At 50.1% G+C, this 43534-nt stretch carries 34 protein-coding genes (1 of these 34 only partly in view); 12 read left to right on the forward strand and 22 right to left on the reverse strand.

Translation table 11 applies throughout. The annotated features are described in order from the left end of the window. The 4 genes in view from P2H89_RS24690 to P2H89_RS24705 are tightly spaced (at most 34 nt apart) and all read left to right on the forward strand, a layout consistent with a single transcriptional unit that may run on beyond the window. Nucleotides 1–420, forward strand: the 3' end of a protein-coding gene (locus P2H89_RS24690; protein ID WP_275832017.1) for a helix-turn-helix domain-containing protein. Its footprint begins 468 nt before the window's first position; the window shows 420 of its 888 coding nt (coding positions 469–888); its start codon lies off the left edge, out of view; it ends in the stop codon at nucleotides 418–420. A gap of 34 nt (nucleotides 421–454) precedes the next feature. Next, nucleotides 455–1504, forward strand: a complete 1050-nt coding sequence (locus P2H89_RS24695; RefSeq protein WP_275832019.1) for a sigma-54 dependent transcriptional regulator — start codon at nucleotides 455–457, stop codon at nucleotides 1502–1504. Next, nucleotides 1501–3915, forward strand: coding sequence for a histidine kinase dimerization/phosphoacceptor domain -containing protein (locus tag P2H89_RS24700; RefSeq protein WP_275832021.1), 2415 nt, complete (start codon nucleotides 1501–1503; stop codon nucleotides 3913–3915). Before P2H89_RS24695 ends, P2H89_RS24700 begins: the two co-directional genes overlap by 4 nt. Beyond that, the gene (locus tag P2H89_RS24705) at nucleotides 3896–5299 is read left to right on the forward strand and encodes a sigma-54 dependent transcriptional regulator (RefSeq protein WP_275832023.1); all 1404 of its coding nucleotides are present in this window, start codon (nucleotides 3896–3898) and stop codon (nucleotides 5297–5299) included. The genes P2H89_RS24700 and P2H89_RS24705 overlap by 20 nt, the downstream gene beginning before the upstream one ends. 67 nt (nucleotides 5300–5366) lie before the next feature. Here P2H89_RS24705 and P2H89_RS24710 read toward each other — a convergent pair whose 3' ends face one another. The 3 genes from P2H89_RS24710 to P2H89_RS24720 form a co-directional block, all read right to left on the reverse strand. Next, nucleotides 5367–6140 carry a hypothetical protein gene (locus tag P2H89_RS24710; protein WP_275832025.1) on the reverse strand — a complete coding sequence of 258 codons (774 nt, stop codon included), beginning with the start codon at nucleotides 6138–6140 and terminating at the stop codon, nucleotides 5367–5369. Between the two features lie 2 nt (nucleotides 6141–6142). Then, the gene (locus tag P2H89_RS24715; RefSeq protein WP_275832027.1) at nucleotides 6143–6985 is read right to left on the reverse strand and encodes an alpha/beta hydrolase; all 843 of its coding nucleotides are present in this window, start codon (nucleotides 6983–6985) and stop codon (nucleotides 6143–6145) included. Nucleotides 6986–7073: 88 nt separating this feature from the next. Continuing rightward, nucleotides 7074–9317 carry a TonB-dependent receptor gene (locus tag P2H89_RS24720; protein WP_275832029.1) on the reverse strand — a complete coding sequence of 748 codons (2244 nt, stop codon included), beginning with the start codon at nucleotides 9315–9317 and terminating at the stop codon, nucleotides 7074–7076. 194 nt (nucleotides 9318–9511) lie between these two features. Here P2H89_RS24720 and P2H89_RS24725 point away from each other — a divergent pair, with 194 nt between their 5' ends. Both P2H89_RS24725 and P2H89_RS24730 read left to right on the forward strand, forming a co-directional pair. Next, entirely contained in the window at nucleotides 9512–10297 is a 786-nt protein-coding gene (locus tag P2H89_RS24725) for an MbnP family protein (protein ID WP_275832031.1), read from the forward strand. A gap of 2 nt (nucleotides 10298–10299) precedes the next feature. Next, a complete protein-coding gene (locus P2H89_RS24730) occupies nucleotides 10300–11382 on the forward strand; it encodes a cytochrome c peroxidase (protein ID WP_275832033.1) in 1083 nt (360 codons plus the stop codon). Between the two features lie 9 nt (nucleotides 11383–11391). Here the strand turns inward: P2H89_RS24730 and P2H89_RS24735 are convergent, their stop codons facing one another. Further along, nucleotides 11392–13023: a hypothetical protein gene (locus P2H89_RS24735; RefSeq protein ID WP_275832035.1), complete on the reverse strand. Its 1632-nt coding sequence runs from the start codon at nucleotides 13021–13023 to the stop codon at nucleotides 11392–11394. A gap of 121 nt (nucleotides 13024–13144) precedes the next feature. Then, complete coding sequence (locus P2H89_RS24740) at nucleotides 13145–13567, reverse strand: hypothetical protein (RefSeq protein ID WP_275832037.1); 423 nt, start codon at nucleotides 13565–13567, stop codon at nucleotides 13145–13147. 215 nt (nucleotides 13568–13782) lie between these two features. On the opposite strand from P2H89_RS24740, the gene P2H89_RS24745 reads away from it, so the two are divergent. Further along, nucleotides 13783–14274 carry a low affinity iron permease family protein gene (locus P2H89_RS24745; RefSeq protein ID WP_275832040.1) on the forward strand — a complete coding sequence of 164 codons (492 nt, stop codon included), beginning with the start codon at nucleotides 13783–13785 and terminating at the stop codon, nucleotides 14272–14274. After that, nucleotides 14267–15361: a DNA topoisomerase IB gene (locus tag P2H89_RS24750; protein WP_275832042.1), complete on the forward strand. Its 1095-nt coding sequence runs from the start codon at nucleotides 14267–14269 to the stop codon at nucleotides 15359–15361. The genes P2H89_RS24745 and P2H89_RS24750 overlap by 8 nt, the downstream gene beginning before the upstream one ends. A 6-nt stretch (nucleotides 15362–15367) precedes the next feature. Here the strand turns inward: P2H89_RS24750 and P2H89_RS24755 are convergent, their stop codons facing one another. From P2H89_RS24755 to P2H89_RS24765, 3 genes are read right to left on the reverse strand one after another with little or no spacing between them, the layout of a single operon-like run. Continuing rightward, nucleotides 15368–19135, reverse strand: coding sequence for a HAMP domain-containing sensor histidine kinase (locus P2H89_RS24755; protein WP_275832044.1), 3768 nt, complete (start codon nucleotides 19133–19135; stop codon nucleotides 15368–15370). After that, on the reverse strand, nucleotides 19132–19914 hold the full coding sequence (gene mazG, locus P2H89_RS24760; RefSeq protein WP_275832046.1) for a nucleoside triphosphate pyrophosphohydrolase: 783 nt from the start codon (nucleotides 19912–19914) through the stop codon (nucleotides 19132–19134). The genes P2H89_RS24755 and mazG overlap by 4 nt, the downstream gene beginning before the upstream one ends. An 11-nt stretch (nucleotides 19915–19925) precedes the next feature. Next, nucleotides 19926–20999 (reverse strand): DUF3667 domain-containing protein, encoded by a 1074-nt coding sequence (locus tag P2H89_RS24765; protein ID WP_275832048.1) that lies wholly within the window; start codon nucleotides 20997–20999, stop codon nucleotides 19926–19928. A gap of 176 nt (nucleotides 21000–21175) precedes the next feature. On the opposite strand from P2H89_RS24765, the gene P2H89_RS24770 reads away from it, so the two are divergent. From P2H89_RS24770 to P2H89_RS24780, 3 genes are all read left to right on the forward strand, one after another. Next, nucleotides 21176–22042, forward strand: coding sequence for an RHS repeat domain-containing protein (locus tag P2H89_RS24770; RefSeq protein ID WP_275832050.1), 867 nt, complete (start codon nucleotides 21176–21178; stop codon nucleotides 22040–22042). A gap of 4 nt (nucleotides 22043–22046) precedes the next feature. Continuing rightward, nucleotides 22047–23522 (forward strand): S41 family peptidase, encoded by a 1476-nt coding sequence (locus P2H89_RS24775; RefSeq protein ID WP_275832052.1) that lies wholly within the window; start codon nucleotides 22047–22049, stop codon nucleotides 23520–23522. 99 nt (nucleotides 23523–23621) lie between these two features. After that, nucleotides 23622–24059 (forward strand): hypothetical protein, encoded by a 438-nt coding sequence (locus tag P2H89_RS24780; protein ID WP_275832054.1) that lies wholly within the window; start codon nucleotides 23622–23624, stop codon nucleotides 24057–24059. A gap of 110 nt (nucleotides 24060–24169) precedes the next feature. On the opposite strand, the gene P2H89_RS24785 is transcribed toward P2H89_RS24780, so the two are convergent. From P2H89_RS24785 to P2H89_RS24850, 14 genes are all read right to left on the reverse strand, one after another. Then, nucleotides 24170–24568: a hypothetical protein gene (locus P2H89_RS24785; RefSeq protein ID WP_275832056.1), complete on the reverse strand. Its 399-nt coding sequence runs from the start codon at nucleotides 24566–24568 to the stop codon at nucleotides 24170–24172. A gap of 560 nt (nucleotides 24569–25128) precedes the next feature. After that, a complete protein-coding gene (locus P2H89_RS24790; RefSeq protein WP_275832058.1) occupies nucleotides 25129–26226 on the reverse strand; it encodes a PQQ-binding-like beta-propeller repeat protein in 1098 nt (365 codons plus the stop codon). A 265-nt stretch (nucleotides 26227–26491) separates the two neighbouring features. Next, nucleotides 26492–27004, reverse strand: a complete 513-nt coding sequence (locus P2H89_RS24795) for a hypothetical protein (protein ID WP_275832061.1) — start codon at nucleotides 27002–27004, stop codon at nucleotides 26492–26494. Nucleotides 27005–27162: 158 nt separating this feature from the next. After that, nucleotides 27163–27777 carry a hypothetical protein gene (locus P2H89_RS24800; RefSeq protein WP_275832063.1) on the reverse strand — a complete coding sequence of 205 codons (615 nt, stop codon included), beginning with the start codon at nucleotides 27775–27777 and terminating at the stop codon, nucleotides 27163–27165. Between the two features lie 186 nt (nucleotides 27778–27963). Further along, complete coding sequence (locus P2H89_RS24805; RefSeq protein ID WP_275832065.1) at nucleotides 27964–28146, reverse strand: hypothetical protein; 183 nt, start codon at nucleotides 28144–28146, stop codon at nucleotides 27964–27966. Between the two features lie 503 nt (nucleotides 28147–28649). Continuing rightward, nucleotides 28650–30494 (reverse strand): hypothetical protein, encoded by a 1845-nt coding sequence (locus P2H89_RS24810; RefSeq protein WP_275832067.1) that lies wholly within the window; start codon nucleotides 30492–30494, stop codon nucleotides 28650–28652. 152 nt (nucleotides 30495–30646) lie between these two features. Continuing rightward, nucleotides 30647–31099, reverse strand: a complete 453-nt coding sequence (locus P2H89_RS24815) for a hypothetical protein (protein ID WP_275832069.1) — start codon at nucleotides 31097–31099, stop codon at nucleotides 30647–30649. Between the two features lie 140 nt (nucleotides 31100–31239). Continuing rightward, a complete protein-coding gene (locus tag P2H89_RS24820) occupies nucleotides 31240–33879 on the reverse strand; it encodes a sodium/solute symporter (protein WP_275832071.1) in 2640 nt (879 codons plus the stop codon). A gap of 80 nt (nucleotides 33880–33959) precedes the next feature. Further along, entirely contained in the window at nucleotides 33960–34901 is a 942-nt protein-coding gene (locus P2H89_RS24825; RefSeq protein WP_275832073.1) for a dihydrodipicolinate synthase family protein, read from the reverse strand. 106 nt (nucleotides 34902–35007) lie between these two features. Further along, complete coding sequence (locus tag P2H89_RS24830) at nucleotides 35008–36156, reverse strand: sialidase family protein (RefSeq protein WP_275832076.1); 1149 nt, start codon at nucleotides 36154–36156, stop codon at nucleotides 35008–35010. A gap of 82 nt (nucleotides 36157–36238) precedes the next feature. Further along, nucleotides 36239–37168: a dihydrodipicolinate synthase family protein gene (locus P2H89_RS24835; protein ID WP_275832078.1), complete on the reverse strand. Its 930-nt coding sequence runs from the start codon at nucleotides 37166–37168 to the stop codon at nucleotides 36239–36241. A 4-nt stretch (nucleotides 37169–37172) separates the two neighbouring features. Next, nucleotides 37173–37358, reverse strand: coding sequence for a sialidase family protein (locus P2H89_RS24840; RefSeq protein ID WP_275832080.1), 186 nt, complete (start codon nucleotides 37356–37358; stop codon nucleotides 37173–37175). A gap of 75 nt (nucleotides 37359–37433) precedes the next feature. Further along, entirely contained in the window at nucleotides 37434–38903 is a 1470-nt protein-coding gene (locus P2H89_RS24845) for a RagB/SusD family nutrient uptake outer membrane protein (protein WP_275832082.1), read from the reverse strand. A gap of 26 nt (nucleotides 38904–38929) precedes the next feature. Beyond that, nucleotides 38930–42304 (reverse strand): SusC/RagA family TonB-linked outer membrane protein, encoded by a 3375-nt coding sequence (locus tag P2H89_RS24850; RefSeq protein ID WP_275832084.1) that lies wholly within the window; start codon nucleotides 42302–42304, stop codon nucleotides 38930–38932. A 245-nt stretch (nucleotides 42305–42549) separates the two neighbouring features. Here P2H89_RS24850 and P2H89_RS24855 point away from each other — a divergent pair, with 245 nt between their 5' ends. After that, entirely contained in the window at nucleotides 42550–43245 is a 696-nt protein-coding gene (locus P2H89_RS24855) for a GntR family transcriptional regulator (protein ID WP_275832086.1), read from the forward strand. Nucleotides 43246–43534: the final 289 nt, after the last annotated feature.

Here is a 43534-nt window from a genome sequence, read left to right on the forward strand (position 1 = left end):
GCTATCTTTGAAGATATCATCAAGAGCTATTTCAGGATCTTTATGATCTACCTCAACAAGGGATGTATCGTTAAAGAAGGCAACAACGCATTTACACGCGAAGCAGGATTGATGAGGGAGTTCATGTCTTTGCTCAGGAAGAATTATACCGACAAAAAGAACGTATCCGATTACGCCGGAAAGCTCGGCGTTACACCTGGCTACCTCAGCAGGGTTGTCAAGAAGGTTTCCGGACTGCCAGCCAGCTACCACATCAGGAGTTGCATCATACTCGAAGCCAAACGCATGGCGCAGGAACCGCAGGCCAGCATGAAAGAAATTGCTTATGCATTGGGATTCGAAGACAACGCACATTTCAGTAAATTCTTCAAGAGTTATGCAGGCATGAACTTTACCAGTTACCGCAGGGTAACTTATTAGCGAAAGCAACCATACAACCTAACCAACCAACTATATGGCCAAACGACAACCAGTTAAGCCCGGCCATTCAGTGGATGATCTTCATCCGCCGGAAAAGGGCAGCACTGGAGCAATAACCTATCCCGGCATCATTGGCGCCAGCCCATCGATGCAGCAGGTGTATTCCCTGTTGTCGCAGGTGGCGGCCTCGCACAGCACCGTGCTGCTACTGGGAGAAACGGGTACCGGCAAAGAGCTCATCGCAAGAGCCATTCACCAGCATTCGCCCCGGCGGAACAAAATGCTGGTGAACATCAACTGTGCAGCCCTGCCCGCCAACCTCATCGAAAGTGAATTGTTTGGCCACGAAAAAGGAAGCTTTACCGGCGCCATCGACCGCAGGATCGGCAAGTTCGAACTCGCCAACCTCGGCACCATCTTTCTCGACGAGATCGGCGACATGCCCCCCGACCTGCAGGTAAAGCTGTTGCGTGCCCTGCAGGAAAAAGAGATCGAACGCATCGGCGGCAAAGCCCCCATCAGGACGGATGTACGGGTGATCGCCGCTACCAACCGCAACCTGCACCACGCCATTGAACAAGGCAGGTTCCGGAGCGACCTCTTCTATCGCCTCAACGTATTCCCCATCACGTTACCCCCCCTGCGCGAAAGAAAGGAAGACATTCCCCTGCTGGTGGAACACTTTCTCACCAGGTTTGCCCGTCAGGAAAACACCAGGCTCGCAGCCGGCGTATTGGACCAATTACAACAATGCCACTGGCCCGGCAATGTGCGCGAGCTGGAACACCTCATTGAAAGAAGCATTTTACTCAACGAAGGTTCCCTCATCAAGAAGGTGCCGCTGCCCGGCAGCAGGTCGCGTAACAGCAGCACAGCCACGGCAGAACCCGTGATAAAAACGCTCGAAGAGGTAGAACGCGACCATATCCTGTACGTACTGAGGCGTTGCGGCGGAAAGATATTTGGTGCAGGCGGCGCCGCCGAACTGCTGGGCCTTCATGTATCCACGCTCAATCACCGCATCCGGAAATTAGGTATACAGAAAGAACAGGTATTCACCGTCAAAAAAGAACAAACCAAATGAAGACATGGCTGATCATTTTGACGTTATTGCCCGCGCTGGCCGCCACCGCCCAGAAGGGCGCCGTGGGCACCCGGGAAAAAGAACCTGCGCTTACAACACTCCAGGAAAGAATAACGGCTATCAACATCTACATCAGCAGAAGGCATGTAAATCCCAAAGGGCTCGATACAGCCCTGCAGCTGGCCACAGAAGCGGTAGACATCAGCCAGCAAACCTACGATGCCCACCTGCGGGGACAAGTAAAATACTGGCTGGGGGCTGTATACATGAACCGGGGCGAAACCGGCAAGGCGAAGGAAGTGTTATTGCCGCTATCCAAAGAGTTTGGCAGGTATGGCGATACCTTCTGGCAAGCCTGGTCGCTCTTTTCCTATGTGGCCGGCCTCTCGCCCGATGAAAGTAATTACGAGGAGGTTTGTGCACTCTACACCGAAGCCAGCGACCTGTTCCGTAAACTGAACAACAAGGAAACGGAATACGAGATCCTGTACCGGCGCGCCAACGTACGCCGCTTACAGGGGCGCCAGGCTGAAGCGGAAAAACAACTGCTGGACCTGCTCGTTTCCGCAAAAAAGATCAACGCTCCCTGCCTGCGGAGCATCTATGGCTGCCTGCTCCAGATACACCAAAGCTGGGGCAACTACCATATAGCCCTTTCCTATGCATTTTCATCGATAGAAGAGTTGGGAAAGCTCAAAACACCTGCCCATGATCTCAACCTGTACAACCAGATCGCCTCGCTGTATGGGAGTTTAAAAGATCATGGCAATGAGATGACCTGGCACTGGAAACTGCATGAAGTAGCCAAAAAGGAATTTCACAAGTATGTGCTCATGAACTTCCCCTATTTTATCAGGGGCCTGATCAGGGAAGGGAAAACAAATGAAGCGCTTCAACTGATCAAACAAACAGAACAGCAATTTCCGCCTACAGAACCCTGGCAAAAACTGGCCGTTGCCTACTGTTATGGAGATTGCTACAATGCGCTGCACCAATACGAAACAGCAGAGATGTACTATAAGGCAATGATGGCTAAAGAATATGAGCCGTTCTTCAGACCCGAAAAGAATCAAACCATTGCGCAGTTCTATTTCAATCGCGGGGCATTCGACCAGGCAAGGCCCTATGCGCTATTCAATACCACACTATCTGCCCCTCATATCAACTCCGAAGACAAGATCGGGGCCAACAACCTGATGTACCGCATCGATTCGGCCATGGGCAATTATGCCTCTGCGCTGCAGCACCTCCGCCGCCAGCAGCAAATGAGCGATTCCATCTTTACGGTCGCCAAAGCCCGGGAACTCGCCGAGATCAACATCCGTTACGAAACGGAAAAAAAGGACGATGCCCTCAAATTGAAAGACCGTGATTTGCTATTGCGGGAAAAGGATATAGAAATATTGCGGCGCGATGCCTCCCTGCAGCTCTCGCTCTATGATCAGCGGCAAAAAGATATACAACTGAAACAGCAGAACATCAACATGCTTCAACAGCAGGCCACCATCCAGCAGCTCGCTGCCGAAAAGAAGGACCATGAGCTCACCGGGAAGGAACAACAATTGAATTACCTGAAGCAGCAATCAGCGCTGCAGGCAAGCGACCTGCGTGCGGAAAAACTCATCAAGAATATGACGATCGCGGGCATCATTGTCCTGTTCATCGTCGCCGGTCTCCTGTACCGCTCGTACCGGAGCAAGCAGGCAGCCAACAAACGCATCCAGGAGCAGAACAAAGAGCTTTCACAGTTGCTGGGCGAAAAGGAATGGCTGTTGAAGGAAGTGCACCATCGTGTCAAGAACAACCTGCACACCGTATTGAGCCTGCTCGAATCACAAAGCCGGCATTTGAAGAACGATGCGCTCGCCGCCATCGTGGAAAGCCGTAACCGGGTGTACACCATGTCGCTTATTCATAAGAAACTATACCAGGGTGAAGATGTAGCCTCCATTAACATGAAAGATTACCTCGAAGAACTGCATGTTTACCTCAGCGAATCACTCAACAAAGACCGGCCCATCCGTTTCACGTTGCAGGTGGCCCAGGTAGATCTCGATGTATCGCAGGCGGTGCCTGTGGGGCTCATCGTGAACGAAGCGATTACCAACGCCTTGAAATACGCCTTTCCGCCCGGTCACCCCGATCCGGCCATTCACCTGCAGCTCGATTTGGATGCCCGCAAGCAGGCCACCCTGGTGATCACCGACAACGGGATCGGCATACCGGCCGGCAAGCAGGCCGGCGTGAGCGATGGGCTTGGGCTAAAGCTTATGAAAGGCCTGGCAGGCGATCTCGATGGCTCGCTGCAGTTTGAATCGAAGAATGGTACGCAGGTAACGCTGGCGTTTATCGCCAATACGCCGCTATACAAATCACAGGAGATCGTATTCTATGCAACAACATCCAATTAACGGACAAAATAAGATACTGATCGTAGAAGACCAGTTCATCGAGGCCAACAACCTGCAGGAGATGCTGGAGCAGGCCGGCTATTCCATCAGTGGAATAGCCCGCAGCGTATCGGGCGCCCTCAATATGATCGATATGGACCGGCCCGATATGGTGCTCGTCGATATATTCCTTAAAGGTCCCCTCACAGGAATCGATCTTGCCAAAACACTGCGGCAACGGAACATACCTTTCATCTACCTCTCTGCCAACTCCAATAAACAAACGCTGGATGCCGCCAAAGCCACCCGGCCTTATGGCTTCCTGGTTAAACCTTTCCGGGAAAGCGATGTCATCACTATGATGGACATCGCCAGCTACCTCCATACCAACAGCCTTGAAACGCAGGCCTATGAGGACAAGCAAAAAAGTAGCTCCACCAGCCAGCCGCGCCTGGCAAACATCATCGGCAACAGCGAAAAATTGCGTACCGTACTGCACCAGGTACAACTGGTAGCCCCTACCGATACCTCTGTGCTGGTACTCGGGGAAAGCGGCACAGGCAAGGAAATGATCGCCGACAGCGTACACCAGTTCTCCCGGCGCAAAAGCCAGCCATTGGTAAAAGTCAATTGTGCAGCCCTGCCTTCCGAGTTGATAGACTCGATGCTCTTTGGTCACGAGAAAGGCGCCTTTACCGGCGCCCATGAAAAGAGGATCGGCAAGTTTGAACAGGCGCACGGCGGTACTATCTTCCTTGACGAGATCGGCGAGATATGTCCGCTGTCGCAGGCCAAACTACTACGTGTATTGCAGGAAAAACAGGTAGAGCGCATCGGTGGCAATGAAACCATTCGGGTCAATGTACGCATCATCGCCGCCACCAGCCGTAACCTTGAGCAGGAAGTGGCCAATGGCAAGTTCCGCCTCGATCTCTATTACCGGTTAAACGTGTTTCCGTTGACCGTGCCGTCATTGCGCGAGCGCATGGATGACATACCGCTGCTGGCTGAACATTTTGCACAGGTACATGCCAACAAAACCGGCAAACCTATTAAAGGCATCGAAGAAAAAGCACTGAAGCAATTGCAGCAATACCACTGGCCGGGTAATATCCGGGAATTGGAGCATTGTATAGAGCGGGCGGTACTGCAAAGCGATGGAACTATGATCCGCCAGTTCAAAACACCCGATTCGCCGGCAACAACCCAGCAGGGAACCACCCGGATAAAGACCATGGAAGAAAACGAACGCGAACACATCATCAATGTGCTCAGGGCCTGCGAAGGAAAGATATTTGGAAAAGGGGGCGCAGCAGAAATACTCGGCATGAATGTATCGACCCTCAACTTTCGCATCAAAAAGCTCGGCATCGACAAGGAGAAGATCCTTCGATCGCCTGGTTAAGCAGCGGGCCCGGACACCATCGTACACAATCATCATCCTGATAGCCCCGAACCCGCGCTGCCACCTGTTATTTTACCTGGTAAGGAAGTGCCAGTTTCTTCGACAATACGCTGTACACTTTATACACGCCCAGCATCGGCATTTTACCATCCGCCGAATGGCCTTCACCACCACCCGTGTACAATTGCATATAAACACCCACTGCATCATACTTGAAGTTGGTGTTGAACCGCACCCGGTAATCGGGCACCACTACACGGATCGCCTTGCCTTCAGTCACTATCTGAAAGCCGGGCGAATCCATATACATCGGCATGCCTGGGTTCGTTTTGGGCAACACCACCGATTTATCTTTCGGATCAAACTCTTTCACCGATAAGCCACCCGGTACTCTTTTGTCTTCGACCAGTACCACCCAATGCGGATGCCAGATCACTTTATCATTGCCGTAATTACCATCGCCATCCTCATCCCACAACGGGGTATCATCAAAATCCGCATGCGCCGTCAAGGCCAGTGCAACGATACCTTCAGTTTTGCTGAAGCCGATATCTTCCGAACTAAGCGTAGTTGGGAAAACATATCCATCTACCGGAGCGCCGTTCATTTGACCCGCCGGCTTCGAAACACTACGGCCCGCCTGCCCTTGTACAATGATCTCAAATTCCAGCTGTCCCCATTTCTTGTTGTGGGTTACGCTAGCCGCAGCTATCTTATAATCCACCTCATTGATCTCCGCTTTCGTGGCTTTCGCTTTCGAACAGGAATCACAGAAATTGCCTGCCATAGCGGCGACACCTGCCAGCATAGTAAGGCCCGTTAACATACTTACCTTCTTCATGGTTATTTGTTTTTATTGTTCTCTATGAAAGCATGGATGTAGGAAGCTGCCATAGCGGGATACTGGTGGTGAGGTCCATGACCGGCCCGCGGTATCACCACCACCTGGGTAGTTGGAAGGGCGCGGTTCAGGTCGAACCAGTTCTCCGGCGGAAAGCAAACCTCATGGTCGCCGGAAATAACAAGAATGGGAATAGTTGTTTCCTGCAGCTTTTGACGGCAGTTGTACGGATCCTTAACGAAGTCGGCGACGCCCTTACCATAATATTCCCACAAGGGAGGTTTTACTTTGGTATCACGATCAATGGTTCTGCTATTGATACGGTCATGGCTGGCTTTCGCCAATGTGCGGCTCCGTTCGGAGATCGGCTCGAAGAAAAGAATGACCTCGTGCTCAAAGGTATAATCTTCGATGTAGGCCGTTTGCAGGAAGATCTCTTCTATCGGGTGATTCACCTGACCGGGCGGCTTGGTGCCCATCAATATTGTTTGATGTACCCGTGAAGAAAACTCCGTAGTGACAATCTGTGCCACCATGCCACCAAACGACCAACCGCCCAGCAGAAACTGATCGATCTGCAAGGCATCGGCGAGGTCAATTACATCACGTGCAAAACCCATCATATCGGAATTAACGGTACCCTCGGAGGAGCCCATCCCGGTAGGGTCGAATATATAGACCTCGTAATGCCGGCCGAGTTCATCCAGGAACCCCGGATCCCAATCGTCGAGGTTGCCGCGAAAACGCTGGCACAAGATCATCGGATCGCCATTGCCGATCCTGCGGTAGGCGATCTTCTTATTGTTGATTGCTGCAAAATGTGTCCTTACGGTAGCTGCATTCATATCCATTGCTGTTTAGTACACAAATGTGATCCTAAACAGCGATGATGGCAATGGACGGACTTCGACAGTAATTGTATAATTCCGTTCCCTAAAACAAATACGTGAAACTCAGCTTGGCGAAAAAGGGCGTGCCGGGTGTAAAGTGTATTTCGGAGATGGGAGCAGCTTCATTGTACAACCGGCTTTCGGTATCGAACTGGGTCTCCTTCCATTTCACATCGAAGAGATTCTGAATGGCCAGCCCGATCTCATAACGCTCGCGGTTGTAACCAACAAAAGCATCGGTGATAAAATAGCCGTTCGCCACTACACTATTGTCTTCGTTGGCCGGGCGGTTGCCCATATAACGATAACGCAAAGAAGCGTTGATACCTGGTTTAGTTTTCACCGTAAGTCCCCCGATAGAAGTAAAGCGGGGCGCCAGTGGTAAATAATCTTCTCCCTTAGGCTCATCCACCGCACGACCGTGAGCGTAGTTAAAGTCCACATCTGCATACAACCAGCTCAGGGGTTGATAACGAACCGACAGGTCGGCCCCATATCGACGGCTCCTGCCGCTGGGTTCTACCACGCCTTCATCACCTACATACACAAACTCCTGATCGAGCCAGAGATACCAAACGGCTGCATTCACCAACAGGTTCTTCACAGGCTTTAATACCGTACCCAGGTCGCTGCCATAAGCGGATGGCAGTATGGTGAGGCCGTTTTGCGGCACCACTACCCGGGTATCATTTGAATGAAAGCCCTTGCCGCTGCTCAGGTAGAGCTGCACCGTTGAGCTGGGGTTATAATAAAAGCTCAGCTTCGGGCTTACAATATCCGCCGAGGCTTTTCCTTTTACCGATCCGTTCAATTGATCGGTATACTCATCCTGAAAATAGTCGTAGCGCAGACCCGCGTTGATGCTGAAGCGGGAATTGAATCGGAAGGTTTCACTGACATAGGCCGCCAGGTTGTTCTCGGAGATATCGCCCAGCATCAGGCCATTGGTGAGTATCGTACGATCTTTGGTGCGGGATAGTTCGCTGTTGTGCGTTCTATCCATCCGCACATGGGCGCCCAGTTCGGAAATGATCTGGGTATTGCCGGCAAAGAAGGTTGTATGGTAACTGCCATTATAACCAAACAGGTCGCGTTTTTCCTGTTGACGGATCTGATCGCCATTCACCGGGTCTTCTTTAAAGAAGGTGAAGTTCGAGAACAGCTCGAAGCCATACCTGGAATAATAAACCTGGTTCTTGAGGTAGGCATGGTTATCAAGTGTGGTAGTAAGCTGTGCATTGGCATTGATGCGCGAAGTGTTGCCCCCTTCATGGGGATCGATAGCGCCATACCAACCGATCAGCTTGCTATCTACTGCGCGGTCAGGTACCTGACCGGACGCATCCCATTTGCTTGAAAATACGGACGCCGATACACTGAGGTGGTTGCGCTTATTGAGTGCGCCAAAGTATTTACCAAATACATTGATGCGGTGAAAATCCTGCGGATTATCGAAGTACCCTTTGGTATGCATATACTCCGAAGCGATATAGGCCGATTGATCGTTGGCCCTGGCCTCTTTTCCTAACAGATTGAACATACCTACAGCCCGTGCCGTATTGAACATCCCCCCTTCTACTTTGACGGAGTTATTGGGCAACACGTTCATGGTCTTGAAGTCTACAAAACCCGTCGTCGTGAAATTACCTTTCTCGGCATAGTAGGTGCCTTTCTTGAAAGTCACATTATCGATGAGCTCGGGGATGAGGAAGTGCAGGTCGGCGTAACCCTGACCATGTGCATGGGATACCATGTTCACCGGCATACCATCTACACCGATATTGATATCTGTACCATGATCGATGTCGAAACCGCGCAGGAAGATCTGCTCGGCCTTGCCGCCTCCGGCATGCTGACCAATGAACAAACCGGGTACCATACGCAAAACCTCTTGCGAATTGTTGATACCCCGCAGCTTGATATCAAGTTTGCTGATGGGTTTGAACTGTTCGCCTGCTCCGCTGGAGACCGTTACCTGGCTCAACTCGACAGATGTGGGAGCAAGTGCAATCGAATATTGCAAGCTGGCCAGATCGCCCACCCGTACCCGAAAACGGGCATGTCCGATGGCGGTAACCACCAGCTCGCTGGTTGCCGGAACATTATTAAGGGAAAAACGGCCCCTTTCATCAGAAACAGTCTGCTGGCCGCCCGGCACCAGGGTGATCGTGGCGCCTTCCAATGGCAAGGATGTAGTTTTGTCCTTCACCAGGCCCTCCAGCCGGCCCGACTGGGCAAACAGGACAGCAGTACAACACAGCAGCAGGATCAGCAACAAGGAACGCATGTAGGGCGGTTTGGCGCGAAATAACGACAAAATAGCCAAACAAAGACCGCCTGCGCCGGCCGTTCGTCACCTCCCATAGCCTGTTATCCGGGAAATACACACCGCATTACCAACAGTTCGGGTAATAAAATGCGTTTACCCCTACCCTTTTAACCGGTTCTGATTATTTTTACCGCCATAACCTGGTTACCAACATGCGTTTTACCCGGCATATCCTGTATACCCTTAGCCTGTTCCTCTGTACCGCGTTCGGCGCGGCAGCACAGCTGACGCTGCGGTTCGATCACCGGGCTGCCGGTAAAAAGCTCCTGACCGATACAGTTAGCTACCAAACAGCTGCCGGCGATTCCATCACGATCTCATTATTGCAATACTATATCAGCAACATCGAGCTGCACAAAACCAATGGAGAGAAACTGGTAATCCCCCAGGGGCAAAGCGTTTTCCTCATCCGGCAGTCGGCCAATGATAGCCGGCTCCTGCCCCTCTATGTACCCGCCGGCTCTTACACGGCCATTTCCTTCCTGGTGGGGGTGGACAGCCTCACTTCTACCCTGCCCATCGAATCAAGAACCGGCGTCCTCGATCCCGGCAGCGGGATGGCCAATGGCGAAGGCATGTACTGGACCTGGAACAGCGGATATATCTTCTTTAAAATGGAAGGCACCTCGCCCTCCATTCCACCCGACAAGACCGGCTTTCGCGAATACCAGTACCATATCGGCGGTTATGGCGGCTACAATACCCCCACCATCAACAATATCCGCCGGGTAACCATCCCTTTACCATCCAACGCACCGCTACGGATACGCGACAATAAAAAGAGCATTGTACACATCCGCTTTGAAGCTACCGAGGTTGTAAAGCATATCGATCTTAAACAGCAGCACCATATCATGCTGGCGCCCGAAAGCAGCCATATCGCCGACAACTACGCTGCCGCCTTCAGCTATGGTGGTACGGAATATCCCAACAAATAACCATGAAGAAATTCACCATCCTATATATTATCCTGGGGATACTGCTCACCGCTACCCTTTCCGGTTTTCTGGATTATGATCCCGCGCAACAATGGCACGCCACAGCCGACAGTACCTTTCCGCAACCGGCCAATTTTCCCGCACCGGTATACAAGTTTGCCAACAATAAATATTCGACGATCAAGGTTGAACTGGGCCGTCGCCTCTTCTACGACGGGCAGCTGTCGAAGAATGGCACCATCAGTTGCGGCACCTGTCATATTCAATCTACCGCCTTTTCGCACCATGGGCACCGCCTTAGTCATGGTATTAATGATTCGGTAGGTTCGCGTAACGCGCCGCCTTTACAAAACCTCGCCTGGGCCACCAGCTTTATGTGGGACGGCGGCGTATCCGATCTCGACCTGCAACCCCTGGTGCCCATTAGCAGCCATGTGGAAATGGGCGAATCGATCGACAGTGTTTTATACAAGCTCCGGCGTGATCCCTATTACCCCGCCTACTTCGGCGCAGCTTTCGGCAGCCGCGACATCACCACCGCCCGCCTGATGCAGGCGCTCAGTCAGTTCATGACGGCCATGATCAGTGCCAACAGCAAATACGACCGGGTGATGCGTGGGGAAGGCCCTACCTTTACGCCCGAAGAAGCGCAGGGTTATACCGTCTTTAAGGCGCAATGCGCCAGCTGTCACAAAGAACCTTTCTTTACCGATCACAGCTTCCGCAACAATGGCCTTTATCCTTACAGCGACGACGTGGGCCGTATGACCATCACCACCTTGCCGGCCGACAAATACCGCTTCAAAGTACCCTCCCTGCGCAACATAGCGCTCACAGCACCTTATATGCACGATGGCCGCTTCAAGAACCTCGACTTCGTATTACAGCATTATACCAGCGATGTGCAGTCGACCGATAACCTCGATCCGCTACTCACACAGGCATCGGGCCGCACCGGGCTGACGCTCACCGGCAACGACAAACTGGCATTAAAAGCTTTTCTACACACACTCACCGACTCTTCCTTTATGCGCAACAAAAGCCTGGGGGAAGTGAATATCTGCCCACAGTGTATCCGTTATTGATTACTTAGGCTACTGCTCGATCCCCACAGAGGACTTCACCCCGTTGAAGATCGACTTCCAAACGAGGTTGAACCACGACTTATCCTTATTGCGATCGAAGTGAATGGCTACCCGACGCACCTCGCCGTTTTTGCCGGGGTTCGCATTCTTTACCTGTATATTGGCCAGGGCGCTGGCCAGTTTCTTTTTGGTGAGTGTATTATCGGCAGTATCTTTTTTCAGCAGGGATATCTTGAGATCATCATACAGCAATGTCATTTGTCCGTCGGCCGCATGGTCGTTGCCTGTAATGTTGAAATGGAGGCTACTAATGGTACCATGTTCTACTTTGGCGAGGCCCATTGGCTCCGTCAACTGGTTCACCGTTTCGGCCGGCATACTACCCAAATCCGCTTCCATCGTAAACTTTCCATTGCCCGGATAGAAATTGATCACCGATTTCATGGCTGCCCGGTTCAGGAAACGTGCATTGAACTGCACCCGCATAGGATCTTTGTCCAACAGGCTGGCCTTGCTGGTCAGGTTACTTACCCATATGCTGGCGTCGTGGAACTGTACTTTGCCACTTTTACCACTCTTCGCATTCCGCTCCTTATATTCGATAAAAGCATGTACAAACCTGGCATGGCGGATATTGACCTCATATGGTAATTTCATCAACATCTGCTGCGGGTAGGTCCCTACCCTGTTCTTTCCATCATGCGGGTAAGAAAGGTCGCGGTAAATACGAAGGTTGCTGTTTTTAAGAATCAACGAATCAGCCTCTATTTCTTCACGCAACAGCATAGGGACATTGAGATTGGCCATGGAGATACCCTCAAAATCAATATCGAACCTGTCGTGTGCATACTTGAACTGTTGCAGAAATTTCGCTTCCGGCAAGGTGGGGTCGATCTTAAAACGACTGATGCCCAGGCTGCGGGTACCACTGTTCACTTCAATATTGCGCACTTCGTAATTGTACAGTTTGTTCTTACTGGTCCAACGTGCCTTTTTGCAAAGCACATTTGCCTGCTCGGCAAACAGGATGCGGGTAGTATCCTTGTCGTGCGCACTGTCAACAGCGATGCGGAACAGATCGATCGACACACTGTCGAACATCATCCGGATATCACCCGTCTTCCAATCTTTTGTTACCAACGTCGCATTCACGATGGACAGGGTATCGATCTTGATCATGGTGAGGTTGCCCAATACCTGCCTGTATACTTCTTTATCTGGCACCGTCTTCAAAGAATCTTTTCCTTTGCCGGTGAAATACAGCTCGATGCGGGGTGATTGGATCAATACCTTTCGCCCATCGATCGCACTGTTCAACAAAGCCTTAGGCGTTTTTACGCCAGCCACCACGAGCTCAGGAATATCGAGCTTGACCAATACCGAAGGCTCGTCCTCGGTGCCTTTCAAGGCGTTGTAGACATTCGAATCGGGCTGCAGGTAAATATTCTTTGCCGTCAGGTTACCGGCTACTTCATCGACCTCAAAGCTGCCGGTAGACATGCTGTACAGGTTATTGGTTTTATCGGCTACCGTTTCCTTCACCGTCGATCGTACAATTCCACGCTTATGGATATTCCAGTAAACGATCCCTCCCGCCAGCAACAGCAACACGATAGATATAATGACCGTCTTTTTCGACATAACTTTTTCTTTAGTGGTTTGATGGGCGCAATAAAAAAAGCGGTCCAACCAGTAAGTATAGACCGCATCACTTTCTTAGGGTAGCAATAAGTTGTTTTCGCAGGGTGCCCTATTTGTCTATTTAGCAGGCCAGCGCATAGAAATTGATCTGGCCATCTTCACGTTTCTTATAGTATACAGTTTCTGTCATTTTCACTCTCAACAAGGTTAAATTGTTGTTGCCGGTCAGCTCCTCGATGTCATGATCGAGGGCAGCGGCCGATCCGGGTTGAGGCTGCGGCATGATGCGACTGGCAATGCCCGTCACTTTCATATAAATACCTTTCACTTTATCGATGTATTTCACGGATACGGGGAATTTATCCGCGTCTACCGGCAGTTCGTCGGCACAGCAGCACCAGAGGTATTGGTTGGCGTCTACGAAGACGGTCTCTACCAGGAAACGTTCCTGTGTGTCCGAATCATTCAATTTGAGGGCGCCGAAAAAGGTTCTTTCGATGAATCGCTTTACGAACTTCAGGTTGTCTGGCAGGATAAAGTGCATATAGGTTGTTTTTAGTAGTAATGATTATGCATGGATATTTTCAAACGGTATGCCCGATGCCAAGGCGGCATTTTCCTGTAGAATTAGTTACCCATGTACAGCCTAACATTAAAGCGGGGTTAATAACGCACCTAAACTGTGGAATTTAAAGGCGGATAGTGGAGGCTGCTGGCCTGCTTTTTAATAGACTATTCCCGAACTCAACTATACCCACTATGGCAACGAAACGCTCCCGGGCAAATAAGGACCTTAAAACTGCCCGCCTTTTTAATAAGATCAGCGCCAAACTCACCCATGCGTCCGGCAGTCCCCTGGCCTCCATCCTGGCCCTGGCACTCATCGTCGGGTGGGCGATCAGTGGCCCGCTCTTTGGATTCTCCGATACCTGGCAACTGGTCATCAACACGACCACCACGATCATCACCTTTTTGATGGTGTTTATCATACAACAAACGCAGAACAAAGACACCATCGCTATTCACATGAAGCTGAATGAATTGATCGCCTGTCACGAGAAAGCCAGCAACCGGCTGGTAGACATCGAAGACCTTACTGAAGAAGAATTGAACGTGATCAAAAAGTATTACACGAAACTATCCAGGCTCGCAGAAAAGGAAAAAGACCTGCATAGTTCACATTCATTAGACGAAGCCGATGAAAACCACGAGCAAAAATCGAAAAGCACCAAAAAAGGATTACATGCGTAATAGCATGCAAAACTTTGCCCGGATGAACCACCGGGAGATGCTGGCCATTGACCAGGATTATCAGCAGGCTGCCAAAGTAGCTTCGCTCATCTATGTATCGGATGAAATGCCTGGTATCCTACGCATGAAGAAAGGAAAAGGATTCTCCTTTTCTTTCCGCAATAAAAGGTTGGACGACAAGGAACAACTGAAGCGTATCCGTAAACTGGCAATCCCGCCGGCCTGGAAAGCCGTATGGATCTGCCCGCTGGAGAACGGTCACCTGCAGGCCACGGGTAAAGATGTGCGCAACCGTAAACAATACCGCTATCACGCCGACTGGGAGGTGGTACGCAATGAAACCAAGTTCCATCGCCTGTATGAATTTGGCAAGGCCTTGCCGGCGCTGCGCGGGCAGATCGAAAAAGACATCAGCCACAAAGAGCTGTGTGAGGAAAAGGTGCTGGCAACGGTCGTAAGCCTGATGGAGCGCACTTATATTCGTCCCGGCAGTTCCAGCTACGAAAAACTCTACGGCTCCTATGGGCTCACCACGCTGAAAGACAAACATGTAGCCATCAATGGTCACTCGATCCAGTTCAGTTTCCGGGGTAAAAAAGGGGTCAACCACACTATTTCGGTACGCAATAAGCGACTGGCCCGCATTGTACAGGCCTGCCGTGATATACCCGGCAAGGAGTTGTTCCAGTATTATGATGAAGGGGGACAGCGTAAGAGTATCGACTCGGGCATGGTCAACAACTATATCAAGCAGGCTACCGGCTTCGGGTTCAGCGCTAAGGACTTCCGCACCTGGGCCGGCACACTCAACATATTGCGCAGCTTTCACCACATTGGAGAAGCCCTGTCGGACGCAGAAAAGAAAAAGAAAGTGGTGGAGGCGCTCGACGAAGTGAGTATACAATTGGGCAATACGCGCACCGTATGCAGAAAATACTATGTGCATCCCGGCATCATCCGCCTGTATGAAGAAGATAAGTTGCAACAATACCTGAAGGAGCTGGACGCCCTGGAAGAGCCCGACGATAAGACGGGCCACACCGCCGACGAGAAAGTATTGATGAAGTTGTTGAAGTCGCTGCAGTAGGCATCCCTAATTCATCGCCCGTAGCAACGGTATCTTCACATAGAAGGTGGTGCCTTCTCCTTCCTTCGTTTCGAACCATATATCGCCTTTAGCCTGCTCTACAATGCTTTTGCTCATCGCCAGGCCAAGCCCGGTTCCGCTCGACTTGGTCGTGAAGTTGGGCGTAAAGATCTTCGACTGGGTGATCTCGGGAATTCCGCCGCCATTGTCGGAAATACTGATGGTAATGTATTCGCCGTTCAGTTCTTCATTCATGCGAATGATGTGCATGGGCTTCTCTTCACTCGCTTCGAGGGCATTCTGCATGAGGTTGGTGAACAGGCGGTTCAATTGTGTTTTATCGGCAAAAAGCAGCACCTTGTGCGGCACCGGCTCCCAATGGAAGTCCAAGTTCTCCGTAGCTTCGTATAAGGATGTAAGAGAATAAATGAGCTCGTGCAGGTCAAATACTTCGTTACGCGGGTTGCCGATATTGGCAAACTGCGAGAAGTCGGACGCGATCTTCGACAGGTGATCGATCTGCTCGATGAGGGTACGCGCCACGCTGGCCGTCATCTCCTTCACGTTGGGCGAATTATCATCGATCGCTTTCTGCAGGTATTGAATACTGAGCTTCATCGGCGTGAGCGGGTTCTTGATCTCGTGTGCTACCTGCCGGGCCATCTGGCGCCAGGCCCCTTCCCGTTCGCTCTTGGCGAGGGTTTCGGCACTTTCGTCCAGCTTTCGCACCATCTTGTTGTATTCGGTCACCAGCACACCGATCTCATCGTTGCGGTGCCAGTTGATCTCCTGGTTGGCCTTACCGAGGTTGATATCGCGCAGCTTTTGCGTGATGAGGGTAAAGGAAGAAGTAATGCGGTTGGTGATGAAAAGGGCAATAGCTCCTGCCACCAAAAAGATGAATGCGTTCAGGTTGATGATCGTTACCAGGAAGTAAGATATCTCCTGCGTCAGCTCCACTTCGGCGCTATAGGATGGAACGTTCAGGTAGGCCACGGCATTGCCATCATCGTCGCGTACCGGCGCATAAATGCTCAGGTAATCGACCTTACCCACTTTTTCATCGGTCACCGTTTGCACCTGCCGCAGGTTGTGCAGGCGGAAGTAAGCCAGCGGGTTCATCTTTTCACTCAATACACCGCGGTAATAGATATCCGGATTGGAAGTTACTTTCAGATCACCCAACGTATCGTACAGGTTCACATCCATGCCATGGATATCCGAAATATCGCGCATTAGTTGCTCTACCTCGTCGCTGAAGCCGGGTTCGTACAACATGACACTTTCGTTGAAGGTGGCAAATCCTTCCAGCTTTTTCTCTACCTCGTTCACCATGATCTGGATGGCGCGGGTAAGGCGGTCCTGGTTGTTGCGGTGATAGCGGTTGATGATGAAGATTACGTTGGCCACACCGATCACGACAAACAGCAACAGGCTGATCATGATGATCGTGCTATGTATCTGCGAACGGATGCTCAGTTCCCAATATTGGCGGAAAGAGGTCTTGTGCAGCCTTCTGCGCATCACGAAAGCCACGATGCGGTAAAAGGCGAGCAGGAAGAGGAAGGTACTGAACAGGTAGGCAAAGAGTGTTATGGACTCGATGAAAGAGTTGTTCTTCTTGGCTACCACCACCACTTTATCGGGCGTACCGCGGTACCATAGTTCCTCGTATCCATCTTGCTTTTCGATAGTAAACTCATCCTTCAGCGACTGCTTGTTGAGGTAAGTGGGGAATGCATAATCATTGTAATGATTCACCAGTTTCAAACTATCATAAATAGCATAGGCATATACCGGCGAATACTCGGGTGTACGTTCCCTGGTTTGCTTGAAGAGCTCGGGCACCAGGGCCTCGCTCTTGTAACGTTTGGGGTCCGACAGGACGAAGAAATAGCCCACCGGCGCGCCGCTGGTATCTACCACTTCCTTGCGGAATATATAGGAGAACTTATCGTAGGAGCGCTCGAAGTAACGCAGATCGGGCACCAGGGTACCTTTCGACTGGTTACGGAAGATCGTATTGAGGGTATCGAAGGAACCCGGCTCTGTATTGAACAGGGGGTTCATGTCCTTATCGAAGGTAAACACCCACGAGTCGTATTTATTGGCATAACCGATAAAGCTCCGGTTGCTGATGCTGTCTTTTAGCTTTGCGTTCTCTTCTTGTTTGTAGAACCGGGAGAAATTGGGCTCCAGGAAATTATTATCGAGATAGGCAAGGGCAATACTCAATAACCGCTCGTTGGAGGGGTCGGCCTGGGTAGCCAGTTTCTCGGCAAAGCGCTTGCGTTGCTCAAACTCGATCTTGCTGTTTTCGAACAGGATCACGGCCGACATCGAAAAGGAGAAAACGAACAGCCAGAACAGCACTTCCGACACATTGAGGTTATATTTCAGCCCGGCAAAGATGTTTTGCCGCATCAGCCACATGAACAACAGCATCCACAGCAAGGCATACAGGTTCAGCTCAACCATGGCGTTGTTACGCTGGAACGAGAGGAACAGCAGCCCGAGAAAAGCGGCAATGATGTACACGGCATAGCTACGTCCGGCGATCATCTTACCGGCGACGGTCAGGAAGATCTGCGCCAGCAGGAAATACGTGAGCCCCAGGGTGGCCATTACGGCAAAACCCACAAAGCTGAACGATTCAACCAGGCTGAAAAAATTGGTGACGTTGAAGGATATCTTGGCATCCGACACGAGGGTCTGCAGAATATCGGCCAGGGTAAAGGTACACACCACCAGCAGCGCTAATGCGCCGGCCATGGCCAGCCAGTTCTTCCAGGCATCGACAAAGGGCTTGATGGTCGACGTGTTGAGCCGGCGGTTGATGAAAATGACCATCCAGCAGAGCAGCAGCGAGTTGATGAGCAGGTCGCCCAGCGAACTCAATACCAGGCTCGACCCGTAGATGTAAGGATCGAACAATTCAAACTGCCGCAGGTCGAGCACATGCGGGAAGAAATAGGTCGACAACCTGATCAGCAACAGCATCAGCACCAGAAAGGAGGCGCCAAACCACAAGCCAAAACGGCGGCTGATCTCATCGGCCTTTTGCTGCAGGTACAGGAACAGCAGGAAGATGCCGGTGATCACCAGCAGAATGGACCATATATTGTGCTGCTGCAGGTGTTCGTTGATGCGCTGGAGGTAAAACAGGGTATTGCCCTGCATACTCTTCACCGCGTAGGGAGTTGGCACCGCCGAGATATCCACGCGGGATACCGCTTCGGCATAACCGGCGAATTCCTTTTTCAGGTTTTCATTCTCTACAAAGTATTTCCACACCACGGGTATGAGGCCCTGTATGGTGAGGTGGCGGTCGTTGCCAATGGTTACCTGCCGGCTGGTGTATACATACTGGCCATTGCGCAGTTTGATCAGCCGGCTGGTATCGAGTGTATTGGAAAAGTGGAAACCCGGCAAAATGTTTTGGGTATTCCAGAAAGCCAGGTGGGGTGTGGCAGCCGAATCATGGGCATGCTCATAAATGAAAAAATCGTATCCTTTTTTGGTATCCAGGAGGCGCTCGAGCTTTTGTTCGTCGTAGCGCTTATCAACCAGCATTTCGAGCAGGGAAGTATCTGCCGCCAGGTCCGAAAAGTCTTGTTCTTTTTCCTGTATCCTTTTTTCGATGAGGTTTACGTAGTACCGGGCAGTGGTGGTGCCAATCACGTATTTGTTGAGGATGAAGGCGATGCCAAACAGACCGAGGGCGGCCAACAGATAAATGTGCTTAACGAGCCAGGTTTTCAGCAACTGCTTCAAGTGCCGGGGTTTTGTTTTTTAATGCTGTTCCAGATGGCGTCCATCTCGGCGAGCGACATGTCGGCCAGCGACTTGCCGTCACTTGTGGCCTGTTGTTCCATGCGGGTAAAACGGCTGATAAACTTCTTGTTTGTTCTTTCCAGCGCATTTTCAGCATCTATCTGCAAAAACCGTGCGTAATTGACCAGCGAAAACAGCAGGTCGCCAAACTCCAGCTCTATCTCCTCCTGGTTATTGGCGGTTACGGCTTCCTGCAGCTCGTCCATTTCCTCCTTTACTTTGTCCCAAACCTGCTCGCGGGCATCCCATTCAAAACCAACCTGTTTGGCCTTTTCCTGCAGGCGCGTGGCTTTCACCACGGCGGGCAGCGAAACGGGTACGCCGCTCAGCACGGAGGTTTTACCCTCCTTCAGTTTGAGCTTTTCCCAGTTCTGCTTCACTTCTTCGTCGTCTTTTACCTGGATATCGCCATAGATGTGCGGGTGGCGTGATACCAGTTTATCAGAAATGCCGTGAAGGGCTTCTTCGAGGGTAAACTTACCTTGCTCGGACCCTATTTTGGCATAAAAGAGCATGTGCAGCATCAGGTCGCCGATCTCTTCTTTGATCCCTTTCCAGTCGGTATCGGTAATGGAGTCGGCCAGTTCGTAGGTTTCCTCGATGGTCATTTGCCGCAGGGTATGGATGGTTTGTTTCCTGTCCCACGGGCACTTTTCCCGCAATTCATCCATGATCGTCACCAGCCGTACGAACGCGTCTGCTACCTGATTCTTTTCCATACATCGATATTTTACATCTTCACTACCGTGATGGTAAAGAAGAAAATGAACAATATAAGCAGGGCGAAGAAGGCCATCACGTTGAGCAGGAAGAACTTCAGGATCGTCATCCCCCTGCTTTGCCCATAGAACTTTCGCATGGCTTTATACGCGTAGTAAGTTCCGCCCAGCAAAAGTAGGGCTTCAAACCATCCGATCCACCCCTGGTGTGTTTTGAGGCGCAATTCCATGACCGAGAAGTACAGGAGCAGGAAAATAAAGGTGAATATGTAGAGGTATATGAAAAAGATACCGTGCTCTACATAGTAGATCTGTTTGTGCCGGAAGTACAGGAGCTTCATGAAGAAGGCATACAGCGGCAGCGAAATGAACAGCATATAGGGGAAGGTATGCATGAAAGCATCGATGATATCGGTCCAGAAAGCACGTTCATCGTCCTTATACCGGCCAGCCAGTTCGATGTTCCGCTTGGCGGCAAGGCGCGACCACCAGCCATCCCTTTCAGCTTCGGGCAAAGCCGCCTGGGCCGAATCGTAGGCCGCTACCGTTTTATAGTGGCTGCTGGCCTCATCCCAGGAGATGTTTTTGCGCGCTTTGTTCTTTTTCTTGTTCCATTTCTTCATATTGGTGTGCCCGTCCGAAACGCTGTCGATGAAGTTGGCCAGACTATCTTCTTCTGCTTTAGCAATACTGTCTTCGCGGGCTTTTTCCGCTTTGATCCGGTTGGCGATATTGCCAAACTTGCCCATGATCACGGCAGAGTCTTCTGCATTATTCACATTGGCGAGCAGAAAATCCTGTGCTTGCGAGAGCTGCTTTACGGAGTCGATGACTTTAGCTGGCTGATCATCCATGAAGGAGCCATTGATCATCTTTTTGGGCTTAAAGAGCGAAAAGAAGATCAGAAAGAACAGGGCGGAGCTGAAAACATACATCCGGATGGGATGCAGGTAGCTGGCGCGGCGCCCTTTGATGTACTCGGCAGGGAGGAAGCCGGGTTTGGTGATCAATAATTTGGTGGTACTGAAAAACTTACCGTCGAAGTGGGTAATATCGTAAAAAAAGTGGCTTACAAGGCCCCACACAGTCTCTTTTGGCTCGATATTCTCTTGTCCGCAAATGTGGCAATATCTTCCGTTCAGTTCAGCATTACAGTTTAAGCAGATTTTCTCGTGACGTTCTTTGGAATGGGACACCGGGTGATTTTTGGTTAAAAATAAGGAAAGACAGTATTTTAGAGAAAAATTTGGATATCCACCATATGGAAAACAGCTATTCTATCGTTAGCAGCAGCATGAGAACAATGATCCTGATCGGTACCCTCAGCATGGCGGCTATTGGCGCAAAGGCACAGCACTATTACAATGACCTGGTGGTCACGGGCGAACAGATGAAGAAACGGGCCATATGGGCTCAGGCGAAAGTGAAGGCAGTGCGCTTCAACAGTCTTGACGGCAACAACCAGCCGATCGAAGGCTTCAAATGTGAACAAAATGTAAAGAATAACACGACCGAGATCACGACCGAAACGACGACCTCCCTCACCGGTACCAGCACAAATATCGCTTATTATAATACGGCGGGCCAGCTCATCAAAACCGTCGATACGGCCGATGGCAACAAAACGGAGATCACCTATACCTACGATGCCAGTAACCGAATTGTGGACATACTCAGTCTGGCCAAATCGCCTGGCAACTATGTGAGCCGCGAGCAGCACCGCTGGTTTTACGATGCGGCCGGCAAGCCGGTAAAGATGCAGAAGATCAAAAACAGCACCGATACCACTTTTGTGACGATCGTGCCCGACGACAAGGGCAATCCTGGCGAAGAGAAATTGGTGCGCCAGGGACAATCCCTCCCCTCCTACTATTATTACTACGACGACAAGAATCACCTGACGGATATCGTGCGGTACAATAACCGCGTTAAGAAACTGCTGCCCGATTATATCTTCGAATATGATGAGCAGGACAGGATGGCCAGTATGCTGGTAACGATCGAGGGTACGGGCGATTACCAGAAATGGCATTACTCGTACGACGCCAAAGGCCTCAAGATCCTCGACGCCTGTTTCTCCAAAACCAGGGTACTGATCGGTAAGGTAGAATACAAGTACCAGTTTTAACAGCATGCGGCGGCTTCTCCTGATATTGGCGGCCAGTTGTTGCGTGGCGGGCAGTGCTACCGCGCAGGGGCAACGGCTATCTGCCGGCAAAACAGCGTACCTGGCCGACTATGACCTCTACCGCACCATACTCGAAAAGGCACATGCCGGTTTATACAAATACCACACGAAGAAACAGGTGGATAGTGTATTCAACCATTACCGGCGGCGGATAGATGCTTCCATTACCCTGCTGGATTATTACGCTTACTTATCATCGATCCTGTCTTATACCGGCAGCCTGCACGACGATGTATCGTTGCCGGAAAATTACCTCGATCAATTAAAGGCACCCGCAGTCTATTTCCCCTATCCGCTCAAATGGGTGGGCGGACAATTGCTGGTGAATATCGACGGGCAGGAAATTCCTGCCGGGGCGGCAATCGTTGCCATCGATGGGGAGCCTATCAAGAACATATTACCACGACTGTACAAGTATTATACAACCGATGGCCACAACATCAGCGGCAAGCTGACGGGCATTGCCAACAGTTTTCCGCTGTACTACCGGTATGAGTTTGGGCCGAGGCGTAGTTTTAAGGTAAGTTACCTGCCCTACGGAGCCAGGCAGGTGCAGCATATTAGTTTGACGCCTGCTACCTATGCCGAATATACCGGGCTGCGCAAACAGCGGCATTCTCTCCCTCTCGATACACTAGCTGATCGTCGTTACAGTTTTCAGCTGATCGATCGATTGTCGACAGCGATTCTTACTGTCAATACGTTTTCACTGGGTGGTCCGCAGTCGGAAAAACATGCGGCCTACAAAAGATTTCTGCGGGAATGCTTTACGACACTGCAATCAAAAGGAGTGAAACACCTGGTGGTTGACATACGCAGGAATGGTGGCGGCAGCGATCCCAATGATCTGCTCACGTTCTCGTACCTGGCGCGTCATCCATTTAAAGAGAACCGGGAAGCATATACCTTGTTCCAGCAGGTTCCTTTCAAGCAATACTATTACACGGACGATAGTACAGAAGTGGCCGACCTGGAAGCCAATTTCCGGGAAGAGCACAACCAGCTGCGTGGCGGAAAGTATTATCAGGATCCTGCTTTCAATAAGATTTGGCAGCCGGATAGTCTGGCCTTTCAAGGAAAAGTTTATTTGTTGATCAGTCCGGCCGTAGCCTCGGCAGCCTCGCTGTTTGCGAGCATGGTAAAAAGTGAGGGGTACGCCACGGTGATCGGTGAAGAAAGCATGGGTGGTTATTATGGGCATACGGGGCACAATAAGGTGGCTTATCAGTTGCCGCTTACCCGCATTGACTTTTCCTTTTCGGTCGTTGATTTGTTGCAATACGTGCAGCCTACACCAGGCATCCGTTTTGGCGACGGCATCATTCCCGACACGATCGTATTCCCCTCGCAAAAGGATTTCCTGGCCAATGAAGATAATGTATTGCAATACACCCTGGATTTGATCTCCCACCAGCCTTAAAAACCGGATTAAAATACAGCTTGCCGCCCCTTAGCGCTTTGAAATTCAAAAGCTGGCTATTATTTTGACAGCCGAATCAATTATTCGTATCCATTCATTATGAAGAAAACCACCCTGTACTACTCCCTTGTTGGGTTAATCGCCTGCACACTGTTATTTTCCTGTAAAAAAGACAAAGACGAAGACGCGCTCAAGCCACCGGCCGATCGTATATTGGGCGTTTGGAATGTGACTACCGAGATCGAGAAGACCTATGCCTACGAAACGGGGGTATTCAAAGACTCATCGGGCCTCAGTATCCCGGCTGGTGCGTTTACGATCGATTTCCGCACGGATGGCAAAGTGTATGTAAAAATCATAGATGAAGGAAGTCCAGAGTACGATACCGTCACGTATAAGGTGATCAACGAACAGGAGCTCCAGTTGGGAGAGGATACCTACACGTTCAAAAAATTCACCAATAGCGATCTCATGATCAGTACCTGGTATGATGATGGAAGCAGCAATGTGGAGAATCAGTTGGTGATGAAGAAATGATAACTAGCTACCATACTCTTCAGTACTTAATCGACAAATAATAAATCCATTAAATATAAAACCCCGCGATCTTTGATTACGGGGTTTTAGTCATTTTGGGTACCTACCATTCAATATCCTACAACAACGTTACGCGGTATTATTATCCATCCACTATCTGGAGCATTACTGAATTCCTTGTATACGGGCCATTCATAGTGGATCTTTGAAACATCAGGCCTCCTGTAAGAAAATTCAACAATAAACCGGTCTCCAAATTTGAGACTGTCTATTCCATATATGGAACGAGTTCCTTCCTGTGTTTCCCCGGCGTATTGGAAAGTATAATGATAGTGGTCTCCATTTTTCAGTGAGCCTGTTTTCTTATATACAGTTCCTATAGAATAGCGCGCGTGCTCTTTTATTTCCTTACGCCTCCAAAAGGGATTTATGAACCCCCAAATTATAAATCCTATCATCAGAAATAAAATAATCAAATCTCTTTTTCTTGTTCTAGGGCGTTTTCCCATTTTTGCTACTATTAGATTCTGTAACTGCATTGAAAATACTACAGAAAGTGGCTCGTGAGCCCCCCTCGCCTTTATACGGTCTGCAATCCGTTGTTCTAGCTTTCGACTGACCCCTTCCCAAAAAAGTTAAGAACCCTGGATGACGACCATTCAGCGAAAACTACAATTATCAGACTGTGCAATAAAGTATTAGTTACCATGGGCTGGAATATCGATGCAATAAAAAACGGGAACGCTAAAATGGTGTATGAAAAGGCGTACAAACCCATAGTCACCATAACCCTTTTCCGCTTTGAATCAAAATCCAATGGGTAGCTCAATAACTTCACGCAAGCATAACTACACAACAATATCAGGCCATCTTTCCACTTAAAACTGCATATAAAATCAGCTGCATTGTTATTTGCCGAAAAAAAGCAAGCGATTTTCAAATAAATATGACCAATTACGAATACTAGCGCAATGGCGATGCAACTTACAATAAGGTGGTTGGCAACTTTTTTCATAAGAACGATTGGCCGAAGGTTTTTAGGTATAGCCATCTTCTACCGGGCACTTGTTTACCAATAGATTACATCGTCATAGGATGACAAATAATTTTCTCCGGTAACCAGATCTTGCTGAATTTGGAAGGCGTATCTATGCTTCTCCTTATGCTTAAATCTCGTTTTCTCCAACTCCCTCCCCTCATGTAGGGAAACCACTCTAAATATCTCTTTGTCACTAACTAACAATTTACCTGCAAGCATTGCAACACCTGGCTCATCAATTGCATTAAAGCTATATTCCCAATTCACATTACCAGTTGCAACATTCAATAATCGAACTTTAACAGGATATATAATCCGATCAATATCCTCTTCGTTCGGCAATGGATTTCCCAAAGAAAAATCCACCACATAGCCATCAGCAACACAAAAAATAACCTTTTTATGGCTATACGACGCCGACTTCCATCTTATCGATCCACTCAGCTTATCCAATGCAACAACACTCGAATCATCTTTAATTAAGAATAAACCATCAGCACTAAGTGGACTAATCCCATAGTAATTTCCTCTTTCCTGAATCGAAAACTCCCATTGAACAGTACCTGACTTTCCAATCGCATAAAGTTTAAGTCGATCACCCTGAACCTCATCTCCGGAAAGTAGATTCATATCCTTGTTCAATGGAAGCGAAACAGCACTTACCAATGGACTAACTGTCCGGGAGGAGTTATTATTTCGAAAAGCGGTTGTTTTCATTGTCGACAGATCGACAACAGCCACGCCATAAACATTAGAAACCAAATACATCTGGCGCCCATTTACCAGAATTTGACCAGGCGCCACGACATCACTAAGCAGCAACTTTCTAGTGCTCTTTTTATACGACCTCAACGACACAATATGCAACACAGCAGGTTCTGTCCTGTCAATACAATACAATGAATCTCCCTCCACATCAAACGCGCTACGTATATAATTCCCGATTGGATCCCTCACCTCAAACAAAAGCTGCTTCGACGATAAGTCAATTCCCAAAAAGTAGCTTGTATCAAACCGGTTTACCGCTTTAATGAACAGCCGATGCTCTTTAATTTTAGTATCAATTACGGTCAACTCCTTTCCGATGATTGTATGTATATTGAGGGAATCGGCTGCATACTTTGCCACATCCCGGTGCAGCGAATAATTGTATCCACCCGATCTGCACTCAAGCCAAGCCGTGAAGATCACTATCAAACCGAAAAACAATAGGAATCTGGATACTCTATTGCGTATTAATTTGCAAATCATTCTTGTAGTAAGCATTTATATTAGCAAGGGCAATTCAGACATCGCCTCGCAAAAGGGCGCCGATACCAAAGGTTTAAAATTCAGATGCTATTTCATACCAAAACCGCGGCCAGGTTGCTGCGGTTTATTGTTCTCCTACTATTCAATTAGAACTGCGTAGCGCTTCAATCTTCAATTGCCTGGAACTATCTACATACAAAATAGAATCTGGCACCGATCCCACATAGGCCTTCACGGTATTTGCTAATACACTATCCCGGAAGAATACTTTGAATCTATCCAATTCGCCATGTTGTAAACTATCCTGATCTCTTACCCACATCCCTTTCTTAAAATCATACAAGCTAGCTAAGGCTATATAATTCTCTTCAAGACTCGTTAGGCTATCAAAACTATCAATCTCTATTACAAATTTATACCCATGTGCGGTGTCCGTAACGGGCACAAAGTTTTCCGGAAAGTTGACTATCTCCGAAGTAATCAAATCCCTGTTCGTATAAAGGGTATCCAACCCTTTCAAATACATTTTAATATAGAAGGGTGAAACAGAAACCCTATATACTTTGCTAACATCCGGAATTCTGTTACCCGCCTTATATAAACAAGATGTCATTATAACCAGCGTTCCTAAAAAGCAGAGGACATTTTTCATCATTGCCCCAAAATACCTGTTTTTATGATAAAACAAAAGCACCACCCCTTTTCAGGTTCGCATTGGAGTGCATTCAAGTTCAAATTGATAAATATTACCTGAATATGCTTCTTTCATAATCTTGTCATAAAAGTAAAGTTGACCATAAAATTGCTACGTGATCACAGTTTGGGAACAAATCCAAACTGCTTGATTTTTACACCCTTCAATCTCACCCTATCAATTGTCAAAACAGAAATCGTAGTGCCAGACATATGATATGGTAATAACTCATATCGTTGCTGGTTTTTGATCTCCTCTAAATTATCTATTGCATATTCAGTGAGACTAAGGATTTTGTTATGATAGTCGTCAGCAGTCGCGAACGTCCCGTAAACCCTTATAACCAAGCCCTTGACATCGACTGTTCCTTTGTATATTGAGTCGACGACTTCATAAGGGACCATTTCATGTAAGGTCCAATTTTGGTCCTTTTCCAAATGATACATGTCCCTATATCCTTGCAATACATCTTTAGCTATATAAACAGTATCGTCTTTCCCAAATTCCTTATAAGCAATAGTGGCAAAGTCTTTTTTCGGCACATGTATACCAAACGGCCCCAACAAAATCAGCACAGGAAGTCCAGGAGCTTTATGTTCAAAGTTTTTAATAACAAAGTTCAATAACTGATCCTGGGTCTTTTGCTTTGCAGTAGAATCGTCGACGCTCCCTGTGGAAATAATTGTTATCCCTTGCCTGCTGCTAATATAATACCTGGATTGATTGGAAAACACCTCGTTTTTACACAAGAACAGCAACAAGAAAAAAAGACATATTCGCATCATATAGTCGATTCTAAATTATTGTACTTAATGCTTTCCGTTCAACCAGTTCTTAAGTCCCCTATTGGGATCATTATCACAATCCAATCTTGGATTAATGCCATTCTTCGACCTGAGACCGCCTTTCACCTCTTCTCATCACTCAACCTTCTTAAAAATCATTACCGTACTATCACCCAGTTTACTATCAGCAAATCCATTGTGTTTCTTGCTGTCTTCGATCACGCCTTCAGCAAAACCCCGCATTTGAAGATAAAGCAAGCCGGCTGCAATAATGATCACAGTAGAAAACATAACCAGCATCTTTGTATTTCGTCTCATATTTCAAATTAAATAACCAGTTGCCTAGTCCGCGCCCGGCTCCCCTAATCCAACCACCAAACCGATGCGCCGCCCGGATCTACGAAAAGGATTACTACCATTGTAGCAGTTCCCAGCGTATAAAATGTCATAAATCGCCACATCCGATTTTCAGGTATGGCACGCATGGTCACTAAAATACAGACAAACAAAAGATTTATCGCCACAGAGAATACCGCGGGGCCAAACAGCCATGATGTTAAATTGCTTACCAAACTCAACACATGAGTGGCAACTCCCGGATGACGCCTCGCTACAAAATTCTTTGACCAATAGTAATAAGTATACAAACTTGCCCCAAAAAGCAAGGGTACACAACTCAACACTACACTGGCAATACGGAAAAATTTCATGAGATAATGACGTGCAAGTTTAGCAGCCCGTCAAGATAATAAACAATTTCACAAAACAAAAACGCCACCCCTTTTCAGGAATGGCGTACATATCAAAAAAAACACACAAGCTCAAGGCTGCACAAACATGACAGACTGCTTTTCCTTTCCGGCTACCGTCAGCACATAGGTGCCGGCAGACAGTTTGCCGGTGGGCAAATCAATCCTGTTGACGCCGCGGCGAACGCTAAATGACTTTCGCACCAACACCTGTCCGCCGACAGTAGTAATTAATACTGTTACATGCTGATCTGCTGGTGACTGGTAAGTTGCCACTACCGCTAAGGCAACCGGGTTACCCTGGAGCGAAAGTTTTTCACCAGTCCCTTTCACGGTTACCCGCACAATCGCCGTCCGCGTCTCTTTACCGTTTTCATCCCGTGCAAGCACCTGGTAATACAATACCGCACTGCTAACACTTGCGAGGTTTTCATCTTTAAATGAATAATTACCCGTTTTACCTGAATTTTGGGCATCAATCGTAGCGATGCGTGTATAATGACGCCCATCCTCACTCCTTAAAACGGTAAAGCTACCAGAAGTCGACTCTTCGCTCACGCGCCAGTTAAGCGATACCGCTTTGCCTTCATAACGACCCGTAAAATCAATAAAGTCGATCGGCAAGGTACTGAAGGCCTCTACCTGAACCAACCATACATCTGCCTCCCCGTTATTGTAATTCGACGACAGGTCCTCATCAGTGGAATGCGTAAAACCACACAATACGAGTGTATGATCAGCATTCTCATGAACCGCATACAATTCGTCACCTGACGTACCTCCTATTACTTTCGCATAATGTATGGTGCCTGTGTTGGAAACTTTCATTACCCAGCCATCACCGCCGCCCTTGCTCACGGGAAAGTCGCCATCGTACGAATAAGTCTTTCCACACAATACATATCCTCCATCGGCAGATTTCTTTAAGGCACTTACGAAGTCATCCTCCGAACCTCCATAGGATTGCTGCCATTCTATAGACAGATCATTTTTCAACTTCACCAGCCAGATATCCGAATTACCATGATTAGTGGCTATATCACCGCCGATCGATCGCACATTAGCGGCCATAATAAACCCGCCATCGATCGTTGGCAGTACCGACATGATCACATCGTCGCCGGCACCTCCAAACGTCTTTTGCCATACCAGGCCACCCGTAAGATCCAGCTTTACCAGCCAACAATCGAAGCCGCCACGATTCACAGTCACATCACCATTGGCCGATTCAGCCGCACCTCCGATCACATACCCGTCGGTCACGGCCACGACATCAAATGCCTGCTCATCGACCGATCCACCTAACGCCTTTCTCCATTGTATGGCCCCTGCATTATTGAGTTTAACGATCCAGTAATCCCACTGGCCGTGATTACTTGCCACATCTCCATTGTTCGACTTCGTGTGGCCGCAAACAACATAGCCGTTATCCGCGGTCTGAATGATCTTCCAGGGTACATCAGACTCTGTACCACCCAGACTTTTTTGCCAGTCGATGGTTCCGTCCGATTTTAATTTTACGATCCAATAATCATTATTGCCATGGTTGCCAGACACATCCCCGTTATTGGAGGTGGAAAAAGCGGCCAGTATGTATCCACCATCGCTGGTTTGCTGAATTGTACTTACATCGTCGTATCCCGATCCGCCCAATCGTTGGTGCCAGGTAAGGCCTCCGGTCTTATCCATTTTAGTAACCCAAATGTCACCCAGCCCACGTTCAACACCGCCCACATCCCCATCCGACGACAGTGTATGTCCGGCCAGAATTACGCCTTCATCCGAAGTGGGAGCCATAGCATAAGCCGCATCGAAAAATGAGCCGCCATACAACTTTTGCCATTTGATAGCCGGAGCCTGAGAGAAAGAAAATGCGGGAATAACAAACAAGAGAGAATTAAGTAGACCTCGTTTCATCGGCTGGTTTTGGTTTTCTGTATTAGATTAATAGGAGCCGCAAATGTAGCGGGCCTCAAAACCCAACACAAACCACAACGCACCAATCAATGGAATGGCTGACCGAAGAAACAGATTTAAGGCTTGAAATGATTCAGATCTGCATCCGCAAGTCAATCCGCGGAAGCCAGCCAACCTCCATTACTTCTATGCCTGCCTAAGTTTATAGAATCAAATTCGTCCAGGCCGATATCCCTGACTACCCCCAACTCTTTCAAAACTGAGTTTATGGCACCTGGCCCGAAGGGGAATAACTTATCCCGTTTGCCGTCACGCCAAATTATTGCTGTCTGCCCCCCTTGACCACAATACTCGGCCTCGACATAACCAATGCAACTATTGCCAATGATGGCCAAGACCTTGACTTCTATATTACTTGACATATACGTAAGGCTGCCAATATCTTCAGAGATGATGAACTCATTCATTTCGTCATACAATTCTTCTGTCATTGGGATGATAAATATCTTTTTCCCAACACTTACAAGCTTAGCCTGTTGATACCGATCTGCTATTACCTGCAGGTCCGGTTGCTCACCAATAAATGCAAAAAGAATATAACTCATTGAATGTCCTTTTTCGTCAATACAACTACTTATGTACCGCTCTCACCAAGATAACAAACATTCCCACATTCCTACAACCTAAAAAGGGCGCCCTACCTTACGGTGGGACGCCCTCGAATATTTTTCACGCTCAGACTAACTTAACTCGCCTTCACCTCCCCCTCCTTCCAGATCAAACTGCTGATATACCCCACCAGCACACAGCCCAGCACGGCCACGGCAGGATACAGGAAGAAACTGACAAGATTCGCGGCCTGCACGAAGTATAAACTGATCGCACTCACGATAAAACCAATGAAGATGCCCGTACTGTTGATGCGCGGGAAAAAGATACCTGCCACAAACATACCGGCGAGGCACCCGCCAAACAGTCCGATGATCTTCAGGTACTGGTCCCAGATCGACGCATTGCTGAGGTACACCATATACAGCGCGATCAGGAATCCCAATCCACCCAGCACCACTGTGGTGCGGCGTGCAAAGGCAAACCGCTGTCTGTCGGTACTGGCAGGCTTGATGTATTGATAAAAGTCGGTCGTGACCACCGTAGCAATAGAGTTCATACTGGAACTAATGGTGGACATCGTTGCGGCGAACAGACCAGCAATGACGAGCCCCGCCAGCCCCACCGGCAATTGATTGGAGATATACCAGGGAAATACATCGTCGATGCGCCCGTTGGGATTTAAAGAAGCCGGATTGTGCTTGAAGAACACCCACAGCGCCGTGCCCACGCAAAAGAAGATCAGCGAGGCCGGGATCACCAGCAAGGCATTTGTGTAGATCGATTTGCGGGCTTCCTTCTCCGTAGGGGTTGTGAGGTAGCGCTGCACCACCACCTGGTCTGACGAATAGGTCACCAACTGCGTCAGGAACCCACCCACCAAAACCACCCACAATACCGGATCGGTTATTTTGCCCTGAAGCTGCGCCATCCGGAACTTATTACTGGCCGACGCCTCCGTAAACAACTGGCCAAAACCACCAGGCAGGGAATTCGCCATAAAGATCAACGCCATCAACGCTCCACCCAGCAATACCACTACCTGCATCACTTCTGTCCACACCACTGCCTCTATCCCACCCGACACGCTATAAGCCGTTGTGATCACCGTTATACCTATGATGCACACGAATATATTGATGCCTGTTACGGCACTCAATACGAGCGCCGGCAAATAGATCACGATGCCCAGGCGGCTTACCTGGAACAACAGGAAAGTGGCACTGCCCAATAATTTTACCCGTTGATTGAAGCGGATGCGGAGGTACTCATACACGCTCGTGAGCTGCATCTTCCGGAAATAAGGCAGGTAGAAATACACGATTAGCGGCGCTACCGCCACGATCATGATATTGTTCAGCAGGTACACCCAATCGGTGGCATATGCCTTGGCAGGTATCGCGATAAAGGTCAGCGCACTCAGCTTCGATCCAAAGATGCTCAATCCAGCTGCCCACCACGGTATCTTGCCGCCACCCAAAAAGAAATCGCTGGTAGAATTCTCCATCTTGCGCGATACCGCTACGCTAATGCCGATCACCATCGCGAAGTAGATGCCCACCACCAGCCAATCTATCCAATGGAAAGCCCCCGACGGCTGCACCGGTGTTGCCATCAATATCCTGGGCGTGCGTACAGCCGGCCGCACTTCACCGGAAAGGATCACATAGCTGCCATTCCACACCACCGCCGGCGCGGTAACGGGCGCCCATACACTATTGCCCGGCGCCATCGCCGCGTCTGCCTTTTTATCGGTAAATACCGTATCGATCACCGTCCATACGTTGGTGATGTAGTTATAAGCCGATACACTATTCGAGAATCCCGGATGCTTTTCTTTCAGCACCGCCCCCATATTGTTGTACTTGCCCGGATCGCCACCAAATACCAACAGATGCGACTGCCCCGTGGCAAAGGCCGGACTCGGTGCTGCCAGCACCGGCTCCGGCAGGTCGGCAATACGCAGCCAACCCTTAGCCGGCGAATATCGATAAGCATCTTTGAGGTACACACGCCCCACCGAACTGTCGGCCGGGTTGCGCACCAGCTCTGCACCACTTATGAGGTAGAAGGCACCATCGAGCACACCCGCTACCGACAGCATACGCGCCGGCCCGGGCCAGGTAGGCAATTGCTGCCATTGCGCAGCTGCAACAGCGGCGCTCCCAACCCCGGCACCAGCACCAACAGGCGCTGAGCCGGTCTCGTCAACCTTCGACAGATCAAGCGACCAGAAGACTTTCTCTGCCACTGCAGAAGATGGCGTAGCCAATCCACCCGCTATGTACAGCACATCGCCGATCAACGCACCACAGGCATTCGCCAATGGCCGCGGCAAGGAGGGCAATGCAGTAGTTTGTATTTGTCCATTTACATAAGTAAGCATGAATACGTCTGCAAAATGCCCGGGCGCATCGCTGCCACCGGCGCAGATCAACCCACCCCGCCAGGAGGCCGATACGCCATACCCCAACGGCCGTGGCAATTTGCCCACCTCCTTCCAGGTGCTACCAACATTCTCCAGCGCATACACTTTATCGTGCCAGGCCTTGGTGCTGCCTGTCCACGGGGCACCGCCATCAGGAAAGTTGGCACCACCCGCAACCAGCAAGGCACCATTCGACACGCCCGCAAATGCACCGGCCAGTCCCGGCGTACCGGGCAAGGCAGGCAATTGCGACCATTGCATGTAGTAAGGCTTTTCGGGCGCTGTTGTTTGCGATCGAACAGTTGTAAAGAGGAACAGGGTACAAAAGGCCAGCAGTATTTTATTCATGATCGATTGTCAATAGTAAATAGAATGAACCTTAGAAAGACGCGTAACCGGGCAAGCATTGCGCATCACCAGGAGGCCGATTAACCAACGGTCACCGCTTTGGGCGAAGCGTTGTATTTCTCCAACAGTTCAAAGAAGCCAACTTCATTCAAGGAGGCTTTCAACGAGGCCGCTTCCTGTGCCGTGAGGCTTACCAGGGGCAGCCTGGAAGGGCCCAATGAATAGCCCAGCATTTCCATGATGGCCTTCTGTGCCGGTATGGGCGAAAACTTCAGCAGGCAACGCACCATCTCTACCAGTTTCAATTGCAGTGCCTGCGCTTCCTGTTGCTTACCCGCACGGAACAAGGACACGACTTTCAAATACAGCGGCGCTGCGAAAGTATAGGTGCTACCAATGGCGCCACCCGCTCCCACGGCCAATGCACTCAGCAACATTTCATCATAACCATACAAGATATTGAACTTACCATTCTTGTAGTTCAAACAAGCCTGGTATTCGAATATCGTTGCTGCCGTGTATTTGATGCCCGCCAAATTAGGAATTACATCCTCGGCCAGGCGTAAGAAATCGATCATATCCATGCCCACCCCGGTGAGTGCCGGTACGTGGTAGTAATAGAATGGCAAGGAAGGCGCTGCGGAAGCGATCTCCACCATACAGTTCACCAGGTTCTGTACCGAGCCTGGTTTGAAATAAAAGGCGGCTACTGCGGAGATCGCATCTGCGCCAATGCTGGCTGCATGCGCTGCCAGTTTACGAGATTCGGCAATGGAAGGATGCCCCACATGCACCAATACCAATACTCTTTTATTGACTGCTTTTACGTAGGCTTCGGCTACTGCCATGCGCTCTTCAATGGTGAGGTTGGGACCTTCGCCATTGGTGCCGCAAATAAATACGCCGGCCACACCGTCTTTAATTAATTTTTCTACCAGGTCAGGAATAGGACTAAGGTTTAAGGTTCCGTCTTCATGAAACGCTCCAAACGTCGCTGCGATCAATCCTTCAATTTTCATCATGGTTATGAATGTTTAATTCTTTTTAATCAGATGGCTATTCCATAGCCGATATTGGTTTTAATAGCCGTCGCTGCGCCCCGCTTTATGCGAGGGCCTACAACCAGCCTCACTTTTTCCTTTTGATCCAGTCTACCGTAAACCGCTTCAGCACGAGGCTGTAGTTAAATCCCTTGCTGACTGTATTGGTCTCATACAGACAATACACCTTACCGTCTTTACCCACGGCGAGGTCCGAGTAACCGGAGAACGAGGTATCAATTACCTGTCGCACAGGCCAGGTATTACCCTCATCGTAACTCATTTTTATCGTAAGGTTCTTGCGCGGTGTTTTAACCAAAGCCCTGCTATCGGGATTGGAAAACAACAGCACTGGTTTGCCGTTATCATTGGCCCGCACGATAGAGGCCATGCAGACCGGCTCAAACAAAGCAGTATCTAATACAGGAGCCGTCCAGCCGCTGCTGCCATCGGCACTGTAGCTTACGGCCCTTCTGTGGCCGTCACCAGCATGCCGGATATTCAGCATCACCCGTCCATCTTCCAACTGAACCGCCATGTGCTCGCTGGGGTTCTTTACGCCCGGCACGTCGGGCAGTATAGCGCCACGCTTCCAGGTGCGGCCCGTATCGTCGCTGTAGATAGTAGCAACCCGCGACGGGTAATGGCTTTTGTGCGGCAATAGTTTGGCCGGCTCGCAGATCCATACCGGCACCAGCAGGCGGCCATTCTTCAGTTGAATGGAATGCCCTGGTCCGGGCGCCAGCACCTGCCAGTTGTATTCAGGCTTGAAAGCATCTATGGCATAAGTGATATCCACCGGGGCCGACCATGTTCTTCCATCATCTGTCGAGCGGATATAATACGCATTGGCATAACCCCGCTGGTATAATAAGTGAACAGTTCCATTTGCATCCACAATGGGCGTAGCATTGCTGGTGGGCATACCTCCCTGCCGCTGCGCTACCACTTGAATGGGCTCCCAGGTGCGACCACCATCGGTACTGCGCCGCATCAGCATATCCATATCGGCCCAATCGCTCGCGGTACCGATGCGCCCTTCGCAAAAGGCGAGTAAGCTGCCCCGTTGGGTCATCACCAGGGCCGGTATCCGCATAGACGCATAAGCACCAGCCATCGGCTCGAAGACCACGGAAGTTTCCGGTGTGCCGCTGCCCGCAAGGCCCCTTCCCGACCGGCAGCCGGCCACTGCCACCGCCAGCACGATCAATAGTCCGTATATCGGTATGTACTTCATCGTAGTCAGTTTAATTTACTGTCAAAAATAACCTTATCCTGCGCCGCCGTTCTCATCAAACGTTTGCGCGGTCTTTCCACCCCTAAAAAAACTCGGGCAACAGCTTCCTGCACACTTTACGTGCCCGGCCCACTTCTTCCATCGGTATCCACTTATAAGGCCAGCGCAGCCTCGTGCCCACATTGCCCCAGCCGCCTACGGCTGCCAGGAATTTATCGAGCGCGGGGTTCGAGTATCCAGCTTCCTTATAAGGAACAATACATTCATCGAAGAATTGCAGAATACGCTTTTGCACATCCAGCGCCTGCGCCAGATCATGCTGCATCAATTGCCACCACCATTGCGCGCCCTTCACGCTGATGCAGGCCACATTCGAATACGCGCCTGCCGCAACCCCTTCCTGTACGCCGGTGGCTAAAAAATGCCCCGGTACAAATACAGCCAGTTTTTGCGCGAATGGCCGCATGGCATCGTACCAGGCTGCATCGCCACCAGCTACCTTAATGCCGATCAACGAAGGCACCAGATCCTGCAACCTGCCATAGTCGGCCGGCTGCAATACTTTCTTAGCGTGCGGTGGATTGTACAAGACCAACGGTATATCGCCGGCGGCGGCGGCTACACGCTGCAGAAACGCTACCTGCTCGCCGGCGCCCACGGTTACCCAATCGGGCAATATCACCTGAAACGCCGAAGGCTGCAGGGACTTCATCCTTTCTATCCGCCGCAATGTGATCAGCGGGGAGGGATGATTGACGCCTATTTGAAAGGGCATGGCCGCTGTGCGGCATTTATCTGCCAGCAATGTCTGTACCTGATCAAACTCATCTTCGGTCTGGTTGTGCATTTCACCTGCCGTACCATTGGAATAAATACCATCGGGTGCCGCCTGGATCATCTGGTCGATCTCCTCCGACAATCGACCAAAGTGAATGCTTTCGTCTCTATGGATGGGCAACAACAAAGTGGCCCAGTTACCCCGCAGCGTTTGCGCGGTGAGTTTCTTCTCCATACTATTATAATTCCTTTAATGCGATCTGTTGAAACACCATATCAGCCATACTGCTTTCGTACAATATGCCAATGGTATTGTTGTCGATACTGGTGAGGCAACTGTAGCCGCGGCTCTTGCCTTCATCCAGCAATATCTTTTTACTATCGACCCAGGTGAGTCCGATACCAGGCAGGCTGCCTGCCAGCAATAGTACCAGCAGGAGCGTGTACAGTGAAGCAGTTTGTAAGTCATACCAAGTCAGGTTAGCGGGTTTATGGGCGGTTTAATACCCGTCGGTTTGTACAATCTTATCGTTGTTGGCGATTACGGTTGTGTTGACCGGCCAAAACAGCGGCGTTGTTTTACCAACGAGGTTGGGCACATAGGTGTATACATCGATGGTGCCTCCCTTATGAAAACGGACGAGATCGAACCAGCGCTTGTTCTCGAAGAACAGTTCGCGCCCTCTTTCATTGAGTATTTCCTTTTCCACGGTCACCTTATCGGTAGCGCCGCTATAGTCGCCATTGCCGGCGCGTACGCGCACTTTGTTGAGGCTCTTGATCGCTTCGGTGGTATTATCGAGCGCAGCGTAGGCTTCTGCTTTCATCAGGAAGATATCGGCGAGGCGGTAGATAATGACGTCATTGTCCGACACGCGATCGTCGGCATATTTGGTACCGGGATACTTGGTGATCCAGGATATTTTGAGGCCGCTATTCTGCCTTTCGGTAACCCAGGTAAAGGGTTTGCGTTTATCGTTGGGATTTGCATCGAAGAGCGCTTTGGATTTGGCACTGATCTGGTAAGCACCCTGACCATTGGCCGAGGTAGCCGCCCAGGGTATGCTATCGAGGTTGAGTGCGCCCTGCACGCCCGTTAAATAGGGCAATGCATTCAATCCGTAGTTGGAACCCGATTCATCGCGCAGGAAATAAGCGGCGAGGGCTACTTCGCTGTTGGCGCCGGAACGGGTGCCCGCTACATTCTTGAAATCGGTATTGAGGGTGAGTCCGCTCGCTTCCACTTCATTGATGGCCGTGATGGCGTCGTTAAACGCCGCATTGCCGCCACCGAGCACTTTGCCGCTCCACAGGCATACGTCGGCCTTGAGGGCCTGAGCAGAACCGTAGGCGAAGCGGTATTTGGAAGGATAGGTCTTGATATTGTAATTACTCATGGACGTGAAAAGCAGCAGGGCCGAATCGAGATCGGAACGGATCTGCTTCACCACGTCTACCGCTTTGGAGCGGGGCAGTTGCGGCACGTTCTCATCTACCACGGCTTGCAGCATCAGCGGTGCATCTCCAATGATGCGTACGAGGTGAAAATAGAAGAAGGCGCGCTGGCAGTACGTCTCTGCGATGATGCGCTTGCGGGTATCGGGATTAGTGGCAAAGTCAAACCCTTTGATCTTTTCGAGCAACAGGTTGCAATGACCGATGGCGCGGTACCATTCGCTGTAGTTGATGGCGCCGGTGGTGGGTGAAAGGGTTTGCGCCCAGGCTACGCCGAATCGGGAGTTGAGGGCTGATACCAGCTCCTCGCTCCTTTCGGTTCCATAGGTAATATTGTTGGCGAAGGTGCGCATATAACTATAGACTCCGGTTACATAGGGCTCGAAGTCGCCTTCGTTTTGCCAGTAAGTTTCTTCGGTAATGTTGGACTGGGGTGTTACTTCCAGCAGTTTGTCGCACCCGGTGAATGCCAGCACGCCGGCAGCCATGATCCAGGTCTTTATTATATTTTTCATACAGCTCGTTTGATTTCGTTTGATAATTAGAACTTCAGTGTGGCACCCAGCGAGAACTGGCGCGGCCTGGGGTATCCACCGGGATCGAAGCCGGTATAGCTTTCCGGATTCAGCCCTTTGTATTTGGTGATATAGCCGAGGTTGAACACACTGGCGAATACATTCATGCTGGTAGCCCTGATCTTTTTCAGGATGGCCCTGGGCACATCGTACGAGAGTGATACTTCACGGAAGGCGAGGAAGTCGCCCTTCTCGATCATCACCGATACATCGGATGAGTAAGACTGGTTGATGCCGAGTGTAGCGCCACGCAGGTAGTTCCGTTGTCCAAAATCAAAATCCGCAAAAGAGAAGCGTGCATATTTCTTACCCGCATCACCTTCTTTCTGCCAGATATCGGGTCCCAGTGCTTCGGAGGGAGCGCCTTCGTTGAAGGCACGGCCGGTACCGAGCGAACGGGCGAGTGCACCGTTGCTGATGAGGTGGCCCATCGCATAATCGATGGAGAAGCGCAGGTTGAAGCCTTTATAGCTGAAGGTATTTTGCATACCACCAATCTTGTCGGGGGTGCGATATCCCATAAACACCTGGTCTTTGGTATCGATGATGCCATCGCCGTTGATATCGGCAAAGTTGAAATCACCGGCATGTTTCTTTACCGTGATACCGGATGGTGATGCCAGGTTATCTTTTGTTGTTGCATTCCAGGCTGCCGCTTCGGCTTCGGTAGCGAATACGCCGAGTACTTTATAAGCCCAGAGTCCGTAGGGGCGTTCGCCTTCGGCAAAGCCGCCGGCTTCGATATTGGTTTTGCTGGCGGGATCATACACCACATCCCCACCCTGACGGTTCTTTGCACGGCCGTTGCCCGGCAATTCGGTCACTACCGTTTTGTTGTAGGCGAAGGAGAAATTGGCGCGCCAGGTGAAGGCGCCGGTATTGATGACCGTGCCGCCCAGTTCGATCTCTACGCCGCGGTTGCGCAGCGTACCATTGTTATAGGGCATGCTGGGGAAGGGCGCTTCGGAAGGCAGCGGCCTGCTGGTGATGCGGTCCTTCGTGAGCTTATTGTAGAAATCAACAGTAAGGTTGATGCGGTCGCTGAAGAATCCGGCATCCATGGCGAGGTCCATCGTTTCGGTGGTTTCCCATACGAGGTTGGGGTTGCCGAGGCCTGTACGCAGCACACCGCTGCCCTGTGCATATTGCAGGGCGCCATAAGCGCCGTAGGTATCGGAAATACTGAGTCCGCTCAACCCACTACCGCCATAGCTAGCCCGCAGTTTGAGGGCGCTCACGGGTTCTACCTTCCAGAAATTCTCCTTGTGGATATTCCAGCCGGCAGATACGGAGGGGAACAAAGCATATTTTTTACCGGGGGCAAAATTGGAGAAGCCATCGTAGCGCAGGGAGCCTCCCAGCAGGTATTTGTTGTTGAAGTCGTAGCTGAACTGACCAAAGAAGCTGGCCGACCGCTCTTCATTGAGCGTGGTAGCGAAATTGGTGACGTTGGAGGTGATGACGCCATTAACTGTTGTCGTGGGTTGCTCTACGATGGTATAGATATAATCGTTATTGGCCCTTTGCGAACCGATGCTGATGATGCTGTTGGTAACCTTGCGGAAGTTGAAACCACCGAGTACCATGAACTGGTGATCGCCGCCGATGTTGAAATCGTATTGCAGGATCTGATCGGTCATGAGGTCGCGCATATTATCGGTGTACTCATTCTTCTGGCGCTGGGTACCGGGCTGCACCTCGTTGGCAGGTGTTCCTTTGCGCATGAAGAGTTCGCGGTAATCCTGTATCACATACGAGAAGGCGGGTTTCCAGTGAAGCCCTTTGAGAATGGTGAGGTCGCCCCCGATGCGGCTGATGAGCCTTTCGGTGGATACGCGGAAATCATCATACTTGAGGGTGTGGAAGCGGTTGCGTACGGTATAGAGTTCGCCCGGTGTGGGATTGCCATCGTCTTTATAGATGCGGATGAGCGGCGTGATGCGGGTGCCGCGCACGAGTTCGTTTTGATATGCATCGACAAAGTTGGGCAGCACGTTCTGGTAGTTCAACATGGCATCGATGCGGAAATTATCAGTAGCCTTGAAGCTGAAATTGCCCAGCACATCATAGCGACGGTAGCGCGTGCCTACGAAGGTACCTTCCTGGTTGGTGTAGCCCGCGCTGAGGTTGTAGTTGGCGCGTTCGCTGCCACCGTCGATGGCGAGGTTGGTATTGTTGGTGAGGCCGGTCACCCATAGGTTTTCCTGGTACTGGTTATCAGCATACAGCAGTTTGGTACCTGGGTTGATGGGATCGTCCATCGTTTTCCAGCCGCGCTTCAGCAGGTCATCTACATAGGCCTGTCCTTCTATCGCTACTATATTATCATAGAGCGCGGTGAGGTTGATGTTGTTGCCGTACTGACCTTTTTGGGTGTACACGCGGGTGCCGGCCGAGAAGCCGCCATTGTTGAGCAGGTTGTTCTTATCCAACCCATCGAATGTATTTTTCACTGTGGTACGTGCCAGCGGCAGGTATTGGTCGGCGTTGAGGTATTTATAGTCACGGGCAGGCGTTTCAATAGTAGTGCGGTGATTGAGGGTGAGTCCCATCTTCGCATTGAACTTACCGCCTTTGGTTTTGATGACGATAACGCCATTGGCCCCACGCGCTCCGTATACTGCGGTTGAGGCGGCATCTTTCATGACCTGCAGGGATTCGATGTTGTCGGGATTGATATCGCTGATGGAGCGAAATACACCATCGATAATGACGAGCGGACCGGTTCCATCACTGGCGCCGGCGGCATTGCCATTGCTGTTGCCGAGGCCGGAGCCGTAGGCGTTGAGCTTGGTGCCACCGCGTACGATGATGTTGACGGCGCCGGTACCGGGTTGTCCGGTGGAAATAGGAATCGACACCCCCGCGATCTTGCCCTGCATGGCCTGCACGGGGTTGGGGTTGGCCGTATTCTTCAGTTCTTCGGGATTGAGGCGCGATACCGAGGCGGTGGTTTTGGTGCGCGACTGAGTGGTATACCCGACGACGACCACATCGGTGAGGGCTTTGTCGGCCGGCACCAGGGATATGTCGATGCGGGAGCGGCCATCGATGGCGACTTCTTTATCCCCAAAACCTACATAACTAAATACCAGAATGCCCTTGGGATCATTTACTTTTAAAGTGAACTGCCCGCTGGCGTCGGTGACGGTGGTGCGGGTAGTGCCTTTGAGGGTGACGGTAACCTGGGAAAGTTTGTCGGCCGAAGCCCCTTTTCTGGCGGAAGTATTACTGCCGGAAGTGACGGTGCCGGTGATGACCAGCTCGCTATCCTGGGCGAAGGTGCACAAAGAGAGCAGTAACCAGCAGCCCAGCGATAGGCAGGAGATCAGTTTTTTCATAATGGCTTGCGTTAGCTTGTTGGTAGATTAATATGTACTACATATAGCAAATATAGGGAGTTCCGCTATCCCTCCAAATATTTGACTGAAAATTTAATTTTGCACCAGAAAGCTGATAAATAGGGCATTAACGGGGTTTTAGGGGTTTATGCTGGGGTGGCGATGAAAGCGTGTCCATTGAAAACCAAGGAAGAAAACAACTTATTAAGTATTACATATCAACCCACTTTATTACATTTGCCGGTATGAAGACCGATCAGGAGTTATATAAACTGAAGCCTATTGCCTCTGTGACCATGGCCGACCAGGTGGAATCTCAATTGCGTGATTATATCATCAAGCGTTCGATCCGTCCGGGCGATTCGATCCCGAAGGAGATGGAGATCGCGGAAGCGCTGGGGGTGAGCCGCAATGTGGTGCGGGAGGCGTTGAGCCGGTTGCGGATGCTGGGCATGATCGAGTCGAAGAAGAAGCGGGGGATGATCCTCACGCAGCCCGATGTGATGAAGGGACTGGAGCGTATTTTACATCCTACCATATTGGATATCAACGTTCGGAAGGAGCTTTTCGAACTGCGCCTGGTACTGGAAGTAGGCCTGGGCGACCTGCTGTTCAAACGCAAAACAGCGGAGCACCTGCAGCAGCTGGACGCCATCGTGGAGCGGGAGCACCGCGCCACCACGTCGATCGAGCGGATCCGCTGCGAGGTAGAGTTCCACTCTACCCTATATGAAATGGCTGGCAATGAAACGCTTAAGCGTTTTCAGACCATCCTGATGCCGGTTTTCGAATACGTGGTCGAGTACGAATCCAAGCTGGAGCACACATCGGTGGGCACCGTTACCCACGCCGACCTGGTGAAGATCCTGCACGGCAACAAACCCGACGATTTCCCCAATGCCATGCGCCAGCACCTGCTGCCGCACCTGGAGCACCTGTAGATCATCATCATAATTCACTGACAATCTGCTTTTTAACTTCTCCACGCGCGTTTGCGGAGGTGGGGCGGCATCTTCGGTGCTGGTTCATACCAGGCTATTTCTTCGCGTGCACCTCGTTCGTACCTTGTTCGTGACTTGTTCGTACCTCCTTCGCTATTTTACGGTGTGTCTTGTACTGAAAAAACTTTACAGGTGGGTAGCTTATTACTGGGAGAGCTTTACAGTCGTTCACAATGATACGGATATAGCTTTACAGTTTGTCAGATTGTACGGATATAGCTTTACAGGG

This window comes from Paraflavitalea sp. CAU 1676 (assembly GCF_029223285.1).
Taxonomy (GTDB): domain Bacteria; phylum Bacteroidota; class Bacteroidia; order Chitinophagales; family Chitinophagaceae; genus Paraflavitalea.

Excerpts from the sequence above, each read along its gene's own strand:
- P2H89_RS24695 (WP_275832019.1), top strand. The coding sequence starts at position 455 with ATGGCCAAACGACAACCAGTTAAGCCCGGCCATTCAGTGGATGATCTT.
- P2H89_RS24700 (WP_275832021.1), top strand. The coding sequence starts at position 1,501 with ATGAAGACATGGCTGATCATTTTGACGTTATTGCCCGCGCTGGCCGCC.
- P2H89_RS24705 (WP_275832023.1), top strand. The coding sequence starts at position 3,896 with ATGCAACAACATCCAATTAACGGACAAAATAAGATACTGATCGTAGAA.
- P2H89_RS24710 (WP_275832025.1), bottom strand. The coding sequence starts at position 6,140 with ATGAAGAAGGTAAGTATGTTAACGGGCCTTACTATGCTGGCAGGTGTC.
- P2H89_RS24715 (WP_275832027.1), bottom strand. The coding sequence starts at position 6,985 with ATGAATGCAGCTACCGTAAGGACACATTTTGCAGCAATCAACAATAAG.
- P2H89_RS24720 (WP_275832029.1), bottom strand. The coding sequence starts at position 9,317 with ATGCGTTCCTTGTTGCTGATCCTGCTGCTGTGTTGTACTGCTGTCCTG.
- P2H89_RS24725 (WP_275832031.1), top strand. The coding sequence starts at position 9,512 with ATGCGTTTTACCCGGCATATCCTGTATACCCTTAGCCTGTTCCTCTGT.
- P2H89_RS24730 (WP_275832033.1), top strand. The coding sequence starts at position 10,300 with ATGAAGAAATTCACCATCCTATATATTATCCTGGGGATACTGCTCACC.
- P2H89_RS24735 (WP_275832035.1), bottom strand. The coding sequence starts at position 13,023 with ATGTCGAAAAAGACGGTCATTATATCTATCGTGTTGCTGTTGCTGGCG.
- P2H89_RS24740 (WP_275832037.1), bottom strand. The coding sequence starts at position 13,567 with ATGCACTTTATCCTGCCAGACAACCTGAAGTTCGTAAAGCGATTCATC.
- P2H89_RS24745 (WP_275832040.1), top strand. The coding sequence starts at position 13,783 with ATGGCAACGAAACGCTCCCGGGCAAATAAGGACCTTAAAACTGCCCGC.
- P2H89_RS24750 (WP_275832042.1), top strand. The coding sequence starts at position 14,267 with ATGCGTAATAGCATGCAAAACTTTGCCCGGATGAACCACCGGGAGATG.
- mazG (WP_275832046.1), bottom strand. The coding sequence starts at position 19,914 with ATGGAAAAGAATCAGGTAGCAGACGCGTTCGTACGGCTGGTGACGATC.
- P2H89_RS24770 (WP_275832050.1), top strand. The coding sequence starts at position 21,176 with ATGGAAAACAGCTATTCTATCGTTAGCAGCAGCATGAGAACAATGATC.
- P2H89_RS24775 (WP_275832052.1), top strand. The coding sequence starts at position 22,047 with ATGCGGCGGCTTCTCCTGATATTGGCGGCCAGTTGTTGCGTGGCGGGC.
- P2H89_RS24780 (WP_275832054.1), top strand. The coding sequence starts at position 23,622 with ATGAAGAAAACCACCCTGTACTACTCCCTTGTTGGGTTAATCGCCTGC.
- P2H89_RS24785 (WP_275832056.1), bottom strand. The coding sequence starts at position 24,568 with ATGGGAAAACGCCCTAGAACAAGAAAAAGAGATTTGATTATTTTATTT.
- P2H89_RS24795 (WP_275832061.1), bottom strand. The coding sequence starts at position 27,004 with ATGATGAAAAATGTCCTCTGCTTTTTAGGAACGCTGGTTATAATGACA.
- P2H89_RS24805 (WP_275832065.1), bottom strand. The coding sequence starts at position 28,146 with ATGAGACGAAATACAAAGATGCTGGTTATGTTTTCTACTGTGATCATT.
- P2H89_RS24810 (WP_275832067.1), bottom strand. The coding sequence starts at position 30,494 with ATGAAACGAGGTCTACTTAATTCTCTCTTGTTTGTTATTCCCGCATTT.
- P2H89_RS24815 (WP_275832069.1), bottom strand. The coding sequence starts at position 31,099 with ATGAGTTATATTCTTTTTGCATTTATTGGTGAGCAACCGGACCTGCAG.
- P2H89_RS24820 (WP_275832071.1), bottom strand. The coding sequence starts at position 33,879 with ATGAATAAAATACTGCTGGCCTTTTGTACCCTGTTCCTCTTTACAACT.
- P2H89_RS24825 (WP_275832073.1), bottom strand. The coding sequence starts at position 34,901 with ATGATGAAAATTGAAGGATTGATCGCAGCGACGTTTGGAGCGTTTCAT.
- P2H89_RS24830 (WP_275832076.1), bottom strand. The coding sequence starts at position 36,156 with ATGAAGTACATACCGATATACGGACTATTGATCGTGCTGGCGGTGGCA.
- P2H89_RS24835 (WP_275832078.1), bottom strand. The coding sequence starts at position 37,168 with ATGGAGAAGAAACTCACCGCGCAAACGCTGCGGGGTAACTGGGCCACT.
- P2H89_RS24845 (WP_275832082.1), bottom strand. The coding sequence starts at position 38,903 with ATGAAAAATATAATAAAGACCTGGATCATGGCTGCCGGCGTGCTGGCA.
- P2H89_RS24850 (WP_275832084.1), bottom strand. The coding sequence starts at position 42,304 with ATGAAAAAACTGATCTCCTGCCTATCGCTGGGCTGCTGGTTACTGCTC.
- P2H89_RS24855 (WP_275832086.1), top strand. The coding sequence starts at position 42,550 with ATGAAGACCGATCAGGAGTTATATAAACTGAAGCCTATTGCCTCTGTG.